Source organism: Bradyrhizobium sp. UFLA05-89 (assembly GCF_059803475.1).
Genome location: NZ_JBANBA010000006.1, coordinates 1 through 55,903, shown reverse-complemented (window position 1 = coordinate 55,903; position 55,903 = coordinate 1). Strand labels below are relative to the sequence as shown.

The 55,903-nt window shown below is 64.7% G+C and carries 51 protein-coding genes, 1 tRNA gene and 1 pseudogene (1 of these 53 cut by a window edge); 29 read left to right on the top strand and 24 right to left on the bottom strand.

What is annotated here, in order from left to right; genetic code table 11:
* On the bottom strand, window positions 1-1,007 hold the 5' portion of the coding sequence (locus SO139_RS05155; protein WP_449376846.1) for an NAD(P)/FAD-dependent oxidoreductase. The gene continues 97 nt to the left of window position 1, outside the view; the window shows 1,007 of its 1,104 coding nt (coding positions 1-1,007); it begins with the start codon at window positions 1,005-1,007; its stop codon lies beyond the left edge, outside the window.
* 235 nt (window positions 1,008-1,242) lie between these two features.
* Here SO139_RS05155 and SO139_RS05150 point away from each other — a divergent pair, with 235 nt between their 5' ends.
* The 5 genes from SO139_RS05150 to SO139_RS05130 all read left to right on the top strand — a co-directional run bounded on the left by SO139_RS05150 (window position 1,243) and on the right by SO139_RS05130 (window position 8,396).
* Entirely contained in the window at window positions 1,243-3,927 is a 2,685-nt protein-coding gene (locus tag SO139_RS05150; RefSeq protein ID WP_474800861.1) for a sensor domain-containing protein, read from the top strand.
* Window positions 3,928-3,967: 40 nt separating this feature from the next.
* Complete coding sequence (locus SO139_RS05145) at window positions 3,968-5,431, top strand: glycerol-3-phosphate dehydrogenase (RefSeq protein ID WP_449376844.1); 1,464 nt, start codon at window positions 3,968-3,970, stop codon at window positions 5,429-5,431.
* 75 nt (window positions 5,432-5,506) lie between these two features.
* A complete protein-coding gene (locus SO139_RS05140) occupies window positions 5,507-6,676 on the top strand; it encodes an ABC transporter ATP-binding protein (protein WP_449376843.1) in 1,170 nt (389 codons plus the stop codon).
* On the top strand, window positions 6,673-7,584 hold the full coding sequence (locus SO139_RS05135; protein WP_449376842.1) for an ABC transporter permease: 912 nt from the start codon (window positions 6,673-6,675) through the stop codon (window positions 7,582-7,584). Before SO139_RS05140 ends, SO139_RS05135 begins: the two co-directional genes overlap by 4 nt.
* A complete protein-coding gene (locus SO139_RS05130; protein WP_449376841.1) occupies window positions 7,584-8,396 on the top strand; it encodes an ABC transporter permease in 813 nt (270 codons plus the stop codon). Before SO139_RS05135 ends, SO139_RS05130 begins: the two co-directional genes overlap by 1 nt.
* Before the next feature lie 13 nt (window positions 8,397-8,409).
* Here the strand turns inward: SO139_RS05130 and SO139_RS05125 are convergent, their stop codons facing one another.
* The 4 genes from SO139_RS05125 to SO139_RS05110 all read right to left on the bottom strand — a co-directional run bounded on the left by SO139_RS05125 (window position 8,410) and on the right by SO139_RS05110 (window position 13,765).
* Window positions 8,410-9,261, bottom strand: coding sequence for a carbohydrate ABC transporter permease (locus tag SO139_RS05125; RefSeq protein ID WP_449376840.1), 852 nt, complete (start codon window positions 9,259-9,261; stop codon window positions 8,410-8,412).
* Window positions 9,258-10,130, bottom strand: coding sequence for a carbohydrate ABC transporter permease (locus SO139_RS05120; protein WP_449376839.1), 873 nt, complete (start codon window positions 10,128-10,130; stop codon window positions 9,258-9,260). The genes SO139_RS05125 and SO139_RS05120 overlap by 4 nt, the downstream gene beginning before the upstream one ends.
* Window positions 10,131-10,224: 94 nt before the next feature.
* Window positions 10,225-11,610 (bottom strand): ABC transporter substrate-binding protein, encoded by a 1,386-nt coding sequence (locus SO139_RS05115; protein WP_449376838.1) that lies wholly within the window; start codon window positions 11,608-11,610, stop codon window positions 10,225-10,227.
* Window positions 11,611-11,806: 196 nt separating this feature from the next.
* Entirely contained in the window at window positions 11,807-13,765 is a 1,959-nt protein-coding gene (locus tag SO139_RS05110) for an AsmA family protein (protein ID WP_449376837.1), read from the bottom strand.
* A gap of 255 nt (window positions 13,766-14,020) precedes the next feature.
* Here SO139_RS05110 and SO139_RS05105 point away from each other — a divergent pair, with 255 nt between their 5' ends.
* Window positions 14,021-14,728 (top strand): CoA transferase subunit A, encoded by a 708-nt coding sequence (locus tag SO139_RS05105; protein WP_449376836.1) that lies wholly within the window; start codon window positions 14,021-14,023, stop codon window positions 14,726-14,728.
* A 73-nt stretch (window positions 14,729-14,801) separates the two neighbouring features.
* On the top strand, window positions 14,802-15,452 hold the full coding sequence (locus tag SO139_RS05100) for a CoA transferase subunit B (RefSeq protein ID WP_027525194.1): 651 nt from the start codon (window positions 14,802-14,804) through the stop codon (window positions 15,450-15,452).
* Between the two features lie 371 nt (window positions 15,453-15,823).
* Here the strand turns inward: SO139_RS05100 and SO139_RS05095 are convergent, their stop codons facing one another.
* The 3 genes and pseudogenes from SO139_RS05095 to SO139_RS05085 form a co-directional block, all read right to left on the bottom strand.
* Window positions 15,824-16,702 (bottom strand): formylglycine-generating enzyme family protein, encoded by an 879-nt coding sequence (locus tag SO139_RS05095; protein WP_449376835.1) that lies wholly within the window; start codon window positions 16,700-16,702, stop codon window positions 15,824-15,826.
* Between the two features lie 53 nt (window positions 16,703-16,755).
* Window positions 16,756-17,850, bottom strand: a complete 1,095-nt coding sequence (gene nirK, locus SO139_RS05090; protein WP_449376834.1) for a copper-containing nitrite reductase — start codon at window positions 17,848-17,850, stop codon at window positions 16,756-16,758.
* 588 nt (window positions 17,851-18,438) lie between these two features.
* Window positions 18,439-18,906, bottom strand: a pseudogene (locus SO139_RS05085) (copper chaperone PCu(A)C); the annotation flags it as partial.
* 197 nt (window positions 18,907-19,103) lie between these two features.
* Here SO139_RS05085 and hemN point away from each other — a divergent pair.
* Window positions 19,104-20,456, top strand: coding sequence for an oxygen-independent coproporphyrinogen III oxidase (gene hemN / locus SO139_RS05080; protein ID WP_449376833.1), 1,353 nt, complete (start codon window positions 19,104-19,106; stop codon window positions 20,454-20,456).
* Between the two features lie 86 nt (window positions 20,457-20,542).
* Window positions 20,543-20,740 (top strand): DUF1858 domain-containing protein, encoded by a 198-nt coding sequence (locus SO139_RS05075; protein WP_449376832.1) that lies wholly within the window; start codon window positions 20,543-20,545, stop codon window positions 20,738-20,740.
* Here SO139_RS05075 and SO139_RS05070 read toward each other — a convergent pair whose 3' ends face one another.
* The gene (locus SO139_RS05070; RefSeq protein ID WP_449376831.1) at window positions 20,741-21,454 is read right to left on the bottom strand and encodes a Crp/Fnr family transcriptional regulator; all 714 of its coding nucleotides are present in this window, start codon (window positions 21,452-21,454) and stop codon (window positions 20,741-20,743) included. It abuts the gene before it with no gap.
* A 136-nt stretch (window positions 21,455-21,590) separates the two neighbouring features.
* Between SO139_RS05070 and SO139_RS05065 the strand changes: the two genes are divergently transcribed.
* Window positions 21,591-22,802: an NnrS family protein gene (locus tag SO139_RS05065; protein WP_449376830.1), complete on the top strand. Its 1,212-nt coding sequence runs from the start codon at window positions 21,591-21,593 to the stop codon at window positions 22,800-22,802.
* On the opposite strand, the gene SO139_RS05060 is transcribed toward SO139_RS05065, so the two are convergent.
* Entirely contained in the window at window positions 22,799-26,092 is a 3,294-nt protein-coding gene (locus SO139_RS05060; RefSeq protein ID WP_449376829.1) for a PAS domain-containing protein, read from the bottom strand. The genes SO139_RS05065 and SO139_RS05060 overlap by 4 nt on opposite strands.
* A gap of 315 nt (window positions 26,093-26,407) precedes the next feature.
* Here SO139_RS05060 and SO139_RS05055 point away from each other — a divergent pair, with 315 nt between their 5' ends.
* The 7 genes from SO139_RS05055 to SO139_RS05025 all read left to right on the top strand — a co-directional run bounded on the left by SO139_RS05055 (window position 26,408) and on the right by SO139_RS05025 (window position 33,294).
* On the top strand, window positions 26,408-26,791 hold the full coding sequence (locus tag SO139_RS05055) for a phasin family protein (RefSeq protein WP_449376828.1): 384 nt from the start codon (window positions 26,408-26,410) through the stop codon (window positions 26,789-26,791).
* A gap of 510 nt (window positions 26,792-27,301) precedes the next feature.
* Window positions 27,302-27,736, top strand: coding sequence for a phasin (locus SO139_RS05050; protein ID WP_449376827.1), 435 nt, complete (start codon window positions 27,302-27,304; stop codon window positions 27,734-27,736).
* Between the two features lie 247 nt (window positions 27,737-27,983).
* Window positions 27,984-28,060, top strand: a tRNA-His gene (locus SO139_RS05045).
* A 224-nt stretch (window positions 28,061-28,284) separates the two neighbouring features.
* Window positions 28,285-30,105, top strand: a complete 1,821-nt coding sequence (locus SO139_RS05040) for an adenylate/guanylate cyclase domain-containing protein (protein WP_449376826.1) — start codon at window positions 28,285-28,287, stop codon at window positions 30,103-30,105.
* Window positions 30,106-30,160: 55 nt separating this feature from the next.
* Window positions 30,161-31,936 carry an adenylate/guanylate cyclase domain-containing protein gene (locus tag SO139_RS05035; RefSeq protein ID WP_449376825.1) on the top strand — a complete coding sequence of 592 codons (1,776 nt, stop codon included), beginning with the start codon at window positions 30,161-30,163 and terminating at the stop codon, window positions 31,934-31,936.
* A gap of 535 nt (window positions 31,937-32,471) precedes the next feature.
* Window positions 32,472-32,768, top strand: coding sequence for a hypothetical protein (locus tag SO139_RS05030; RefSeq protein WP_449376824.1), 297 nt, complete (start codon window positions 32,472-32,474; stop codon window positions 32,766-32,768).
* Window positions 32,769-33,033: 265 nt separating this feature from the next.
* Window positions 33,034-33,294: a hypothetical protein gene (locus SO139_RS05025; protein ID WP_449376823.1), complete on the top strand. Its 261-nt coding sequence runs from the start codon at window positions 33,034-33,036 to the stop codon at window positions 33,292-33,294.
* A 62-nt stretch (window positions 33,295-33,356) separates the two neighbouring features.
* On the opposite strand, the gene SO139_RS05020 is transcribed toward SO139_RS05025, so the two are convergent.
* Both SO139_RS05020 and SO139_RS05015 read right to left on the bottom strand, forming a co-directional pair.
* Window positions 33,357-33,761 (bottom strand): hypothetical protein, encoded by a 405-nt coding sequence (locus SO139_RS05020; RefSeq protein WP_449376822.1) that lies wholly within the window; start codon window positions 33,759-33,761, stop codon window positions 33,357-33,359.
* A 107-nt stretch (window positions 33,762-33,868) separates the two neighbouring features.
* Entirely contained in the window at window positions 33,869-34,813 is a 945-nt protein-coding gene (locus SO139_RS05015; RefSeq protein WP_449376821.1) for an AEC family transporter, read from the bottom strand.
* Between the two features lie 397 nt (window positions 34,814-35,210).
* Here SO139_RS05015 and SO139_RS05010 point away from each other — a divergent pair, with 397 nt between their 5' ends.
* Together SO139_RS05010 and SO139_RS05005 are read left to right on the top strand one after the other, a co-directional pair.
* A complete protein-coding gene (locus tag SO139_RS05010) occupies window positions 35,211-35,591 on the top strand; it encodes a hypothetical protein (RefSeq protein WP_449376820.1) in 381 nt (126 codons plus the stop codon).
* A gap of 550 nt (window positions 35,592-36,141) precedes the next feature.
* Window positions 36,142-36,819, top strand: coding sequence for an AAA family ATPase (locus tag SO139_RS05005; RefSeq protein WP_449376819.1), 678 nt, complete (start codon window positions 36,142-36,144; stop codon window positions 36,817-36,819).
* A gap of 125 nt (window positions 36,820-36,944) precedes the next feature.
* On the opposite strand, the gene SO139_RS05000 is transcribed toward SO139_RS05005, so the two are convergent.
* From SO139_RS05000 to SO139_RS04990, 3 genes are all read right to left on the bottom strand, one after another.
* Window positions 36,945-37,094, bottom strand: a complete 150-nt coding sequence (locus tag SO139_RS05000; RefSeq protein WP_498539751.1) for a hypothetical protein — start codon at window positions 37,092-37,094, stop codon at window positions 36,945-36,947.
* A 122-nt stretch (window positions 37,095-37,216) separates the two neighbouring features.
* A complete protein-coding gene (locus SO139_RS04995) occupies window positions 37,217-37,366 on the bottom strand; it encodes a hypothetical protein (protein ID WP_449376817.1) in 150 nt (49 codons plus the stop codon).
* 234 nt (window positions 37,367-37,600) lie between these two features.
* Entirely contained in the window at window positions 37,601-38,374 is a 774-nt protein-coding gene (locus SO139_RS04990) for a protein phosphatase CheZ (RefSeq protein WP_449376816.1), read from the bottom strand.
* Window positions 38,375-38,686: 312 nt separating this feature from the next.
* On the opposite strand from SO139_RS04990, the gene SO139_RS04985 reads away from it, so the two are divergent.
* The gene (locus tag SO139_RS04985; RefSeq protein WP_449376815.1) at window positions 38,687-39,487 is read left to right on the top strand and encodes a L,D-transpeptidase; all 801 of its coding nucleotides are present in this window, start codon (window positions 38,687-38,689) and stop codon (window positions 39,485-39,487) included.
* A gap of 70 nt (window positions 39,488-39,557) precedes the next feature.
* Here the strand turns inward: SO139_RS04985 and SO139_RS04980 are convergent, their stop codons facing one another.
* The 6 genes from SO139_RS04980 to SO139_RS04955 all read right to left on the bottom strand — a co-directional run bounded on the left by SO139_RS04980 (window position 39,558) and on the right by SO139_RS04955 (window position 45,502).
* Window positions 39,558-40,379, bottom strand: coding sequence for a DUF2076 domain-containing protein (locus SO139_RS04980; protein WP_449376814.1), 822 nt, complete (start codon window positions 40,377-40,379; stop codon window positions 39,558-39,560).
* A gap of 124 nt (window positions 40,380-40,503) precedes the next feature.
* Complete coding sequence (locus SO139_RS04975) at window positions 40,504-41,352, bottom strand: ChbG/HpnK family deacetylase (protein WP_449376813.1); 849 nt, start codon at window positions 41,350-41,352, stop codon at window positions 40,504-40,506.
* Window positions 41,349-42,395: a glycosyltransferase family 2 protein gene (locus SO139_RS04970; protein WP_449376812.1), complete on the bottom strand. Its 1,047-nt coding sequence runs from the start codon at window positions 42,393-42,395 to the stop codon at window positions 41,349-41,351. The genes SO139_RS04975 and SO139_RS04970 overlap by 4 nt, the downstream gene beginning before the upstream one ends.
* 99 nt (window positions 42,396-42,494) lie before the next feature.
* Window positions 42,495-43,472, bottom strand: a complete 978-nt coding sequence (hisG, locus tag SO139_RS04965; RefSeq protein ID WP_449376811.1) for an ATP phosphoribosyltransferase — start codon at window positions 43,470-43,472, stop codon at window positions 42,495-42,497.
* A gap of 3 nt (window positions 43,473-43,475) precedes the next feature.
* Window positions 43,476-44,624 (bottom strand): ATP phosphoribosyltransferase regulatory subunit, encoded by a 1,149-nt coding sequence (locus SO139_RS04960; RefSeq protein WP_449376810.1) that lies wholly within the window; start codon window positions 44,622-44,624, stop codon window positions 43,476-43,478.
* Window positions 44,625-44,746: 122 nt separating this feature from the next.
* Window positions 44,747-45,502, bottom strand: a complete 756-nt coding sequence (locus tag SO139_RS04955; RefSeq protein ID WP_474802408.1) for a 16S rRNA (uracil(1498)-N(3))-methyltransferase — start codon at window positions 45,500-45,502, stop codon at window positions 44,747-44,749.
* Between the two features lie 212 nt (window positions 45,503-45,714).
* On the opposite strand from SO139_RS04955, the gene SO139_RS04950 reads away from it, so the two are divergent.
* Complete coding sequence (locus SO139_RS04950; protein ID WP_449376809.1) at window positions 45,715-46,380, top strand: hypothetical protein; 666 nt, start codon at window positions 45,715-45,717, stop codon at window positions 46,378-46,380.
* A gap of 136 nt (window positions 46,381-46,516) precedes the next feature.
* The gene (gene ubiA / locus SO139_RS04945; RefSeq protein WP_449376808.1) at window positions 46,517-47,473 is read left to right on the top strand and encodes a 4-hydroxybenzoate octaprenyltransferase; all 957 of its coding nucleotides are present in this window, start codon (window positions 46,517-46,519) and stop codon (window positions 47,471-47,473) included.
* A gap of 96 nt (window positions 47,474-47,569) precedes the next feature.
* Here ubiA and SO139_RS04940 read toward each other — a convergent pair whose 3' ends face one another.
* Window positions 47,570-48,088 (bottom strand): DUF6101 family protein, encoded by a 519-nt coding sequence (locus tag SO139_RS04940; RefSeq protein WP_449376807.1) that lies wholly within the window; start codon window positions 48,086-48,088, stop codon window positions 47,570-47,572.
* 279 nt (window positions 48,089-48,367) lie between these two features.
* Here SO139_RS04940 and SO139_RS04935 point away from each other — a divergent pair, with 279 nt between their 5' ends.
* Genes SO139_RS04935 through lpxK form a run of 6 tightly spaced genes read left to right on the top strand, consistent with a single transcriptional unit; the run spans window position 48,368 to window position 53,894 of the window.
* Complete coding sequence (locus SO139_RS04935; protein WP_449376806.1) at window positions 48,368-49,765, top strand: TldD/PmbA family protein; 1,398 nt, start codon at window positions 48,368-48,370, stop codon at window positions 49,763-49,765.
* Complete coding sequence (locus tag SO139_RS04930) at window positions 49,752-50,570, top strand: 3'(2'),5'-bisphosphate nucleotidase CysQ (protein WP_449376805.1); 819 nt, start codon at window positions 49,752-49,754, stop codon at window positions 50,568-50,570. The genes SO139_RS04935 and SO139_RS04930 overlap by 14 nt, the downstream gene beginning before the upstream one ends.
* A gap of 59 nt (window positions 50,571-50,629) precedes the next feature.
* The gene (locus tag SO139_RS04925) at window positions 50,630-50,878 is read left to right on the top strand and encodes a DUF4170 domain-containing protein (protein WP_449376804.1); all 249 of its coding nucleotides are present in this window, start codon (window positions 50,630-50,632) and stop codon (window positions 50,876-50,878) included.
* Entirely contained in the window at window positions 50,875-51,588 is a 714-nt protein-coding gene (locus SO139_RS04920) for a lysophospholipid acyltransferase family protein (RefSeq protein WP_449376803.1), read from the top strand. The genes SO139_RS04925 and SO139_RS04920 overlap by 4 nt, the downstream gene beginning before the upstream one ends.
* Window positions 51,551-52,885, top strand: coding sequence for a 3-deoxy-D-manno-octulosonic acid transferase (locus SO139_RS04915; RefSeq protein WP_449376802.1), 1,335 nt, complete (start codon window positions 51,551-51,553; stop codon window positions 52,883-52,885). The genes SO139_RS04920 and SO139_RS04915 overlap by 38 nt, the downstream gene beginning before the upstream one ends.
* Window positions 52,878-53,894: a tetraacyldisaccharide 4'-kinase gene (gene lpxK / locus SO139_RS04910; protein WP_449376801.1), complete on the top strand. Its 1,017-nt coding sequence runs from the start codon at window positions 52,878-52,880 to the stop codon at window positions 53,892-53,894. Before SO139_RS04915 ends, lpxK begins: the two co-directional genes overlap by 8 nt.
* A gap of 233 nt (window positions 53,895-54,127) precedes the next feature.
* Here the strand turns inward: lpxK and SO139_RS04905 are convergent, their stop codons facing one another.
* The gene (locus tag SO139_RS04905; RefSeq protein WP_449376800.1) at window positions 54,128-54,355 is read right to left on the bottom strand and encodes a DUF2093 domain-containing protein; all 228 of its coding nucleotides are present in this window, start codon (window positions 54,353-54,355) and stop codon (window positions 54,128-54,130) included.
* Between the two features lie 185 nt (window positions 54,356-54,540).
* Here SO139_RS04905 and SO139_RS04900 point away from each other — a divergent pair, with 185 nt between their 5' ends.
* Window positions 54,541-55,365 carry a dienelactone hydrolase family protein gene (locus tag SO139_RS04900; protein WP_449376799.1) on the top strand — a complete coding sequence of 275 codons (825 nt, stop codon included), beginning with the start codon at window positions 54,541-54,543 and terminating at the stop codon, window positions 55,363-55,365.
* A 186-nt stretch (window positions 55,366-55,551) separates the two neighbouring features.
* Here the strand turns inward: SO139_RS04900 and SO139_RS04895 are convergent.
* On the bottom strand, window positions 55,552-55,903 hold a 352-nt coding region (locus SO139_RS04895; RefSeq protein WP_498539750.1), incomplete at its 5' end, for a hypothetical protein.

Below are 55,903 nucleotides of genomic sequence, written 5' to 3'. Positions count from 1 at the left end.
CCGTGATCGCGCGGGCCCTGCATCAGGAAATCCTGCGTGGCCACCGCCGGCGGGACGATCTTCGGCCGTATGCCCGAATAGCTCGGCATCAACGCGCCATCAGGCAGGTCCGGCCAGTATTTGCGGATTGCCGGATAGAATCGCTCTGCGCGTGCGGGATCGACGGCATAGTCGATCGTTTCGATCCATTCCACGTCGGGACCGAAGCGCGCCTGGCCTGCCATGTCCAGGGTGAGGTGCACGCCGAGCCCGCCGGGCTCGGGCACGGGATAGATCAGCCGTGAGAATGGTGCCTTGGTGCTACAGCTGAAATAGTTGCCCTTGGCAAGATAGGCCGGCGGAATCCGCTCCAGAGGCATGCCGTCGACGCTGCGCGCCACGGTCGTCGCGGAAAGACCTGCTGCGTTGACCAGCAGGCTGCATTGCAGCGTCATCGGCGCCTCGCCGCCAGCATCGATTTCGATGACGCCGCCTGAGGCCTTGGCGCGGATCAGCGGCGTGTGAAACGCGAACGCAGCGCCCGCCGCTTCGGCCTCGCCGCGCAGCGAGAGCATGTAGGCATGGCTGTCGATGATGCCGGTCGAGGGCGAGAGCAACGCGGCATCGCAGGCGAGCGCCGGCTCCAGCGCGCGCGCGGCGTCGCCTGCGAGCATCTGCATGTCGAGCACGCCATTGGCCTCGGCATGCGCCTTGATCGATTGCAGCTTCTCGGTCTCTTTCGGATTGGTAGCGACGATCAGCTTGCCGCAATTTCTGTGCGGGATGTCGCGCTCGGCGCAGTAGCGGTAGAGCGCATGCTTGCCGCTGACGCACAGCCGCGCCATCCAGCTCCCGGCCCGGTAATAGATCCCGGCATGGATCACCTCGCTGTTGCGCGAGGAGGTGATGGTGCCGATCGCCTCCGCCGCTTCAAGCACGATCACCTCGCGCCCGGCCTGGGCGAGCTTTCGGGCGATCGCGAGCCCGACCACCCCCGCTCCGATGACGACGCAGTCAACTCTATCCATGGTGGGGCGGGAGGTCCGTGAGCGGCAGGGCCAAGGAGCTTAACAAGGAGCTTAACAAGGGGCTTAACGAGAGGCTTAAGGAACCGCACCCGAGGCGGCTCTCCATTAAGGAAGAATTTATCATGTCAGGGCAATTGCCGTATCTGGCGTCACATTTTTCTGTCGTGCTGACAGGCGTTTACCCGATCCCAACCCGTGAGGCCAGACAATCCGGAGTTGAAATCGCGGGTGGCTGATGGCTGACAAGAACTGGCACGCGAGCGGCACGATTCTGACGTCTGTGCAGGCCTTGGCGTGCCTGGCCGGCACGGTCGCGCCCGCGCGCGCCTTTGCGCTGTCCGACAATTTCGCCCCGCAAAGCTATCTGGGCCGGCTCGATCCCAATCTGGTCTGGGAGGCGCTGCTCGGCGGCATCGCAGTGTGCTCGCTCCTGGCCGCCATCGTGCTGTGGATTCACTCGGCGTTACGGCGAGCCAGGCGCATGCAGTTGCGGCGCAATGCTTTCGTTTCGTCCGCCATGAACAATCTGAACCAGGGCGTCGTGATGACCGACGCTCAGCAACGGATTATCTTCTGCAACGACCGCTATCTCGAAATCTACGGGCTGGCGCGCTCGGACCTCTGGGCCGATATGACCGGGCCCGACATGCTCAGGCTGCGTCGCGATCGCGGCGTGCTCGGCGTGACCGACGAGGAGTTCTACGAGAAGGCCGCCAGCTCGAACGGCCTGATCACCGAGCTGCCGGAGGGGCGGGCCATCCTGGTGAAATATTTCGTGCTGCCGAATGGCGGCTCGGTGGCGACGCATCTCGACGTCAGCGAGCAGCGCAACCTGTCGCGGCAGCTTGCCTCCACCAAGCAATTCCTGGAATCGGTGCTCGACAACGTCCCGGTCTGTGTGGCCGCGAAGAACATCGAGGACGGCCGCTACATCTTCGCCAACCGCGCCTTCGAGCGTTTCTCGCGCTATTCGCGCGATCGCATCGTCGGCAAGCGCGCCGACGAGATCTTCCGCCCTGCCACCGCAGCCAGCATCGAGGCGGCGGATCGCGCGGCGCTGGCGTCGGCCGAGGGTCAGTACCGCAGCGAGATCAAGGTCGAGCGGGGCGCGGAGAACCGCGTGCTGTCCTCGGTCCGCGTGATTGCCCGCAACCAGAACAACCAGCCCGAATTCCTGATTGCGCTGTTCGAGGATGTGACCAACCGCCGCTCGCTCTCGGAGCAGCTGGAGAGCACCAAGAAATTCCTCGAGCTCGTGGTCGACAACATCCCCGTGGCGCTGATCGTGGAGCAGGTCAAGGACGGCCGCTATCTGCTCGCCAATCGCAGCGCCGAGGCGATCCTCAACCGCAAGCGCGAGGATGCCACGGGCCTCACCGCTTCCGACATCTTCAACGCCAAGGAAGCCAAGCTGATCATCGCGCGCGACGAGGCCGCGATCAAGAAGCGGGGAATGATCACCGAGGAGCATCCGATCTCGACCAAGGATGGCCTGCGGCTTTTCCTCACCCGCCGCGCCACCGTGCTCAGCGATGCCGGCGAGCCGGAATATCTGATCAAGACCCACGAGGACGTCACCGACCGCCGCCAGACCGAATCGCGCATGGCGCACATGGCCTATCACGACGGCCTGACCGACCTGCCCAATCGCGCCGCATTCCTCCAGGCGCTGACGCAGATGATCGAGGCCTGCGAGGGCACCGGCGAGGAGTTCGCCGTGCTCTGTGTCGATCTCGACGGGCTGAAGGAGGTCAACGACGTCTTCGGCCATGCGCTCGGCGACAAGCTCCTGGTCGAGGTCGCCCAGCGGCTCCAGGACGCCGCCCGTGGCGGCGTGGTCGCGCGCCTGTCCGGCGACGAGTTTGGCCTGATCATCGATGGCAAGCAGCCCGACACGGGTCTCGCGCTGGCGCGCCAGCTCGGTGAAGCCCTTTCCCAGGAATTCCAGATCGACGGCCGCGCGGTGCGCGCCGGGGTCACCACCGGCATATCGGTCTTCCCGCACAACGGCGCGGACGCTGCTTCGCTGCTCGCCAATTCCGGGGCGGCGCTGTTCCGCGCCAAGCAGAAGTCGCGCGGCACGATCAGCCTCTACCAGCCCGAGATGGACCAGCAGATTCGCGACCGCCGCGTGCTGCACCAGGACCTGTCGAAAGCGATCAAGAACGGTGAGCTCTCGCTCGCATTCCAGCCGCAGGCCGTCGCCGGCCACACCGTCGCCGAGAGCGAGATCATCGGCTTCGAGGCGCTGGCGCGCTGGCAGCATCCGGTCCGCGGCCAGGTCTCGCCGGCCGAGTTCATCCCAATTGCGGAGGAGAGCGGCCTGATCGTCGAGATGGGCGAGTGGATCCTGCGCCAGGCCTGCCGCGAGGCGGCCTCCTGGGCCAAGCCGCTCCAGGTCGCGGTCAACCTGTCGCCCGCACAGTTTGCCCATGGCGACGTGGTCGGCCTCGTCCACTCGATCCTGCTGGAGACCGGGCTGTCGCCCGGCCGGCTCGAGCTCGAAATCACCGAGGGCGTGCTGATCGAGGATTTTGATCGCGGCCTCGCGCTGCTGCGCCGGTTGAAGGCGCTGGGCGTGCGCATCTCGATGGACGATTTCGGCAGCGGCTATTCCTCACTGAGCTATCTCCAGGCGTTCCCGTTCGACAAGATCAAGATCGACCGCGCCTTCGTGATCAATCTCGGCCGCAACCCGCAATCGGCAGCGATCGTGCGCGCCGTGATCGATCTCGGTCACGGCCTCGAAATGTCGATCATCGCCGAAGGCGTCGAGACGATCGAGCAGCTCGCCTTCCTCGCCAAGGAGGGTTGCGACGGCGTGCAGGGCTATCTGCTCGGCAAGCCCCTGCCGATCGGCCAATATGGCCGCCTGATCGGCCGCGCCGAGACGATGGAGCTTGCGCTCAAGACCGGCTAGTGATGACGAAGTCCTTGCTTCGTTCGTTCACGACGGCTTCATGGCGGATTACGACCTCGCGATCATCGGCGGTGGCCTGAACGGCGTCAGCATCGCGCGCGACGCCGCCGGGCGCGGCCTTCGCGTCATTCTGTTCGAGCAGGGCGATCTCGGTGGCGCAGCTTCCTCGGCGACGCCGCATTTGATCCACGGCGATCTCTCGGTGCTGGAGCGTCGCCGCTTCCGTCGTGTGCGCCGGGCGCTGGCCGAGCGCAAGGTGTGGCTCGCGATCGCCCCGCATCTGGTCCGCCCGATGCGTTTCGTGATCCCCGCGCATTCCGACGAGCGTCCGCCCTGGATGCTGCGCGCCGGTCTGCTGCTCTACGACCGCCTTGCGGGGCGCGGCGGCTTGCCGCCGTCCGCGACCATCGACATCACGCATCATCCGGTTGGCAACGCCCTGAAACGGCCGTTCGGCACCGCCTTTGAATATTCGGACTGCGTCGTCGATGATTCCAGGCTCACAGTCCTGACCGCGCTGGATGCGGCGGAGCGTGGCGCGGTGATCCGTACTGGCGCGCGCTGTGTGCGGGCGGATCGCACCGACATCTGGCGGCTCGCCGTCGTCGATCGCGGCCACCGCAGGGTCATCACGACCCGCGCACTCGCGAACACCAGCGGCGGATGGAGCGTGAGCGTCGCCGAGACCGTGCTCCGACAGCCGCCACCGCGCGCAGGCGCTGCCGTGCAGATCAGCCAGATCGTCGTGCCGCGGCTGTTCGAGCCCGACAACGTCTACGTTTTCCAGAACAGCGACGGCCGGCTGATCTTCGCAAGCCCGTTCGAGCGCGATTTCACCCTGATCGGCACCGTCACGCACGCCTTCAGGGGCGATCCGGCGATCGTCGCCGTGCCGGCCGCAGATGTGACCTATCTCTGCGAGGCTGCCAGTCGCTATTTCCGCGAGCCCGTCGTGCCGGTCGATGTGATGCGGACGATCTCGGGCGTCAATCTGGCGCCCGAGGCCGGGCGCTGGCGGGATGGTGCGCTCGCCTTCGATGCGAGGCGGCGCAAGGCGCCGCTGCTCACGATGTTCGGCGGCGATGTCACGACCGCGCGATGGCGCGCGGAGCGCGCGGTGACCAGGCTGACGCCGTTCTACCCGATGTCGCGGCCCTGGACGGCGGCGGTCGCGCTTCCGGGCGGGGACTTTCCCTGGCAGAACTTCGAGGCGGAAGTCGATGCCGCACGTGATCGCTGGCGCTTTCTCTCCGAGGCGCAGGCGCAGCGCCTGCTCGGCGCCTATGGCTCGCGGCTGTCGGGCGTGCTGGGCGAGGCCAAGAGTCGTGCCGAGCTTGGGCCGGCTTTCGGTCCCGAACTCACGGCAGCCGAGGTACGCTACCTCATGCAATCCGAATGGGCCCGCTTCCCCGACGACATCCTGTGGCGCCGCTCCAAGCTCGGCCTGACCATGCCGCCCGCCGATCGCGACGCGCTGGCGGCGTTCATGGCGAATGCGGTGTGAATGATCGGCATCGAACCGGTTGAGCCGGGAACGTTCCGCCGCTAGCGTGCGGCTGCATTGGGGCCGGCAGGGAACATGGCTGACGAACTCGAGGGGATCAAGGCGGCCGCCGTGGCCAGGCCGGGCGTGCATCCGGCGACGGAGCGTCCGCTGCTGCGCATTGACGGCGTGGTGAAGAATTTCGGCGCGTTCCGCGCGGTCGATGGCGTGTCGCTCGATATCGGTGCCGGCGAGTTCTTTGCGCTGCTCGGTCCCTCCGGCTGCGGCAAGACCACGCTATTGCGCATGCTGGCCGGTTTCGAGGCGCCGGACCAAGGGCGCATCCTGCTCGGTGGCAACGACATCGCGCAGACGCTGCCGCATGAGCGGCCCATCAACATGATGTTCCAGAGCTACGCGCTGTTTCCGCATCTGTCGGTGCGCGACAATATCGCGTTCGGTCTGAAGCGTGCCGGCATGGCGCGCGCCGATATCGCCACGCGCGTGGCCGAGATGGTCGCGCTGGTGAAGCTGGAGGGCATGGAGAAGCGCAGGCCGGACCAGCTCTCCGGCGGCCAGCGGCAGCGCGTCGCGCTGGCGCGTGCGCTGGCGCGCCGCCCGCAACTGCTGCTGCTCGACGAGCCGCTGGCCGCGCTCGACAAGAAATTGCGCGAGAGCACGCAAGGAGAGCTGATGGAGTTGCAGCGCCGGCTCGGCATGACCTTCATCATCGTCACCCACGATCAGGAGGAGGCGATGACGATGGCGACGCGAATCGGCGTGATGGATGCGGGCAGGCTCGTCCAGGTCGCATCGCCGCGCGAGCTCTATGAAGCTCCGCGCTCGCGCTGGATCGCGCAGTTCGTCGGCGATATCAACCTGTTCGAAGGCGAGTTGCAATCGCATGAGGCCTACCGCGCAATCGTCGTCACCCGCGATGCCGGAACGCTCGTCGTGGCCGAGCCGCGCGCGGCGGTCGGCAAGCCGACGGTGTCGGTCGCGATCCGCCCCGAGAAGGTCAAACTTTCGCGCCGTGGGCTCGGCGGTGATGCGGACCAGGGGCCGGCGATCAATCGGCTCGAGGGCACCGTCACCGATATCTGCTATCTCGGCGGCAGCACCACCTACAGGGTGAAACTCGATGCGGGTGGCACCGTGCAGTCCGCGATCGCGAATACGACGCGCCGCGACACCGATGCGTACAGCGTGAACCAGCGCGTGGTGGCCTGGTTCACGTCCAATGATTGCGTGGTGCTGGAGCAATGAGCGCGCGCCGCATCTTTGCGAGACCCGCGCGTTTCGCCGCGATCGCGCCTTACCTCTGGATGGCGCTGTTCTTCCTGGTGCCTTTCGGCTTCGTGCTGAAGATCAGCCTGTCGCAGACGGCGATCGCGCAGCCGCCCTACGAGCCGGTGTTCGACCTGACCGCCGGATGGGCGGCGATCAAGGCCGCGTTCGGCGCGCTCTCGATCGACAATTTCAAGCTGCTGGTCTCCGACGACCTCTACGTATTCGCGTATGTGCGCAGCATCACCGTCGCAGTCACCGCCACCGCGATCCTGCTCCTGATCGGCTATCCCATAGCCTACGGCATGGCACGGCTGCCGACGCGCTGGCAGGCGGTGGCTATGGTGCTGGTGATCGTGCCGTTCTGGACCTCGTTCCTGATCCGCATCTACGCCTGGATCAACATCCTGCAGCATGACGGGCTCTTGAACAAAATCCTGCTCGCGCTCCACGTCGTCAGCCAGCCGGTGGTGTGGCTCTCCACCGACAGCGCGATGTATCTCGGCATCGTCTATTCCTATCTGCCGTTCATGATCCTGCCGCTCTATGCGACCCTGGCCAAGATGGAGTCGGTGCTGGAGGAGGCCGCCGCCGATCTCGGCGCGCCGCCGGGGGCGGTGTTCTGGCTCGTCACCTTTCCGCTGTCACTGCCCGGCGTCGGCGCCGGCGTCTTGCTCTGCTTCATTCCGATCGTCGGCGAGTTCGTGATCCCGGATCTGCTCGCCGGCTCGAATTCGCTGATGATCGGGCAAACGCTGTGGCTGGAATTCTTCACCAACAAGGACTGGCCGGTCGCTTCCGCCGCCGCCATCATCCTGCTGGTGGTGCTGCTGGCACCGCTGTTGCTGTACGAGCGGGTCCAGCGGCGGCAATTGGAGGAGCGGTGATGCGCAAGGTCGCTCGCCTGTCCCGCTTCAACGTCGCCTCGCTCGCGCTGGGGCTGGCGTTCCTTTACCTGCCGATCCTCATTCTCGTCATCTATTCCTTCAATGCCTCGCGGCTGGTGACGGTGTGGGGCGGCTGGTCGTTGCGCTGGTACCGCGAGTTCTTCAACGACCGCGCCATGATCGAGGCGGCCTGGATGAGCCTGCGCGTCGCCGTCGCTTCGGCCAGCATCGCGACCGTGCTTGGAACACTGGCGGCGGTGGCGCTGTCGCGCGGCGAAGGATTTCGCGGCCGCACGCTGTTCTCGGGCATGCTTTACGCGCCGCTGGTGATGCCCGAGGTCATCACCGGCCTGTCCCTCCTGCTGCTGTTCGTCGCCTTGAATGCCGAGCGCGGCTTCTGGACGGTGACGATCGCGCATACCACGCTGACGATGTGCTTCGTCGCTGTCGTGGTCCAGTCGCGCCTCGGCTCGCTCGACCGCTCGCTCGAGGAGGCCGCCATGGACCTCGGCTGCGGCCCCGTCCGTGCCTTCCTTTTGGTCACGCTGCCGCTGATCGCGCCCGCGATCGTGGCCGGCTGGATGCTGGCGTTCACGCTGTCGCTGGACGATCTCGTGATCGCGAGCTTCACCACCGGCCCCGGCTCGGCGACGCTGCCGATCCGTATCTATTCCGAGGTGCGGCTCGGCGTGAAGCCCGAGATCAACGCCATCTGCACGCTGGTGATAGGCCTGATCGCCATCGTCATCGTCATTGCCTCGCTCGCCTCGAAGCTGTCGAGCTCGCAGGGCGAGAGCGCGGCGCCATTGTGAGTGTGGGAATGCCTTAGGACTTCACCGCGCCGGCGGTAAGCCCGCCCACCATGTAGCGGCGGAAGGCGTAGTAGATCGCGGCCGGCGGCAGCGCGTAGATGAAGCCGGTCGTCATCAGCAGCTCCCACGGCGAATCGTCGGCGGCGAGGAAGTTGCCGAGCGCGACGGGGAGGGTGATCTCGCGGTCGTTCGACAGCAGCAGGAACGCGTAGAGATATTCGTTCCAGGCGAGCAGCACCGCGTAGGTGCCGATCGCGACCAGCGAGGGCATCATCAGGGGCAGATAGACCAGGCGGAAGATCTGCAGCGTGGTGGCGCCGTCCATCACCGCGGCTTCATCGAGCTCGACCGGCAGCTTGTCGGAAGCCTGCTTCAGCACCCAGATCGCATAGGGCGAGGCGATGGTGACCATCGCCAGGATCAGCGACCAGTGATTGTTGAGCAGGCCGTAATTGGCCATGGTGCGATACATCGGCACGGCGAGGAACGCCGCCGGAATGAAATAGGTGAAGAGCGCAAGGTTCATCACCACGCGCCCGCCGGGCACCTTGAGCCGGGAGATCGAGAACGCCGCGGCGGTCGCGATGAACAGCGTCAGCGCGCCGACGGCGGCCGCGATCACCACCGAATTCCAGAACTGGACGTAGAAGTCGCGCAGGAAATAGTGCTGCTGATTGAACACAATCGAGAAGTTGTGCAGCGTCGGATGGTCCGGCCACAGCTTTCCGGAGAACGCGTCCTCCTTCGGGGAGATCGCGAACAGGAACATGTGATAGATCGGCACCATCGTCCAGATGAAGACCGGGATTCCGATCAGCAGCAACTTTGCTTCGGTCGCGACTTCGCGCAGGGTAGGGAGCTTCATCGCGACAACCGTTTCATCATGAAGTACACGAGCGGCAGGACGAACGGCATCGCGCAGACGATGGAAGCCATCGCGAGCGAGAGCTGGTCGAGCCGGAGATAGCGAATGCCGAGCGTCGACAGCACGTGCGTAAGGTCGGCCGGGCCGCCGCCGGTCAGGAGGTAGACGCTGTTGAAATCGCCGAGCGTCCAGATCATCGAGAGCAGCGTGCAGGTCACGTAGAGCGTCTGCATCGACGGCCAGGTGATGTAGCGGAATTTCTGCCACCAGCTCGCACCGTCGACCTCGGCGGCCTCGAACAGATCGTGCGAGATCGCAAGGCGTCCGGTGATCAGAATCAGCGTCCAGAACGGCAGCGATTTCCAGATGTGCACGCCGATCGCCATGGACAGCGCGACGGTCGGATCGTTCAGCCAGTTCGGGCCGTCATCGCCGGTGAGGCTGAAGATGAAATGGTTGACCATGCCCCATTCGGGATTGAGCATGAAGCGCACCGACAGGATGGTCGGGATCGAGGGCACCGCCCAGGGCAGGATGAAGATCACCGAAAGCCATTTGATCCAGGTGCGCTGCTGGGCGAAGAAGCCGGACAGGAACAGCGCGATCAGCATCTTGATGTTGATGCCGATGACCAGGAAGATCAGCGTGTTGACCGCGGCGCGCGCGAAGATCGGGTCGTTGTAGAGCGCGACATAGCTCTCGGGATGGCGCGCCAGCCACAACCCGTAACAGACGGGATAGACGACGAAAGCCAGGAAAACCAGGAAATAGGGTGCGAGCAGCACGATGCCCCAGACCTGCGCCGGGGTCAGCCGCGACGACAGAGGCGGCGAGGCTACCGCTTGATCGCCAGAGAGCGTGATCGCCATTCTTCTCGAACTCTTCAAACGAGCTGCCGGCCGCAAAATGCGGCCGGGTTTGTTTTACACCTCTCCCCGCAAAGCAGGGAGAGGGAGAATGACCTTAACTCACGACCTGCTTGATGCGGGCAATGAGCTCGTCGACGGCCTTGTCGACCGGAACCTTCTCGCTCACCACCCGGTTCATCGCCTTGGCCCAGACGTTCTCGTTGTTCAGGATCGTGAACTTCCAGTTCTTGGTGAAGTCGAACGGCGCGGTGCCGCCGGTGAACTGGTTGTAGACCGCCTTGCGGTGCCGGTCGGCCTGCCAGAACGGGCTCGCCTGGCTTTCCTTCGTCACCGGGAACCAGCGGCCGAGCGCGCCTTCGATGTAGGGGCGGACGTTCTCTTCCTGGAGCAGGAAGCTGATGAACTGCTTGGCCTCGGCCTTGTTCTTGGCCGCTGTGAAGATCAGCCCGGTCTTGACGTCGGAGCGGTAGCGGATGGTCGAACCATCAGGCGCCTTCGGGAAGGACGCGGTGATGATGTCCTGCTCATAGGCCTTCTTGCCGGCTTCGCGCTGCTCCGGCGTCAGGTTCTGGTTGGTGGAGTCCTCGAACCACTTTGCCGCGATCGAGATCGTGAAGTTGTGGGTCATCACGATGGTCTTGTTGTGGAAGGCGACGTTGTTGTCCGGATCCTTCCAGGTCGTGGAGGAAGGCGGCGTGCAGCCCTTGATGTAGGTGTCGGTGTAGTCCTTCATCGCCTTGATCAGGCCGTCGCGGACCTTGGGATCGTCGACCAGGAGCTTGCCGTCGTCGTCGACGAGCTTGACGTGGTAGGCGTCCATGAAGGTGTAGAACGACTGGAAGGCGTCGGTGGATTCAACGCCCATCGGCTGGCCCACGGCGTAGATGCGCTGGCCGGTCGCTTTGCGGATCGCCGGCTGCACCTTGTCGCACCAGAAGGTCCAGTAGCCGGCCCAGTCGTTCGGGATATCGCTCTGCTTGAAGCCGGCCTTCTCCAGCATGTCGCCCCAGATCTGGACGTGCATGCTCTGCTGCTTCAGCGGAAAGCCGTAATAGGCCTTCTTCTTGGCGACGTCGTTGTAGAGGATCGACGCTTCAAGCGTGTTCGGCACGAACCGGTCCTTGATCGGCTCCATGACGTCGGACAGATCCTCGAGCTTGCCCTCATAGGCCCACTTGCCCTGCGCCTGCACGTCGTAGGAGTCGGAATAGGCGACGTCCGGCACGGTGCCGGCATCGAGCGCGGCCACCGTCTTCGGAATCATGTCCTGGATCGCGTACTGCGACAATTCGACCTTGATGCCGGTCTTCGCCTCGAATTTCTTGATCGTATCGAGCAGCGCGTCGTCTTCAGATTTATAAAATCCCTTGCCCCACCAGACAGTGATCGTTTTCTGCTGGGCAAATGCGGGTGCAGTGGCTGCGAACAGCCCGACCGCAGCAACCGCAAGTGAAAATGCGCCAATAACCCTTGATTTCACGTTTCTCTCCCTGAAGTCGCCGGTGTTTTAACCGGTCGGAGAAAACACTAGCGCATGGGCGGGGGCCGATCTAGCGGCATCTTGTCAGACCTAGGTCGAGGGGTATTTCGCCCGCGAACGTTCTTAACGTTGCGCATCGATCCAATCGACGCATCAATTCACGGCAATCAATTCGCGCGATGTTAGTTGCACGCCACTAATTGGATTTCGCGCCGTCCTTGGCGCTTTCCTTCGCGTTCTCTGCCGTCGGCGCGGCCGCGGCATCGGGCGCGGCGGGCTTGGCGCCGGTGAAGCGCTCGAGCACCGAGCGCACGGCGTCGCGCGTCTTGGGATTGCGCACGGATTCGAGCAGCGGCGCGGACGCGGGCGAGCGGCGGATCAGGCTTTCCGGATCGGGGAAGATCAGCGGATCGTCCCAGGGCCCCTGCACCACGAAAGGCAGCTCGAAGCCGGACGCGCCGTTCAGGCTCGCCACGCCCTTCATGTCGTACTCGCGCGTCGGCACCGAGGCGGTGCCGGTCAGCGTGATCTTCGCCGTCGGTCCGTCGATGTGGATGTCGTCGGCGGTCGCGATGCCGTCGGCGAATTTCACAGACAGCGTCATGTCGTTGTACGGAGTTGAGCCGCTGCGGAAATTGCCGCCGCCCGACAGCGGCCGCCGCTCCAGCCGCTTCAACAGCTGCTCGGCATTGAAGCCGGAGATCGCGCCGTCATGTCCTGTCACCGAGGCGGTACCGTCGAGCGATTGCACGAGGCCGAACGGGCTCGAGCCGGAGGCGACCAGCGACACGTTGATGTTGCCGCGGCCGGACAGCTTGTTGATGCCGAACAGCTCGGAGGTGCAGGCCTGCAAATCGACGTCGATGAACTGGAATTGCGCCTTGACGTCGGCCACCGTGTCGGAGCGTGCAATCCCGAACGAGCCCCTGGCGATGCCGCCATAGACCTGCGCCTCGCCGACCGAGAGCGCCAGCGTGCCGTTGCGCAAATTCGCGCCGATCGCGGTGCGGCCGAGTTTCGACGGCCCGACCGTCAGCCGCGCTGCAGACAGGCGCATGTCGAGATCGGTGGTCGACAGCCCGTTGAGGTCGAACAGCTGCCTGTTCCAGTCGCGCGCGCCGCTTGCCAGCAGGCGGAAGGTCGAGATGTAGGGCGTGAAGTCGAGCGCGTCGGCGGCGAGCGTTGCCTGGAGCGACTGCCGGCCGTTGTTGGCGTAGGTCATCACGCCCTCGGCGACGTTGCCGTCGAGCTCGACATTGACGTTGGTGAGCGCGATCGAGGCGCCCACCACGTTGGCCCGCGCCTTGAGCGCGAAACGGCCGAAGCCGCCGCTGCCCGGCTGCGGCTGGCCGGTCCAGCGCAGCGCATTGCGCAAGGACGGGCTGTCGATGGTGAGCGTGCCTTCCATCATCGCGCTGGTGCGGTTGGCGACGCTGCCGTCGAAGGCGAGCTTGAGCGGCGGGCTGGTGATCCGCGCCTTCAGGCCCGAGCGGTCGCCGGAGAGCGCTGCGACGAAATCGGAGAAGCTGATCGAACCGTCGACGCGCTCGCCGCGCCAGTCAAACTGCCCGGTGGCGGCAAAGGAGCGCGAGATCGAGGGCCATGCCAGCGACAGGTCGATGTCCTCGAACTTTTCGGTGCCGTGGCTGGCGACGTCCTCGTAGTCGAGCACGCCGTCCTGGACCCGGATCTCGGAGAACGACACCTGGTTGTCGGAGCCCGGCTTCATGGTGCGCGCGATGGTCTGGATGAAGGGGGTCCAGTTGCTGTCGCCATTGGCCTCGAGGCTGACATGGATATGCGGCCGCAGCAGCATCAGATCTGCGATCTCGAAGCGCTGCAGCAGGAGCGGCAGCAGCCGCAAATTCGCGGTGAGCACGTCGACATGCAGAGCCGGATCGCTGTCCCCGCCGGGACCCTTCAGGCTGACGTCATGGAACGAGACATAGCTCGCCGGCAGCACCGAGATGTCGATGGCGCCAGCGACATTGAGCTCGAGCCCGGTGACGGCGCGGATCTGGCCCTCCACCGCCTTGCGCAGCGCGTCGCGGTTGATCAGCCAGGAGGTCGCGACCAGGGCGATCAGCACGATGCTGAGCAGCGCCGCAATCGGCGTCCCCAGGCGCTTCATTCCTTGGGCCAACGTCAATGGCATGTCCTGATCGGGTTGGGTTGGCGGGTGCTCAACGGGACGAGCCGGGAGCCTAACGCGCCCCACGTACAAGTCCCGCAACTTGATGGGTTTTCTTGTCGCTTTCAAGGCCGGGGAGGCGGTTATGCCCACGCCGTGGGCAGGCTGTATCATCGGGCCCGCGCGCCGGAAACCCCGTATCATTGACGGCTCAAGATCATTTCGCCTAATAATCCCGGCAACAACGGGCTTAACGCCTCACACCCCAAGGTTTTCCGCATGAACAAGGTCTATCCCGACGCCAAGTCGGCTCTCGATGGCATTCTCAAGGACGGCATGATGATCATGTCGGGCGGTTTCGGCCTCTGCGGCATCGCTGAGGCGCTCTCCGACGCGATCCGCGATTCCGGCGTCAAGGGCCTGACGGTGGTCTCCAACAATGCCGGCGTCGACGGCATCGGGCTCAGCCGCCTGCTGGAAACCCGCCAGATCAAGAAGATGATCTCCTCCTATGTCGGCGAGAACAAGCTGTTCGCCCAGCAGTATCTCGCGGGCGAGCTGGAACTCGAATTCAACCCGCAAGGCACGCTCGCCGAGCGCATCCGCGCCGGTGGCGCGGGCATTCCGGCCTTCTACACCAAGACCGGCGTCGGTACTCTGATCGCCGAGGGCAAGGAGGTGAAGGAGTTTGACGGGCAGAAGTACCTGATGGAGCGCGGCCTGTTCGCCGACCTCGCCATCGTCCACGCCTGGAAGGGCGACACCGCCGGCAATCTCATCTACCGCAAGACCGCGCGCAACTTTAACCCGATGATGGCGACCGCCGCGAAGATCACGGTGGCCGAGGTCGAGCATCTGGTTCCGGCTGGTGAACTCAATCCCGACCACATCCACACGCCCGGTCTTTTCGTGAAGCGCATCGTCGAGGTCGGCACGACCAAGAAGCGCATCGAATTCCGCAACACCCGCCCGCGCCCGGCAGCTTGAGCGCATGATCCGGAAAAGTGGACACCGGTTTTCCGGCAAGATCATGCGCAACTAAGGACTACAGGAGAATAAGATGGCCTGGACCCGTGAACAGATGGCCGCGCGCGCCGCAAAGGAATTGCGTGACGGCTATTACGTCAATCTCGGCATCGGCATTCCGACGCTGGTGTCGAACTACATCCCCGACGGCATGGACGTGAGCCTGCAGAGCGAGAACGGCATGCTCGGCATGGGTCCGTTCCCCTATGAGGGCGAGGAAGACGCCGATCTCATCAATGCCGGCAAGCAGACCGTGAGTGAGCTGCCCTCGACCAGCTATTTCTCGAGCGCGGATTCCTTCGGCATGATCCGCGGCGGCCACATGGACCTGTCGATCCTCGGCGCCATGCAGGTGGCCCAGAACGGCGACCTCGCCAACTGGATGATCCCCGGCAAGATGGTCAAGGGCATGGGCGGCGCGATGGATCTCGTCGCCGGCGTCAAGCGCGTCGTGGTGGTGATGGAGCATTCCGCCAAGGACGGCGCGAAGCTCCTGAAAAGCTGCACCCTGCCGCTGACCGGCGAGCGCGTCGTCGACATGGTCGTCACGGATCTGGCCGTGTTCACCATCGACAAGCACGGCGACGGCGGCATGGCCCTGATCGAGCTCGCCGACGGCGTCACGCTCGACGAGGTCAAGTCCAAGACCGAAGCCGAGTTTCGCGTCGCGCTGAAGAATACGTAAGCGGCGAATTCGTTCGTTGCCGATGTGGCCGGGTATGTCCCGGCCATTTTCGTTCTTGCAGCCGTAGAATCGTAGGGTGGGCAAAGACGCGCCCTTCGCGCGTCGTGCCCACCAACTTACGCGGATGGATGGTGGGCACGCTTCGCTTTGCCCACCCTGCGGCGCTGCGAGGCAGTGAGGCAGTAGAGCGTCTCCACATCCTCGGTGTCGTCCTGGCGAAGGCCAGGACCCATACCGCGAGGTCTATCGATTGCGATAGGTGATAGTCCCGAAGGACTGCTAGTCTCGCCAAAACTGAATTCGGTGGTTATGGGTCCTGGCTTTCGCCAGGACGACATTGGAAAGGCATGGGGCGCGGTCACTACCATCGGTCACGACCTCGCCGACAACGCCCCGCCAAGTCGTTGCGATACGCTCCCAACCCAGGACGTCTCCTCGCGCACCAGGCGGAAGCCGAGATTGGCGGGCGGGACGCCTTGCGCGCAGCCGCCGGCGCGGGCGTCGCGTATGAAGTCAGTGACGTAGGCACGGTGGGCGCCTTCGGCGACGCGCACGCCGCAATTCACGGTCTGACGGCCCGCAATGCCGTTCTCGTCGACCCGATCGCGCACGAAGCAGGTCGAGGTCCATTCCCAGACATTGCCTGCGACATCCGAGACCCCATGCTCATTCACGCCGAACTTGCCGAACGGATGCGTCGCGGCGTCCGACCGGTCGCGTTCGGATTCGCGCTCGTAGCGGCTGATCCAGCGCTTTGAGGGATCGGCGGCATCGACCGGCGATCCATCGTCCCTGAACTTGCTGCCGGCGGCAAAGGCCCATTCCTCGTCACTCGGCAGGCGCCAGGTCTTGCCGGTCTTGCGCGACAGCCAGGCGGCATAGGCCTGCGCATCGTGCCAGCTCACCTGCACCGCGGCGCGATCCGGTGCGACCACGACGTCGCGGTCGAGCGCGCGGCACGCGCCGTCCTGCACGCAGAGCTGATAGTCGGCGGAGGACACCTGCTGTTGCATGATCGCAAGCGGCTTTGCAAAGCGTAACTTGCGCAGCGGCGCTTCCGCCTGTTGGCCCGCGCGGGTGAAATCTCCGGCGGCACGATAGATGAAACTGCCGGCGGCGATCTCGACGATCGCCGGTTCGCTCGCCGCGCCGCGCGTGACGACATCAGTGACCAGAGGCGCAACGGCAAGCGGCGTTGCGAATCCGGCAACGCAGGCGAGCACCAGCTTCAGCTTGAATGCGATCAGCATGGGAGTCCCCCCGAAAGAAGAAGGGGCCGGTCGTCACCGGCCCCTCATGCACGCTAGTTGGTCGGAGCCGAGATTTCCGCAGGTGCCTTCACCTGGGTCATGAGGTCGTCGTTCCACTTGCCTTCGACCTTGAAGTGCGCGGTGGCACCGAGATTGGCGGCCTCGATCAAATTATGCGTGACATAGGCGTAGATGCCGGGCTGCAGGAACTTGTACAGCGCAGCCCCCGCCGAGCCGCCGCGGATGAACCAGGTCTCGAGCCCGGTCTCCGGCGCGTTGGAGAACTTGCCGGTCTCCCAGACATAGTCGCCATGGCCGCCGATCAGGTGCGGACGGCTGTCGCGATTGGCCTGCGAGTGCACGATCAGCACGTTCTCGCCGACATTGGCGGTCAGCGCGTTCTTGCCGGTGAGTGCGCCGACCTTGCCGTTGAACACGACGTGGCTCGGAGTGAGCTTCTTCATCACCTCCTCGGTGTCGGTGTAGGCCTCTCCGGGCGAGTCGTAGGACTTGAAGTTACCCTTCTCGTCGCGCGGCACATACATGTCCTGCTCGCCGATGTAGTAGACCTTGTCGTATTTCAGCGCGTGGCCCTTGCCGTCGTTCAGCCCGTCGCGCGGCAGCACCATCACGGCGCCGTTCATGCCGGAGACGACGTGCCACGGAATCATCGCGCCGCCCGGTGCGCAGTGATAGACGAACACGCCGGTCTTCGTGGCCTTCCAGCGCAGCACGACCTGCTCGCCGGGATTGACCAGCGTGAGGGCGCCGCCGCCAAGGGCACCGGTCGCGGAGTGGAAGTCGATGTTGTGCGGCATGGTGTTGGTGGCAGGGTTGACCAGCGTCACCTCGACGTAGTCGCCTTCATGCACCACCATCAGCGGGCCCGGCATCGAGCCGTTGAAGGTCATCGCCTGGAAGGTGGTGCCCTTCTCGTCGATGACGACCTTCTTCTCCTGGATCGTGAGCGTGAACTCCATGATCCTGGGCGCCTGCTTGGTGGCCTGCTCGTGTGCATGCACGAAGGGCGGTGCGACCAGCTCGACCTTCTGCCGCGGCAATTTGAGATCGTCGGCGGCAAAAGCGGGGGTCGCCAGCATCAGGGCGGTCGCGGCGGCGCTGATCAATGCGGCTCTGCGGGTGAACATCGGAAGCATCCTTCATCTGAAATGGTTTTGATGACGGGACCTACTCTGCGCTTCCTGGTGCAAGATAGTTTGCGCTGCAACAACCTTTCGCCTGATTTGCCTCCGGAGCAGTACTTGGGTCGCTTACCGAAGCAGGATCGGAGACACGACGTTAACTGCATCCGACGGCGTGATGTGGATGTCGAGACCGAGCGACCAGCGTCCGGGCAGTGGCGCCGACATCGTGACGCGCCATTGATCGTGACCGACGCGCTCTGCATTCGCAGTGACGGGCGCGATGCCATGCTCGATATTGCCGAGCGTGACCGACACGGAGCTTGCTGCAAGCGGCAACTCATTCGCATCTTCAAGCTGGATCGCGATCTCGACGGGGCCGGCGCGGCCGGGCGAGACCGTGACATTGGCCATGGCTTTCTCGGCATGCAGATGCGTGAAGAAGCTCTCGTCCGCGTCGCTGGCGGCTGGCGCGGATGCAGCCGCTGCGGCTTCAGTGCGCGGTGCAGGTTCAGGCGCTCGTGCGTTGTTGGTTTGCTCCGGGGCTTGCGCGGTGCTCGACTGTTGCCGCCCTTGCGCGCTGTTTGCAGCTTCGGGCGCTTGTGCGCCTAGGGCCCGCACGTCGAGCGTCACCTTCACCTCGCCAGCGTGCTCGAATGACAGCGTGACCGGCACCTGATCGCCCTGGTGCAGCGGCGCCTTGAGGCCCTCGAACATCAGATGTCCGCCGCCCGGCGCGAGCTGCACGGATTGTCCCGGCGCGATCGAAAGGCCGCCTTCGAGCGGGCGCATGGTCATGACGCCGTTGTTGATCGCCATCTCGTGGATTTCGGTCTTGGCGGCGAGCGGCGTCGATGCCGTCTTCAATCGTTCCGGCGCGGCTCCCTTGTTCTCGATGGTGAGATAGCCGCCGGCGACCTTGGCGCCGCCGGGCGTCGCGCGACTCCAGGCCATGCTGATGGCGAGATCGCCATGCCTCGCATCACCGGCCAGCGCCGGTTGCGACCAAAGGCACGACAGTGCGGCGGCCGCACAGGTGAGTGCGAGTCTGGAACGGTTCATGGCGGCTGTTTCCCTGGTTCGAGACGCGCAGCTAGCGCCGAAAGCACCATGCGCGCTTTGCGCGAGCGCAAAGTTCCGATGCCCCAATTCCGCGGCACTTTGAGCGAGCGCAAGGTGGACCGGCCAAATCGGAAGTACCTGAGGTAGCTGCGGGGCGCGCATCCCGCAAGATCTCGACATCAGGATTGGATCAGGACATGAGAGCGGATCTGGCGGCGAGCTACGGCGACGAACGTCTGCCGCGCTACACGAGCTACCCGACCGCCCCACATTTCTCGCAGATGGTCGACGCCGAGGCCTACGGCCAATGGCTCGCCGAGCTTCCCGCCAGCGTCAACGCCTCGCTCTATCTGCACGTGCCATTCTGCCGGAAGATGTGCTGGTACTGCGGCTGCCACACCCAGATCGCCCGCCGCGACGATCTGATCATCGCCTATCAGCGGACGCTGCGCCGCGAGGTCGATCTGGTGGCCGACACCATCGGCCGCCGCATCAAGGTTGCTCACATCCATTTCGGCGGCGGCACGCCGACGATCATGGCGCCCGAGGCCTTCACCGAATTGATGGCGGCGATCCGGCAGGCGTACTTCGTGCTGCCGTCGGCCGAGATCGCGATCGAGATCGATCCGCGGACGCTGACGGCTGAGATGACCGCCGCGCTGGCGCTTGGTGGCGTCAACCGCGCCAGCCTCGGCGTGCAGAGCTTCGATCCGCGCGTGCAGCTTGCGATCAACCGCGTGCAGACCTTCGAGCAGACCGCCGCCGTCACGCAGAACTTGCGGCGCGCCGGCATCAAGGGCGTCAATTTCGACCTGATCTACGGATTGCCGCACCAGACCATCGCCTCCTGTCTCGACACGGTGCGGCGCAGCCTGGAGCTTGAGCCCGACCGTTTCTCGGTGTTCGGCTATGCCCATGTGCCGACCTTCAAGAAGCACCAGCGCAAGATCGACGAGGCGTTCCTGCCTGACGGTCCGGCGCGTCACGACCAGGCCTGCGCGATCGCCAACGCGCTGAAGGACGCAGGCTATGTGCAGATCGGGCTCGACCATTTCGCGCGGCCGGACGACGCCATGGCGCTGGCCTTCGAGAGCAAGACTCTGCGCCGCAATTTCCAGGGCTACACGACCGACGTAAGCGATGTGCTGCTCGGCTTCGGCGCCAGCGCCATCGGCCACCTGCCGCAAGGCTATGTGCAGAACGAGGTGTCGATCGTCGGCTATGCGAAGGCCATCGAGGCCGGCGGCCTCGCAACCGTCAAGGGCTATGCGCTGACCGGCGACGACCGGCTGCGCGCCGACATCATCGAGCGCATCATGTGCGACTACGGCGCCGATCTCGGCGCGATCTGCGCTCGGCACGGCGCGCGGGCCGATAGCATGCTGCAATCCGCGCCGCGGCTGAAGACGCTGATCTCCGACGGCGTGGTCAGGCTCGAGGGCGACCAGCTCGCGGTCGCCAGGGACTCCCGCTTCTTCGTCCGCAGCGTCGCTGCCGCCTTCGACGCGCATCTGGACGCCGCCAGGCAGCTTCACAGCCGGGCGGTGTGACGAGCCAACGGAACCGGCGCGAGCTTGCGCTTCGACAAAGAGGTTGCTGGCGGCGCCGCTATCGTCTCATCGGAACGGAGTTGCCCATGTCCTTCCGATCTGACGATCTCGTCGACGACATCATGCGCTCGGCGCCGCACACGATCCGCGTGTTCCTGGAATTCCGGATGGCGTGCGTCGGCTGTCCGATCGCCTGCTTCCACACCGTCGACGATGCCTGCCGCGAGCATGGCATCGATCGCGCAAAATTCCTGGCCGCGCTGTGCGAGAGCGTGCCGGCGTGATCAACCCGCCGACCCGCCCTGTGCGCTCTGCTCGGCGAGCACGAAGATCCTGTGCGGCTCGCGCAGGATGATGCGCTGGCGGCCGCTTTCGACGAGGCCCTGGCTCTCCCAGCCGCTCAGGATGCGGCTCACGGTGTGCAGCGTGGTACCGGTCATCTGCGCGATGTCCTGGCGGCTGATCGGAAAATCGATCTCGATGCCGTGATCGAGCTTCTTGCCGGATTGCTTGGCAAGCCGCAGCAGCGCATGCGCGACGCGCTGCTCGACCTGCTGGGTCGACATTTCCAGCACGCGGGTGTGGCTCTCCTGCAAGCGCGTGCCGACGGTTTGCAGCGTGTTGGTCGCGAGCGCGGGATACCTCTCGACCAGCCGCGGCCAGGCGCCGGTCGGCCAGGCCAGCACGACGCTGTCGTCGACCGCGGTCGCGGTCGCCGGATATTGCGTGAGCCCGATCGCCATCGCCAGCCCAAACGTCTCGCCGGGCGCGACGTAGCGCACCACGATCTGCTCGCCGGTCGGCGTGGTCTTGGCGGCGCGGACATGGCCGTGCAGCAGCAGGAAGAAGGAATGCGCGTCCTCCCCTTGCGCGAAGACCGCACTGTTCTTCGGATGACGTGACGAGCGCGCCTCGCGCAGGATCTCCTCGAGCTCCTCGGTCGTGAAGCCGGCAAACAGCGGCAAATGCGCAACCAGTGACGGGTCGACCTTGGCCATTCTGCCTCCATGGCGCGGACTTTCAGGACTTTGTGATTGCACGCCATTCGGCCGGCAATTTGCGTTAGCGCAAAACTGGCCGCCCCAGCGCCGGTATTTTTGTGTGCAAAGCCCGATTGAGCCGGAGTTTACCGATATGGCTGGCGCCCGTACCCGCACCCACCAAGGCTGGCCGCTACTGGCCCACAGCTTTCGCCCGTTCTTCCTGCTGGCCGCGATCCAGGCCGCCGCGTCGATCCTGGTCTGGTTGCCGCTGTTCTACGGAGAGCTGTCGCTGAGCTCCGCGTTCGCCCCACGCGACTGGCATGTGCATGAGATGCTCTACGGTTTCCTGCCGGCTGTGATCACCGGGTTCCTGTTCACGGCGATCCCGAACTGGACCGGGCGGCTGCCGATCCAGGGCGCGCCGCTGGCGGTTCTGGTCATCGTGTGGTCTGCCGGCCGCATCGCAGTGACGTGTTCGGCGGGGCTCGGCTGGGCCGTTGCGCTCGCGGTCGATGCTGCATTCCTGGCGCTGGTCGTCGCCGCCGCCTTGCGCGAGATCGCCGCCGGCAAGAACTGGCGCAACCTGCCGGTGGTGATGCTCGTGCTGTTGCTGCTCGCCGGCAACGTCGCGTTCCACCTGGAGGCCCATATCGAGGGCGCCGCGGATTACAGCATCCGCGTCGGCATCGCCGTGGTCGTGCTGCTCATCTCGCTGATCGGCGGCCGCATCATCCCGAGCTTCACACGCAACTGGCTGGTCAAGATGAATCCCGGCCGCCTGCCGGTGCCGTTCGGCCGCTTCGACGGCGGCGTGATCGCGCTGAGCGCGCTGGCGCTCGTGTGCTGGATCGCGAGCCCGCTGAGTGTGCTCACCGGCCTTGCAATGGCGCTTGTCGGCGTGCTCCACATTTTGCGCCTCGCGCGCTGGGCCGGCGATCGCACCACGCACGAGCGGCTGCTGCTGATCCTGCATATCGGCTACGCCTTCGTGCCGCTCGGCTTCGTGCTGCATGCGGCAGCTAGCTTCGGCGCGCTGCCGGCAAGCGCGGGCATCCACGCCTGGATGGCGGGAGCGGCCGGCACCATGACGCTCGCGGTGATGACGCGTGCAACCCTCGGCCACACCGGGCAGGCGCTGACGGCCTCCGTCGCGACGCAAGCGATCTATGTGGCGATCGTCGTGGCGGCGCTGGCGCGCATCTGTGCCGTGGTCTCGCCTGCGCATGGCGAGGTGTTGCTGCATGTCGCAGCATTCGGCTGGGTCGCGGCATTCGCAGGTTTTGCGATCGCGTTTGGCCCGCTGCTCCTCGGCAGCCGTTGGCGCGCGCTGGCCATCCCGCGCGCGGCGGTGCCCGCGCGCTAGGCCCTTGTCAGCGACGGGGAGAACACCACCTCGATCAGCGTGCCGGTATTCGCCGCGCTCTTGATGTTGAAGCGCGCGCGGTTGGCTTCGACCAGCGCCCTGATCAGGGACAGGCTGAGTTCGGCGCTTTCCGAGGCATCCAGCGGCGGCGGGGTACGGAACGGCTCCATGGCGGCGGCGACTTCCTGCTCGGAAAGGCCGTGGCCGGTGTCGCGGATGCGAAGCGCGACCTCGCCGCGGTCGGTGAGCGCGGTCGAGACGATGACCTGGCCGCCGGCGCTCGCGAGCCGGATCGAATTGCCGATCAGGTTCATCGCGACCTGCCGCAGCGCGCGGGCATCGGCCGAGACCTGGGGCAGCGCATGCGCGAGCGAGGTGCGGATGATGATGCGCTCGCGGTTGGCCTGCGGCTGCATCACCACGACGCAGGCCTCGACGAGATCGTTGAGGTTGAGATTGCCGAAGGTGAGGTCGAGCTTGCCGGTCTCGATCCGCGAAAGCTCCGAGAGATCGTCGATGATCGCGATCACGCGCTCGCCGGAGGCGCGGATGTCCTTCATGTAGTCGCCGTAGCGCTCGTTGCCGAGCGCGCCGAAGCGTTCGGAGATCATCACCTCGGCAAAGCCGATGATGGCGTTGAGCGGGGTGCGGATCTCGTGGCTGATGCGTGCCAGCATGTCGGCCTTGGCGTTCGCCGCGCCGTCGGCGAGACGCTGCGCCTGCTTCAATTCGCTCTCGCCCTTCTTGCTCTGGGAGAGATCGCGGAACACGGCGAAGAAGTTCGGGCCATCGGGCTGGGTGCGGCCCATGATCATGGCGAGCGGAAGGACGCCGCCCTTGCGCTCGCGGCCAAGCACCTCGCGGCCGTGGTCGAGCAGGCTCGCGATGTTGCCGCTCCTGATGCTGTCGAGATAGTCGATGACGAGGCGCTGGCTTTCCGGCGCGAACAGCGTGGTGAGGTTCTGCTGGAGCAGCGTTTCGCCGTCATAGCCGAACAGCGCCTCGGCGCTGCGGTTGCAGGCGTGGATGTTGCCTTCGGCATCGAACATGATGATGCCCTCGGCCGTGGTGTCGAGGATCGCGGCGAGATCTTCCGCATTGGCTTGACCGGCTTCGAGCTCCGGCTCGTCCTCGAACGCGGGCCCAGGCTCTTCCGCGGCGACGACGGCTTCGGCGATGACGGGCGCTGGCGCTGGCAGCGCGCAGATCAGCGCATGCGCGGTGTCGCCATCCCAGACGATCGTGTGCAGGCGGGCCTCGGTCGCGTCGGAGCCGTCGGTCGCACTGATCGTCACCGGCGTGCCGGCCTCCGAGGTGCTGCTCGTCGATGACACACCCGGCGCGACGTAGAGCGCATCAAGTCCGCCGGCTTCCTCCAGCGCGCCCAGATTGTCATGGCCGACGCGCGCAAGGAAAGCGGGGTTGGCGTAGAGCAGGCGGTCGAGCCGGTAAATCAAAATGCCGGTCGGCACGAGATCCAGCAGCGTGCGGTCGCGCATGGTCTCGCCGCGCGGCGGCGGCTCGGGCTCGGTCAGCAGCCACTCGGCCAGTTCGCGCGGCCTCTCCTCTGCGGGCGGAGCAGGCGGCTCCTCGACGACTGCCTGCGTCGTCTCCTGCGGCTCGACGGAGGCGGCGGCCGCGTCCCTCTCGCGCTCGAGCCGCTCGGACAATTGCCGGGCGAGCTCGTTGAAGGCGGAGTTCTCGACGGGCGTGAGCGTCGGCGATTTGTTGTCGCCGAGCGGGCGGAATGGCACGACGTTGGGGGGCGTTTCCACTTGCTTATCCAAATCGGCTTGTTGTGAATTCGCGTCGATGAAGGGGTCAGGCAGTTCGGCAATCGGCTCGGGAATCTCTGATACGGCCGGCGGCTCGGGCTCCGGCTCCGTGACGGGCTCGGTGACCGGCGGGGTGGTGTCGGCCGAAAGGCTTTGCGTTGCGGGCGGATCGGTGAGCAGCTCGAAGCGCCTGAGCGCATCGAGCCGGTTGAGCCCGTCGAGATCGCGGCAGACGCCAAAGCCCTTGAAGCCCGCGAAATTGCGCATCCGGTCATAGATCGGAAGGCCGGCGAGCTCGACCGGCAGGCGCTCGCCGCCATCGACCGGCCAGTTCACGGTGATGCCGGCCCAGGTGTCGCGCCTGGCGAGCGCCCTGGCGATGCGCCCCTCGGGATCGAGCGCAAATTCCTCTGAGATCTCCGACCACAGGCGGCTGAAGCCGGCGGCGGTGTGCGTGCCCATCAGGCGGATGAAATCGTCCGACCCGAGCGCGAACCGCCCGACCGCATCCATCTGCCACAGGAAGCGCAAGGGCTGATTGCGCGGCGTGGCAGGCGCATCCGCAACTGGGAGCGGCTGGTCCATCGCCGCACTGATCGGCTCGGCTTTGGGCGACACAATGTCTTCGGCCGGGTTATCAACCGCATCTTCAACCGATGCGGGCGCTTCCACCGCCACGGCTTCGAGCGGCTCGGCGAAGGCATCGAACAGCGCAAACTCGGCAGGGGCCTCGTTGGCCAGCGCCGGTTGCTCGTAGTCCGGTACCGCCGGTGCCCTGGGCGCTGCAGATGGAACGGGCCCGACCGGCGGCGCCTCGGGCGCCGCATCCGGCATGACTTGGCGCGGCACTTGGGCAGCCTCGAATGCGCCCCGCTCGTACAGCGCGACGAGACCGATATCGGCTCCCATCCCAACCCGTTGCAGCACCAAATGGCCGATGCCGAGCGGGGTCTCGGCCCGGCCTTGCACCAGCGCAGCACCGCGCACCTCGTCGAGGCCCGCCGCGGCGAGATCGGGAAAGCCGAGCAGGGTGCGCGCGGTCTCGCTCGCGCCGATGAACAGGCCGTCCGCCGCGAATGCCGCCATCGGCACCTCGGCGCCTTCGACGAGGTGCTGGAGACGTTCGACCAGCGGCATGACGCGGCCGCTCGACGACATCGCGGCGACCAGCACGGCGTGGCTGCCGTCGGGAAATTCGAGCCGCGCGCAGGCGCAGGTCATCAGCGTGCCGAGCGTGCTGCCAAAGCCGCGCAGGCGCTCGAGCCGCACCGCGCCGCCGGGCGCCAGGCGCTGGCCGAGCTGCGCGACCTGGCGGCGGTGCGGGTCGGCCGGCCCGAAGACCTTTTTGGCGAGATCGGCGGCGTTCGTCGCGCCAAAGAGTTTTGCGCCGACCGGGTTGGCCCAGACCACCCGCGTGCCGTCGATCGACCACAGCCAAGCGGGCAGGGGAGAGGTCGCGTGCACGGCCAGCCGCGGATCGTCCACGCCTCGCAACTGGAAATCCGAGCTATTCATCCAACCGGCTTGTTCTGGTGGGTCACGCGGGCTCTTGATCGTCATCCGTCGGGCGGCTTGCGGGAATGGCAGCCTTAAGAAAGGGTTAGTATTGCCTGCGGCCGCCGGCAGGTCCACGGCCGCCGGCCCCGAAGAGCGACCATAGCCGCGATAACCTTAATCTTGCTGAACCCGCAAGCCCGCCCGCGCGTTGCATGTGAGTAAGGGGCTGTGGGGCCTGACGGAAGCGGGCCGCCATCGCGCCGGTCATGCTGGCGGCGCTTCCGAAAAAACGGCAGCCCAAAAGGGCGAAACCAAAACAACAGGAGTGGCAGCATGAGCGAACCAGCCCGTGAACGTTTCGAGATTCCGCAGGAGATGCGATCCATGGCGGAGACCAGCTTCAAGCAGGCGCGTGATGCGTTCGAGAAATTCCTGAGCGGCGCCCAGGCTGCGGCCGGCTCGATCGAGGAGCGCGGCGAAACCATGCGCGCCGGCGCCAAGGACCTCAACGCCCGCGCGCTGGGTTTTGCCGAGAGGAACGTGCAGGCCTCGCTCGACTACGCCCAGTCGCTGATCCACGCCAAGGACCTGTCCGAGATCATGCGTCTGCACGGCGAATATGTGCAGGCGCAGATGAAGGTGCTGGCCGAGCAGGCCAGCGAGATGGGCCAGGCCGTCAGCCGCGCCGCCATCGACGCGACCAAGCCGAAGCACTGAAGCCGTTTGGGCGGTGTCCGGGGCGATGCGAAGCATCGAGCCCGGAATCCATGCGTACCCTGCGGCCCGATGGATTCCGCTTCCCGCGGGCCGCGGGCTCGGTGCACCTCGCCCGCTTGCGGGGGAGGTCGGCGCGCGAAGCGCGGCGGGTGGGGGCTCTCTCCGCCCAGGGATTTCTCCGCAGCTCTCCGACAATCCCGACGCGGAAACACCCTCACCCCACCCCCCGCAAGCGGGAGAGGGAGCGCACTTTTTTTCGTGGCGGGGTCTAATTACCTGCAACCAGAGGTTCCCCGGCCAGGAACTACCACTGGCCGGGATTAAATTGCGGCGTCGCACCTGATGTCGCATTGCGACGCACAATGTTGACATGATATCCGTAGATAACCGGAGGCGCTGGGCGAGCCATCTCGTTTTAAGCGTTTCCACCTAACCGTACCCGTCCCGCCATCATGGCCGGCGGGCGCCAGACGGCTCACTCAATTTCTTCGACCATTGTGAGGGATAACCATGACAGGTGCGACTGATCCATTCTCCGCCTCGATCATTCCGTTCGAGGTCCCGGAGCAGATGCGTGCGTTCGCTGAAAAGGGCGTGTCACAGGCCCGCGAAAGCTACGCCAAGTTCAAGGATGCTGCCGAGAGCCAGAACGGCACCATCGAGGCAGTGTTCGCCTCCGCCAACAAGGGTTTTGGCGAGTACACCGCCAAGCTGATGGAATTCACGAAGGCCAACACCAGCGCACATCTGGACTTCGCCCAGGAGCTGCTCGGCCTCAAGTCGCCGTCGGAAGCGATGGAGCTCTGGAACGGCCACACCAGGAAGCAGCTCGAGACCTTCCAGGCCCAGGCCAAGGAGCTCGCCGAGCTCGGCCAGCGCGTCGCCAGCGAGACCGTCGAGCCCATCAAGGCCAGCGCCTCGAAGTTCTACAAGCCCGCCGCCTGAAGCCGATCGGCCCCGTTAGGCATGATCCGGAAAAGTGTGTAGCGGTTTTCCGACAAGATCATGCCCAAAGAATAAGAGACCCGGGCCCCACGGCCCGGGTTTTGTTTTGGAATAAGGTGATTCAGGCCGGATTTTAGCCTAGCTGCGGCCTTGCCAAACAGGGCGGTTGCACCTAGTTTCCGGCCCGTCCAGCCCCCTCGGCGCTTTGAGCCTTTCAGGCAGCCTCAAGGGCGGCTCGCGCAAAAATGCAGTTGTAGCTCAGTTGGTTAGAGCGCCTGTCTGTGGAACAGGAGGTCGGTGGTTCGAGCCCACCCAACTGTACCAGCGCCTCAGTCTTATTAGCGTTGAGCGCGTTTTGTGCGCCCCACTGGGCAGCGAACTAGGTAGCTCTCTGTTCTCGTTGAGGAACGTGTGCGCAACCCGGACGGGAACACCGGGGCATCTTGCTAAACCCAAACCTCGGCGGGCCGGTAGGTCAGAGGTTCGCGCGGTGGTTTCATAGACGCTTCCGTCGTACATAATGCCTGTCTCGAACGGGATCGCGTTCTATGGACGAAGCGCATCCAGGCAGGGTCGGACGCAGGCTCGCAGCCATAGTCGCGGCTGACGTGGCGGGCTACTCGCGGCTAATGCACAAAGATGAAGAGGCTACGCATGCCAAGCTGACGGCGCTCCTCGCGGGCGCTGTCGCCCCGGCAATCGCCGAGCACGGTGGCCGGATTGTCAAGAACACCGGGGACGGGTTCTTGGCGGAGTTTCCGAGCGCAGTCGAAGCCGTTCGGGCTGCTATGCAGTTTCAGACCCGCATCAACGACCTTACAATCGGCGATGCGGAAGACGAGCGCATTGCTTTCCGCGTGGGCATCAATATCGGCGACATAATTGTCGAGCCTCATGATATTTTTGGAGACGGTGTCAACATCGCGGCGCGGCTTGAAGGCATTGCGGAACCCGGCAGCATCTGCATTTCGTCTTCTGCCTACGACTATGTCCGTGGCAAGGTCGGCGTTGAGTTCGCCGACCTGGGTGAGCAGAACCTCAAAAACATCGCCCTTCCCGTGCGGGCTTATGCAGTGGTTCGGGGTAGCTCCAGCGCGGCCACACCGAGGCTAAGCCCGCTCTCAGCTCCTCGTCTTTCCATCGTTGTGCTGCCCTTTGCCAATCTTAGCGGTGATCCGACACAGGACTACTTCGTTGATGGTGTGACGGAGAGCCTCACCACGGACTTGTCGCGCATCAATGGAGCGTTCGTGATTGCGCGCAACACCGCTTTCACGTTCAAGGGCAAACCCGTTGACGTAAAGAAGCTGGGACGTGAGTTAAACGTCCGCTATGTGCTCGAAGGCTCGGTGCAACGTGGCGGCAGCCGCCTGCGGGTGAATGTGCAATTGGTCGACGCCGAAACCGGCAACCACCTCTGGGCCGAGCGCTTTGACAAGCCCGTTGCCGACCTTTTTGACATGCAGGACGAAATCGTTTCGAGGCTAGCCAACTCACTAAATGCCGAACTCATTACCGCCGAGGCGCGCCGAGCCGAACGTTCATTGCATCCCGACGCGATGGACCTGGTGTTCCAGGGTAGAAATTGGTTCAACAAGGGGCTGGCTCCTGATCACTTGGCACAAGCGCGCAGTTTTTTCGAGAAGGCCATCGCGCTCGATCCCGGAAATATCGAGGCAATGGTCGGTTTAGCGGCGGTCGACGTGTTGATTGCAGTTAACTTTATGACCGACGATTGGTCAGCGCGGCTTGCGGTGGCAGAGACGACAGTATCCAAAGCGCTATCCCTCGCGCCGAACCACGCTTCCGCCCACGCAATTCGGGGCGTCGTGCAAATGTATACGAAGCGCGCGTCACGGGGCATCGCTGAGTGCGAGCAGGCGTTGGCGCTGGATCGCAATTTGGCCGCCGCTCATGCCTCAATCGGCATAGCCAAGTTCCTTCTCGGTCGAGGCGCAGAAACCGAAGCTCACATCAACGAGGCAATCCGCCTCTCACCTCGGGACATCTTGGTCAACCAGTGGTTTGGTATTGCTGGCGTTGCCAAGATACACCTCAATGCCGATGCCGAAGCAGTAGTCTGGCTGCGTCGGAGCCTCGACGGAAACCGGAATAATCCTGTTGTGCATTTCTGTCTCGCGGCCACGCTCGCGCTGCTCGGGGAGCTGGAGGAAGCGCGGGCCGCAGTGCGAGCGGGACTTGCGCTCGATCCGAGCTTCGCCATTCGCCGCTTTCGTGATGCCACCACTGCACGGAGCGATAATTCGACGTTCCGTGCCGGGTGCGGACGCATCATTAAGGGCATGCGGTTGGCCGGGGTGCCCGAGCTGACCTTAGTCGGTTCGGTGACCAAGGGCATCCTTAGTTGACGGGATGGGCCACCGAGCCCAGACTGCTCACGACAGGTTGGGCATTGGGGCACGCATGTCAGACCCTATGGCAGTCAGCCGACGCCTCGTCGCAGTCTTCGCAGCAGATGTGGAGGGCTACAGCCGCCTCATGGGCGTTGACGAGGTCGGCACGCTCAAAGGGCTGACCGAACGGCGGGCAATCCTAGACCGGTTCATTGGGAGCCAGGGGGGCCGCATAGCGAACACGGCAGGCGACAGTGTCCTTGCGGAGTTCGGAAGCGCTGTGGACGCCGTGCACTGCGCGGTAGAGGTGCAAACCGCTTTGGCCGAAGCGAACGCCGGTCTCGCACCTGATCGCTGCATACGTTTCCGCATCGGTATCCACATCGGTGACGTAATGATACGCGCTGGGGACCTCTTCGGTGACGGTGTGAACATTGCCGCGCGGCTACAGTCGATTGCGAAACCGGGAGGCGTGTGTATCTCCAGCGTAACATACGATCAGGTGCGCAAGGTCTTGCCGATGACCTTCGTGGACGTTGGTGTTCAGCAGGTCAAAAACATCCAAGAGCCAATCAGGGCCTATCAGGTGGGGGCACCAAGTGAAACGCGAGAGGCTGCTCCTGCGCGAGTTGCTGAGAGCGAGAGCCCGCCTCCGTTGCCCGACAAGCCTTCCATCGCGGTCCTGCCGTTCGAGAACATGAGCGGCGACCCCGAACAGGAATACTTCGCGGATGGGATGGTTGAGGAAATCATTACGGCGCTTTCGCGGTTCAAGTGGCTGTTCGTGATCGCTCGCAATTCAAGCTTTACGTTTAAAGGCAAAGCCGCCGATATAAAGGAGGTCGGACGCAGGCTTGGCGTGCGCTACGTCCTTGAGGGCTCTGTGCGTAAGGCGTCGGCGCGAGTTCGCATCACGGGTCAGTTGATTGATGCGATTACAGGCGCGCACCTCTGGGCGGACAGGTTCGAGCGTGACGTTACAGACGTTTTCGCTCTGCAGGACGAAGTTACTCTCGCCGTTGTCTCGGCCATTCAGCCAAAATTGCTTCAAACGGAAATGGCAATGGCGGCGCGGCGGCGACCGGAGAACCTCACCGCCTATGACTATTATCTGCGGGCTCTGCAGCAGTTCTCCTTATCTACACCCGAAGCTTTGACCGAGGCGCTAAGGCTTGCTCATCGCGCCTTGGAGCTGGACCCTCGGTTCGGGTTGGTCGCGGCGCTGGCAGCGGGTTGTCACCATCTCAACATCCAACTCGGCTATGCCGTCGATCCTCAATTCGAGCGTAAGGAAGCAGTTCGGCTTTTTCGCCTAGCATTGAGCGTCGACGATAGTGATCCGGACATCTTGGCATGGGCTGCCATAGTCTCGGCGTTCACAGTCGGCGATAGTGAGAGTGAGATCGAGATGGCCGACCGGGCGGTCGCGCTCAACCCCAATTCATTTCACGCATGGAACTGCAGAGGCCATGTCTATAGAGTTGCGGGGCTGCTGGAGGAGGCGGTCCCGAGCTTTGAGCGCGCCGTGCGCGTAAGCCCGGTAGACCCGTGGCTACAATATTCGTTTGCTGGGATGGGGTATGCCTCTATTGAGCTTCGCCATTTTGACGAGGCCATCGCCGCAGCGAAAAAAGCCCTGCGTCTGAACCGCTCTCATTCGGGAGCTTACTGCGTTCTCGCGTCCGCCTTCGCCCATCTTGGACGTGACGGTGAGGCGCGTGAAGCGGTGGCGCGTCTGCTTGAGCTCAATCCCGCCTTTACAATATCTTCGTGGATCGCTCGCGGCGGGCGATCAAACGCGAAGTTGATGACCGAGGGCCTTCGGAAAGCGGGGTTGCCCGAATGAGCCCGGTGTCCCGGAATTACGGTGCGGAATTACGGTGACAGTGCACAAATTGCCCAATGGCAGAAAGCCGCTTGGGCGACCGTTCATCGCGCGGCTGGTACGACTGCCCATGCGCCCGCTTCGGCCGAGCAGGCGATAGCCGAGCTGCGGCAAGCGCGAAAGAACCAGCGTTCGATTAAGTGCACTGTCACCGCAATTGCCGTAATTGACCGCAATTGGGACGGCCTTCGGAAAGCGCGGTTGCCCGAATTGAACCCGGTACACCACCTCGTTCTCAGTGGCAAACACGCGGCCGTCTAAACTTCCGCGGCAGCCGCGCCAGACAGCGGCTCCCTTAACCGCGCGTTTACCATAAGTGCATCATCCTGCTCCCCTTACATTATTCGCGGTGGGGCTGATTTGGATGGCGCAGCGCGGTTTCAGCAGATCAATACCGGATGGAGAGACTGTCCTTGGGTTTGCAAGGTCCTCCTCGCCTAACACGGGTGCTCGGGCTCTCGGGCTTGTCTATCAGGCAGCGGATTTATTCCGCAGCATGGAGGAGAGTGTTCGCGAGACGGAGGCTCGCGCTGAGGCCGCCGAGCGGGCGCAACGCGAACTCATAGCCACCACAGAGCGCAAGCTGAGAGACGCCTCCATGGCTCTTGAGGAAGCCCAGAAGCGTATCGAAGCTCAGCAAGATCAGTTGACGGCAATCGAGTTTCGCGCACAGGCGGCCGAGGCTGATGCCCGCGAAGCAAAGCAGACACTGGCGCTGGTCGAGGAAGCCATTCGCAGACGGCTACTCTTCACAAGCAGCGAAACGGACAGCAGGTTGACGGCAGTCGCCTAACCTGTTTGGCGCGCCCGGACAGCCTTGCCAGCAGGAACGCCCGGTGGGCGATATCGGACGACGAGGCGGAAGTGCACTGCAGCACTTTGCCCGTCAATCAACTCGCTCAGGATTTCGCGCTCATTTGATTGATGCCAGCTTGGCCCGACATCACGGGACGATCCCGGGAAGGTGAAGCGCCAGCTTCTGTCGCCATGCGCATTCGATCCCCACGTCAGGTACGAGCAGCGACCCGGTGGATGGGCCGACAGCTCGGTGAATGTGCATGGAGATCCTGTTCGACCTCATCCTCGATGATCTGGCCGGCTTCATCTTCGAAATTCTCTTTGAACTCGTAATCCGGCTGGCCGAAGCTCTCTTTCACCTCTTCGGCTGGCTGCTGGAGCGCTTTCGGCGCTGGCTGGATTTGCAGCCCAATATTGATCCCTCGCAGTTGTCGATGCTGCACAGGTTCGGCCGGCTGTCGCTCGGTGTGGCCTTGAGCCTCTGCATCCTGGCGCCGCTGCTCTGGCTGATCTGGCGCTGACTTGAGGATGGATCTCTGGCGCGAGTTCAATGCGGCGGAAAACCCTCCACGCGGATCATGCTCTAGTGAGGCGGATGCATCAGGAAGTACCCCCACACCGAGAACGTCATCAGCAATAGCAGCAGCCCGGCAATCATGCATGCTGAAGCCAGACTGCTGAATCTCAAGGAGAGCTGCTTCGAAACTTTTGCACTCGCCGCATGGAGACCAGCACTCCGGCTTTCGATAACCATCAATCCAACGGAGAACGCAACAAGAAAAAAGCCCACAAACATCATCTGAGCCAGGTGCTGATCCAGGTGCTGGAACACAGTCAGGTATGACGTTATGGAGGCCGCGGCGCCCAATGCCCATAGCCAAGAGAACATCCACATAAGGAGAGCCATCAACTGCTGCCCCTGCGTCGGGGATAGCTCGGCCAGCATGGGCCAGTTCTGTATGAAATGATCGTGTAAGAGCATTTGCATGGTCCGCATCCTGCTGTGAGGTTCGGCGCAGCATATGATCCGGCGACCTTGACGGCCGTGACATATCTCACACTGAGTGTGCGCCTTTTGATTTTTTGCTCGGTCCGCTATTGCAGATGCGCGACGAGTAGCACGACCACCGGCAACGTCACCGCCGCCAGCAGCGTTCCCAGAGCAACGGCGCCCGACACCGGGTTCACCAGCCGCTGATACTGAACCGCAAAGATGTAGGCATTCGCGCCGGTCGGCATCGCCGCGAACAGCACGACCACGCCGGCCGCCAGCGGCGGCAGGCCCAACAGTTTTGCCAGCAGGAAGGCGGCCGCCGGCATCGCCAGCAGCTTGAGCGCGCACATCACGACGATGCCGAGCTTCTCGCCCTTGATCTCGAAGCGGAACAGGTTGATGCCGAGCGCGATCAGCGCCGCCGGGGATCCCGCCTGCGCGAGCAGCTCGATCGTCTTGTCGACGACCGGATGCAGGCCGAAGCCGGTGAGGCGCCAGATAAGGCCAAAACCGATCGCCAGCATGATCGGGTTGCGCGCAAGATCCAGAATCACCGGCAGGATGATCGATAGCGCCGAGCCCTTCTGCTTGCGGTCGACCAGCTCCATCTGAAGCGTGCCGCAGAGCCAGAGCAGCGGCGTGTTCACCGACAGGATGAGCGCCATCGGCCCCGCGGCCTCGTTGCCCAGCGCCGAGAGTGTGAGCGGAATGCCGAGCATGACGATGTTGCCATAGACCGAGCCGATCGCGAGCACGACGCCGTCCTCGCGGTCCTCGCGCCGCTCGCGCAGCAGGGCCGATAGCGCCAGCGCCGCGAGCCAGGTGATTGCCAGCGCCCCGTAATAGGCGCCCCACATCCTGAAGGCGCTCAGATGCGGGAATTCCGAGACGACGATGGTGCGGAAGAGCAGCGCGGGGATGGCGATGCTGAAGGCGAATTCGGAGATGCCTTTGTGTGCGCTCTCGGAGACGAAGCGAAACAGCACCGCCACATAGCCGGCCGCGATCAGGGCAAACACCGGCGCGACGATCAACACGATAGCCATGCGGTCCTCGCCTCGAGGGGATATCCGCTGACCACCCCACACCCGTCGATGATGGCATAATGCCGGTGATTTGCCCGACGTGTCAAATGAATTTCGTAAAATCCGTAAGAGTCCGCGCGGATCGCGCCGGCTACTTTGCATGGGGTTGTTTTCGAGATTTTTGTTGGAGGCGGGCGGCGCTCCCTCTCCCGCTTGCGGGAGAGGGCCGGGGAGAGCGTGTCTCCGCAACGGGACACTTGGAAAGAGCCCCACCGGGCGCTCCGCCATAGCCAAGGCATCGCCTTGGCGTCTTCTGTTGCAGGGAGCGCACAGCTCGCGGTTTTCGCCTCGCGGCTCGGTTGCCAACGCGGAAGCGTTCACCCACTATTCCCTTCGACTCGGAAAGATTGGGGGGATCATGCCGGCGTTTCATTTCGAGAAGTTCCTGGCTGCCGCGATCTCTGCGATCGCGCTGGCTTTCACCGTCCAGCCCGCCACCAGCCAGGCCTATACGCCGGAGCAGCAGCAGGCCTGCACACCCGATGCGATGCGGTTGTGCGGCGAGTTCGTGCCCAACGTCGATGCCATCACCGCCTGCATGATCCAGAAAAAGTCGCAGCTCTCGCCGCAGTGCGCGGTATTCTTCCGCCAGGGACCGGAACCCGACGCGGCAGCAGCCGGCCAGCCCGTCAACATCAAGCCGGTGGCAAGGAAGAAGATCTCGAGCAAGCCGGCCGCGAAGAAGACGACGGCGAGCAGCAAGTCCGGCAAGAAGAAGCCCAAGGCCGACGATACCTGAGGCGCCAACCGCGAGCCGCGTTTTCCACCTCTCCCATGGGGAGAGGTCGCGCCGAAGGCGCGGGTGAGGGGTTTCACTCTCTCGTGGGACCTCAATCCCTCACCCGATTTGCGCCGGACGATGCTGGGCATCGCCAGACGCAAATCGACTTCTCCCTATGGGAGGAGGGGAAGGAGTTCGCGGCGGGCTGAGTAAAAATGACTCAGTGATGATGTGTGATGTTGGCCGAAGGACTCCTTTTGTTCACGCGTCACTCGGCGAGCTCCATGCAGCAATTCCGCCTTCGCCCGGCCGAAAAGAGTCGGGAATCGATTTGCTCGGGCAGGTTGCGTGCCGCCGCTTCCCGAACGATTGCTTGAAAAACGCAGGATTTGCCGTGGCGAACGGCCATTCATGGCAATTCATGTCCACGACGTCGCGTGCAGTGTGACTCAAAAGCCAACACGCCCTTTATTTCGTGGCGGTGACGCAACTCCCGGTAAATTTTTCTTTCACGAATCAGCGCGCTGATTCATTTTCGCGACCTGGGGTCAATCTGGAGGCCAAGGGTATGAACGTTATTGTTTTTGCATCGCGTAAAGGCGGCTCGGGCAAGAGTACCCTTGCTGCACATCTCGCCGCGCAGATCAAGGCGAGCAAACAGGTTCTGCTGGTAGACGCGGATCCGCAGGGCTCGCTCACGCTGTGGCACAAGCTGCGTGGCACCAACGAGCCGCCGATCAAGGCCGCCGTCAACTCGGTCAGCGGCATCGTCTCCGCTGCCAAGCGCGACGGCTATGAATGGGTGTTGATCGACACGCCGCCGAACCTTTCGGCCGTGGTCGACGACGCGATCAAGAACGCAACCATGGTGGTCATTCCGGCACGGCCTGGCGTGTTCGACGTCAACGCGGTGCAGGAAACCATCCAGATGTGCCGCGCCGCGCGCAAGCCCTACGCAGTCGTGCTCAACGGCGCACCCGCCCGCCGCGACGAAGCCGAAAGCCCGATCGTCACCATCGCCCGCGAGGCGCTCGCAAAATTCCGCGCCCCGGTCTGGGGCGGCCAGATCACCAACCGCTCGGATCTGTTGATGGCGCTGAGCCACGGCGAGGGCGCGCGGGAATATCAGGCGGAGAGCCGCGCCGCGCAGGAGATCGCAAGGCTGTGGGCCGCGATCGAGCGTTCAGTCAAGGCAATCCGTGGCACGGCGTCGGCATCCGGCGCAATGCACAAGCAGGCCGCGTAGTTTTTATTGTTCATTTTTCCTGGGCAACGAAAAACGCGCGGTTGGCCCGCGCGTTTTGCGTTTTCGGTCTTCCGTTGTCATTCCGGGGCGCCCGAAGGGCGAACCCGGAATCTCGAGATCAAGCACTACGCCACCATCAGCATGTAGAACACGATCACCGGTGACAGCGTGAGGATCACCGACCAGATGCCGGCGGCCCAGAGGATGTCCTCGGTGGTAAAGCCCTGCTGCTCGGCGGCCGGATAACCAGGCGCCATATCATTTCGAGTATTCACTAAACGCCCCCCGCGAGTTCTTCGCTTGCGGGCGCGAGTGATACTAGAAACGTTTTAACATCCGCCTCGCTGGCTCCCGCACAATTGGAACACGGACGCTACCGCGGATTAACTATTTCGCGTCAGCCCGCGAGCCAGACGCGAAACAGCAGCACCGGCATCAGGCCGAGCATCACGGCCCAGAAGCCGAACGACGAGATCACCAGAAGTCCTTGCAAGAGATCGGCGGGCGCGAAGTCTTCCGCGGCCGTCGGCCGGGTACGATGTCCCATGGTTTCCCCCTATGGATTGGTCCTTGAGAGAAACGATAGGGCGCGATGCGTAAACGGGCCGTGGATGCGCCATGCGGCGCCTGCGAAGGCCGTTGAAGCGAGATTAACCACGGGCACGCTTCCTCCCCTGTCCCCTTGCGGGCGAGGGTGCCGGTGTCTGGATTTGCGGTGAGGTTCGAAAACAAAAACGCCGGCTTGGCGCCGGCGTTTTGCTTCTCTCTATGTCCCGTCCGGTCAGTCGAACAGGGCGTCGATGTCGTCCTGCGAGGCGTGGCCGACGTCGCCGGCGAGCTTCGGGCCATTGAGGAGCTTGGCGTCTTCATCGCGGGTGTCGATGATCGGCGGCGCGTGGGCCTTGATCGCGTCGACGCCGCCCCAGATCTCCATCATCGCATTGATGTGCTGCTCGATGAACTTCATCGTGCCCATCACCTTGCTGATGCGCTGACCGGTCAGGTCCTGGAAGTTGCAGGCCTCGAAGATCGAGATGACGCGTTCCTGGATGTCGTCGGCAAGCCGCTTCTGCTGGTCGACCGAGTCCACCTTGGAGAGCGCGCTCGCGGCCTGGTCGATCGACTCGGCCGCTTCGAGGATCTGCTGGGTCGCCTGCTCGGTGCCGCCGACCACCGCGCCGAGCTCGCCATTGACCTTGGCCATCTCCTCGCCGTTGAAGCTCTTGCCGTGCAGCACAGCGATCTCGCGCTTGGTTCGGCTGATGGCATCGTGGATGAGGTCGAGCTCGACCTTCAGCTTCTCGCACTGTTCGATCTGGGCGCGGTAGGTCTCCAGCATCGCGCGTGCGTCGGCGACTTCCTGGGCCATGACGGTTTCGCTCGGCGGGAGCGAGGCGTGCCCGGCGTGGCTGTTGCGCGCCATCTGCGCGCGGATCGCGCGCAGCTCGGCCATGATCTCGCTGTGCATCGGAGCAGCCTCGTCGATCATCTCTGGACTGGGCATCTCGCCGACGATTGCTTCCTCGACGCGAAAACGTTTGCGGTGAACAGCCATATTGGAACTCCCCCCACCTCACTCACGCGGTCTTTGTAGACAGAAGGGATTTAACACGACGTTCACGGCGGGAACTGCTTTGCGATTGCTCGCAATTCGCGCGCACACCAGCGATTAACCATGCGTATCAGCCGTTCACCGAAAATAAACGCTAGCGGGCAAAAGGGGCTGATGTTCGCGACGTGGTGAATCAAAACACGGTTTCCGTTTACCAAACCAAACGGCTTTTGATTTTAAGTGGGCCGCATCGCGAAGGGCCAGTCTGAGCCTGCCGCGATGAACGCACCAGACGAAACAGTACAGAGTACGTCGATGTTCAAGAAAATGTCTGTCGCGCTGCTCGGCAGCGCATGCACCTTTGTTGCCGGGATCGACCGCGCCGCCGCCTTCGACAACACCGTGCCATCCGATCCGCCCGCCGTGCTCTATGCGCCGCAGGTTCCGCCGCAGCCGGTGCGCGTCGCCTCCAATGCCAACATGGGCGGCGGCTTCATCGAATTCCTGTTCGGCGGCGAGGAGCGGGGCCAGCGCTACTATCCGCAGCAGCAGCCGACGTATCAGCAGCAGCCGGCCTATTACGACCAGCGCCAGTTGCCGCCGATGGGCGAGCCGCAGATGCAGGGCGCAGTGCCGCAGGCGGAAGCCGTCGATCCGCGCTCGCGTCAGTTCGATCCGAAGTTCGAAAAACAGCTTGTCGCCTACGAGGGCAGGGAAGGCGCCGGCACCATCGTCGTCGATACGCCCAACAAGTTCCTCTATCTGGTCGAAGGCAACGGCAAGGCGCTGCGCTACGGCATCGGCGTCGGCCGCCCAGGCTTCACCTGGTCGGGCGTAAAGGCGATCACGGCCAAGCGCGAATGGCCGGCCTGGACGCCGCCAGCGGAAATGATCGCACGCCGTCCCGACCTGCCGCGGCACATGGAGGGCGGTCCAGAAAATCCGCTCGGCGCGCGCGCGATGTATCTGGGTTCGTCGCTCTACCGCATCCACGGCTCCAACGAGCCCTGGACCATCGGCACCAACGTTTCCTCCGGCTGCATCCGCATGCGCAACGAGGATGTCATCGACCTCTATGGCCGCGTCAATGTCGGCACCAGGGTCGTGGTGATGTGATCGCCGCGAGAGCCGCGAAACGAAAACGGCCGCCGAAAGGCGGCCGTTTTGCATTTGATGGTGACGTTGCTTAGGCGTAATCGCTACCGCCGTCGTCATCGCCGCCCAAATCGCTGTCGTCGGCCATGTCGGTGTTGTCGTCGTCGTAGTCCTGCTGATCGTCGTTCTGATCGTTCGACGCCTGGTCGAAGAGGCCCTGGTGGGAATCATCGCGGCCGCGGTTGGAGCCGATGTCGTTGACGCCGGCATCGCGCGCGAGCGAGCCGCCGGACTGGTCGCTGCTGCCGCCCCACGGGCTGCCGCCGCCACCGCGCTCCTCGATGATCGTGGTGTCGCCAAAAGCCTGATGCGATCCGCCCATCCCGCCCATCATGTTGCGGATGCCGGAGAGCAGCATCGAGCCGCCGACGACGCCGGCCGCGGCAGCTGCCGCGGTGCCAAGGAAGGAACCGCCGCCACCGCCACCACCGAAGGGCGGCGCGCCGTAACCCTGCTGCTGCCCGTAAGGCGGCTGGCCGTAGCCGGGCGGCTGGGCCTGTTGCATCGCCTGGCCGGAGTTCCAGACCGGTCGCTGCTCGCGTTGCGGCACGTTCGGAACCGAGCCGCGCGATTGGCCACCGCCGAACAGGGTGTCGCGCATGGAATCCAGGAAGCCGCCGGACTGCGCCTGCTCAGGCGCATGTGCGGCCTCCAGCTCCTGGATGCGGGCGTTGGCGCGCTTCAGCGCCTCGTCCTGGAGCAGAACGGTCTGCACCAGCGCATACATGGCGTTGGGCGCCTTGTTCAGGCCGTCATTGATCGCGGCGATCGCATTCGGATCGCGCGGTGCATTTTCAAGCTTGGAAAGCCGGTCGAAAAGCTCGTCGACGAGCTGGCGTTCTTGCGGCGTCATGATCGATCTCCCTTGCGCGAACCAAGCGCGCCGAAGATGTAGGGTTCCATTGTGGCGCCAACAGTAGGTCGCGGATTAAATTTCGGTATGCGACAAGCTGCCCGATCCCTTGCGGCCCGCGGTTTCATGCCAATGTCACGTTGTTCGCTGCCAGGAGCTGAGGGAATGCCTCGCTTGCGAGGTATCTGTGTTCGCGCTCGCGGACATCAGTCATTGGATCGAGGCTCCGCAACGTCTCGTCGACGAAGCCGGGATGACACATCACGAGACCGCCGTCCGGCAGGTCCGCGATGAACTCGCCCATCAGCTTGCCGAAATCAGTCTCGTCGCGCGTGAAATCATAGGCGCCAGCGAAGCCAGGGTTGAACGCGAGACCGGCCTGCCGCGCGCGGCGGCGGAATTGCGCGCTCAGGACATCCAGCACCAGCGCTTTCGGCGAGCCGAGCCGCTGTGCAAGCGGCAACTCGCGGCCGCCCTGGCGCACCCAGGCTTCTGGCGCGGCGTCGCGGATTGCGGCGACGAAGCCATCGCGCACCTGCGGAAAGAGCTGCACATGCTGATGGCCGTCGACGAAATCAGGCGCGCGTCCGAACGCCTGTGTGAAGGCCGCGAGCTGAGCCTTCACCTCCGCGTAAATGATCTCACGGTCGAGCCGCCGCATCAGTCCCGCACGCAGCAGCTTTGGGAAGGCCAAGAACATGTCGCCTTCGAGCGGGCGGAAATGCATGGTCAGCGGGCGGAACGGTGCCGACAGCGTGACATGCAATCCGATCGCGCAGCGCGAGCTTTTCGTCCGAGACGCTTCCAGCGCGTCGATCTCGCTGCGACCGATTGCAGGTCCCGGCATCATCACCGATGTCGCATTGAGACGGCTGCGTTCGATGAGGTCGCGAATGGCGCGGTTGACGCCCGCGCTGATCCCGTAATCGTCGGCGCAGAGCCAGATACGCCGCGGCTTCGCCGCTTCGTTCATTCGGCCGCCGTCCGGCTCGAGGCGTCGTCGGCGTTGCCGGTCTCGACACGCTTCTCGCTGTGCTCGGCGACGAAGTAGATCGGGCGCGCCTTCAGCTCGGACAGGATCTTGCCGATATACTCGCCGACGATGCCGATCATGATGAGCTGCACGCCGCCGATCGTCATCAGGCCGACCACGAGCGAGGGATAGCCGGGCACCTGCTTGCCGGTGGTGAAGACCTCCCAGAGGATGGAGAGGCCGAACAGGAAGGCAACGCCGGCGAGCACGACGCCGAGCAGGCTGGCAAAGCGCAACGGGGCCACCGAGAACGAGGTCAGGCCCTCGATCGAGAGTCCGAGCAGCCGCGCCGCATTGAAGGTGGTCACGCCATGGGCGCGTGCCGCGGGTTCGTAGTCGACGCGGATCTGGCGGAAGCCGATCCAGCTTGCGAGCCCCTTGAAGAAGCGGTTGCGCTCGGGCAGTTGCCGCAGCGCTGCGACTGCGCGCGGCGACAGCAGGCGGAAGTCGCCGGCGTCTTCAGGGATCTTCTGCCGGGCGCCCCAATTGATCAGCGCGTAGAAGCCGTGCACGGCGAGCCGGCGCAGGAACGGCTCGTTGTCGCGATGCGCCTTGGCGGTATAGACAACGTCGTAGCCGTCATCGATCCAGTGCCCGACGAGCTGTTCCACCAGCGCCGGCGGATGCTGGCCGTCGCCGTCCATGAACATCACGGCGCCGCGGCGGGCATGGTCGAGGCCGGCCATCAGCGCCGCCTCCTTGCCGAAATTGCGCGACAGCGACACCACCTGCACATCGATCGCGTCGGCCGGCAGCGCGCGGGCGATCGCAAGCGTCGAATCGGCGCTGCCGTCGTCGACATAGACGACCTCGCAAGCGAGGCGATAGCGGTCCCGCAGCGTCCTGGCGAGATCGCAGAGCCGCTGGTGCAGCGAGGCAAGGCCCGCCGCCTCGTTATAAACCGGCACGACAATCGACAGCCCTTTGGCCGCGGCGCTCGTTGCGGTGGTGGTCAGGGCGGAAACGTCAGAGCCCAGCGTCATCGATCAAGGTTCCAGAGCACTCAAAACTCGTTCGAACGGCATATGGTAGCTGTCGTTTGCTGTCGCTACGCTGAACGCGCCCCAAGGGATCCCCGCGCCTCACTGCCGCAGGAACGCCTCGAGCTTGGCGAACAGCGGGTTCTCGCGGTCGAAGACGTAGTCGAGCGAGACCACCGAGACGGTCTCGGCGCCATGGTCGCGCAGGAAACTCGCCAGCGCATAGAGTTTTGCGGGTGGACAGTGCAGCGTCAACATCCCCGACGAGGTCGGCCCGCCGAACGGCGCTTCCACGCCGAAATTCCGGTGGGCCTCGCTCAGCAATGGTGCATCGCACTGCCGGAAGCGGGTGCGGACCTCGCGGTATTGGTTTGCCCGCGCCCGGGCCGCGATGTGATCGAGGATCACGCGCGCCGTCTCCCGCGCCTCCGGCGACCAGTCGGCGTCCCTGGAGGCGACCAGATTGGCCTGGCTGCGCAGCATGACACCGTCGTCGAGGATCTTCAGGCCATTGGCGGCAAGCGTGGCGCCGGTCGTGGTGATGTCGACGATCAGCTCGGCGGTACCGGCCGCAGGCGCGCCTTCGGTCGCGCCGGTGCTTTCGACGATCCGGTAGTCGACGATGCCGTGGCTCGAAAAGAACGCCCGCGTGAGGTTGATGAACTTGGTCGCGACCCGCATCCGCCGGTGGTGCTGCTCGCGGAAGCCGGTGGTGACGTCGTCGAGATCGGCCATGGTGCGGACATCGATCCAGGCCTGCGGCACGGCGACCACGACGTCGGCATAGCCGAAGCCGAGCCGCTCGATCAGCGCGACGCGCTTGTCGGCATCCGCAATGTTCTCGTGCACCAGATCCTCGCCGGTGACGCCGAGATGCGCCATGCCGCGGGCCAGCTGCGAGGCGATCTCGCTGGCCGAGAGATAGGCGATCTCGACATTGTCGAGGCCGGCGATGGTGCCGCGATAATCGCGCGCACCGCCCGCCTTCGACAGCGTCAGCCCTGCGCGGGCGAAAAAGGCTTCGGCGTTTTCCTGGAGGCGGCCCTTGGACGGAACGGCCAGAACGAACGGCGCGCTCATGACTTAAGCTCCCTTGCGGCCGATCGTGGCGAGCGCATCGACCCAGACCGAGAAGCCGACCGCGGGGATCGGCGTCTGCGATCCGAGCTGGGTCATCAGGCCGTCGTAGCGGCCGCCAGCGACCAGCGGCTCAACGCCATTGCCCCTGTGATGCACTTCGAACTCGAAGCCGGTGTAGTAGTCGAGACCGCGTCCGAACGAGGTCGAGAAACGCGTCTCCTTCACGTCGATGCCGCGCGCGGCCATGAAGCCGACGCGGTTCTCGAACAGGTCGATCGCCGCCGAGATATCCAGCCTGGTGTCCAGGGCGAGCGCGCGCAGCTCGGCGACCGCCTGATCCGGATTGCCTGAGATCGACAGGAAGCGCTTGAGCACGGTCAGCGCCTCGGGCGGCAGGGCGCCGCTCTTCAGGGTGGATTGCTCCAGGAAGCGGTCGGCGATTTCGGCCGTCGTGCGGCCCCCGACATTGGTGGTACCGGCGATCGACATCAGGTCGGTGACCAGCGCAAGCGCCGCCTTGCGGTCGGAGCCGGCTAGGGCCGCCAGCACTCCCTCATATTCGTTGCGGGTGGTGGCGGTTGCAATCGAGAGGCGTCCCAGATCCTGCTCGAGGCTGATCTTGCGATTGAAATCCTTGATCAGCCGGCGCCGCCAGACCGGAAATAGGTCGAGCGCGTCGATCACGGCATTGAACAGAGCCACGTCGCCGGTGCGGATCTCGACGTCGCGAACGCCGAAGGCTGCGGTCGCCTCCAGCGCCAGTGCGAGCATCTCGGCGTCGGCCGCGGCGCGGTCCTGGCGGCCGAAGGATTCGATGCCGGCTTGCAGGAACTCGCTCGGACGGCCGCTCCGGTAGCGAAACACCGGGCCGAGATAGCTGAAGCCCGCGGGCTCGCCGGCGCTTCCCGAGGCGAGGTAATCGCGGGCCACGGGAATCGTCAGGTCCGGGCGCAGGCAGAGTTCCTCGCCGGTCGGGTCGGTGGTGAGGTACAGGCTCTTGCGGATGTCCTCGCCGGAGAGATCCAGGAACGGCTCGGCCGGCTGGAGAATCGGGGGCTCGGCGTGGACGTAACCGGCCTGCGCGAACGACAACAGCAGCGTATCCGCCCAGGCGGCGGAGCCGGCAGCATTTGAGGTGGCAGTCGCGGTCATGATGAGGTCCGTTTGTCCCGGCGGGACCGGGGCGGGCAAGGTGAGGTCGCGTGTTGGCGCAGCCCCTTAGCATGGCCCGATGACGGTTTCGACCTCCAATGGACCAATGGCTTAATGGTCACCTAGCCGGGATGGCCGCCCCAATCGCCGAGCACGGACTGGACGAGTGCAAGGGCCGCTACCGCCGCGGTATCGGCCCGCAGGATCCGCGGACCCAGGGCCAGGCGCAGGGTATGGGGCTGGCGCAGCACCAGGACGCGCTCCTCCTCGGCAAATCCGCCCTCGGGGCCGATCAGCACGTCGATGCCCTGAGCCGCATCGCGCGCCGTTTTCAGGGCCTCGATCGGGTTTTCTGTCTCCGCCGCCTCGTCGCAAAACACCAGGAGCCGCTGTGCGGCGCGCTGGCTGAGGAAGCGCTCGAGCGGAACCAGATCGGCCACGGTCGCAAGGCTCAGGATGCCGCACTGCTCGGCCGCTTCGATGACGTTGGCGCGCATGCGCTCGCCATTGACGCGCGAGGCCTGGGTAAAGCGGGTCACCACCGGTTGGAGGGTCGAGGCGCCCATCTCCACCGCTTTCTGGACGACGTAATCCAGCCGCGCATGCTTGAGCGGAGCGAAGACGTAGGCGAGGTCAGGCAGGTTATCCTGCGTGCGGGTCTGCTGGAGGATCACCAGGGCATCGGGGCGTTTGCGGCCCTCGATCGCGGCCTGCCATTCGCCGTCGCGGCCGTTGAACGCCAGGATGGGATCGCCGGCGCCAAGCCGCAGCACGTTGCCGAGGTAATTGCTCTGGTCACGGTCGAGCGCGACCCGGGCGTCCTGGATGAGGTCGGCCTCGACGAACAGGCGGGGGGCACGGAAGTCGTGGGAAGGCATGCGTTCAGGGTCCGGTTTGCGGCGTTCTTAACCGAAAGCAGGGATTTGGGGGTAAATATTGCCTTCAGCGTGCGTCCCCGCGCCGCGCTCTTGCCCTATTCGACGGGTTGTTAAGGTCCGGCAGGAATCGTAAAAGCGCGAAAACGCCGGTTGCGCTTCAATTGGGAAGGCGCCACCCCCCCCCTGTGGATCCTGCCGGAGATACAGCCTTGATGATCCGTCGTTTGATGGTTCCGATCACTGCCGCCATGGTGGCGATGGGCGCGGCCAGCGTCCAGGCGCAGAGCGCGTTCCCCGCGCCGCTGCCCGGCCAGGCTGCGGCCCCCGCGAACGATTCCGCTTTTCCGCCGGTCAACGGCCGCGCGCCGGTCGCCAGCATCGGGGCCCCACCGCAGGCTTCGTTCCCGACCAATGGCGCCCCGCCGGTCGGCGGGGGCGGCTTCAGCGCCGCGTCGCCGAGCGCGCCCAGCGCCGGCGCCGAGCAGTGCATGAAGGCCTTCATGGCGCTGCGGGACGAGACGGAGAAGCGCGGCAAGCTGATCAAAGCCGCAAGCGATCGCCATGCGCCGCCGGATGAGGCCTGCAAGCTGATTGGCAGTTTCGTCCAGGCCGAAGTGAAGATGATGAGATATGTCGAGGCCAACGCCGCCAAATGCGGAATTCCTCAGCAGATCAGCGAGCAGTTGAAGGCCGGGCACAAGAACAGCGAGGGCATGCAGAACAAGGTCTGCCAGGTGGCGCAGCAGATCAAGCAGCGCGGGCCGGCCGGCCCATCCCTGAGCGAAGTGGTGGGCTCCGGGTCGGCGCCCGAAGCCAACGCCGCCAAGAAGGGCGGCAACACCTTCGACACGCTCAACGGCAACGTCCTGACCCGATGAGGCGTGTGCCGCGGATTTGAAGTTCCTACGGTGCTTGCCGCGAGACCTCATCGGAACTTCAAATCGGCGGCACGTGAACTATGATTTCTAGCGAGTGATCTTATAGTTTTCGAAGTTCGTACCGGAATGCATTGCGATGGAATACGAACTTCGAAAACCGGGCACTAGCGCATCCGCCCGCGTTGCCGATTCCACCGGCAACTGGGTCGATACAATCGCGCCGCAATGGGCGCAGCCTTATTTGCGGCTGTCCCGCTACGATCGCCCGATCGGCTCCTGGCTGCTGTTGATGCCGTGCTGGTGGTCGGCGGCGTTGGCCGCCGGCATCGCACGCGATGTTCGTCATCTGCCGCTTACGATCGTCCTGTTCTTCATCGGTGCCTTCGTCATGCGCGGCGCCGGCTGCGCCTGGAACGACATCACCGACCGCGACCTCGATGCCAGGGTCGAGCGCACGCGCTCGCGGCCGCTGCCCGCGGGACAAATCACCGTGAAGCAGGCGCTGGCCTTCCTGGTCGCGCAGGCGCTGGTCGGCCTCATCGTGCTGCTCCAGTTCAACCGCTTTGCGGTCATGACCGGCATCGCCTCTCTCGTGATCGTCGCCATCTATCCCTTCATGAAGCGCGTCACCTGGTGGCCGCAGGTCTTCCTCGGCCTCGCTTTCTCCTGGGGCGCGCTGATGGGCTTTGCCGTCACCTTCGCGCGCGTCGATCCGACGGCGCTCGTGCTTTACGCCGGTTCGATCGCCTGGGTGATCGGCTATGACACGATCTATGCGCATCAGGACGCCGAAGACGATGCGCTGATCGGCGTCAAGTCCACCGCACGCCTGTTCGGCGCGCACACGCATCAGGCGCTGATCATGTTCTACGGGCTCGCGGTGATGCTGATCGGCGTCGCCTTTGCCTCCGCGGACGTACGCTGGCCGGCCTGGCTCGGGCTCGCCGCCTTTGCCGCGCATCTGGCCTGGCAGGTCAAGCGGTTGAACATCAGCGACGGGGCGCTCTGCCTTCGCCTGTTCAAGTCGAACAAGCATGCGGGGTTGCTGCTGTTTGCGGGGCTGCTTGCCGACGCGGTGATGCGGGCATCGTAGGGCGGGCAAAGGCGCGCTTGCGCCGTGCCCACCATCTTTCCACGATTGCGACAGAAGAGGTGCGCACGCTTTCGCTTTGCCCACCCTATGGCACCGTCAATTCCTCGCGATGATCTCGCGCTCGTCGCGATGGACCGGCAGCTCGCGCGCGACGCCGGCGCGCCGGCGTACCAGAAATTTCGGACGGCGATCGCGGATCGCGTTGCGGCGGCGGCGCCGGGCTGCGGGATCGCGTTTGGCTTCGTCCAGCTGGGGCAGGGCGAAGATCTCGCTCCACATCGTCCATGCCTTCGCGATCTCGTCGGCGTCGGCGCTGACGAGAAGCGGAACGGCAAGCGAAGGATCGCGATGCACGAGGACGAGCATTTGCGCGTCGTCGATGCCGCGTAGCGCAATGCCGATGAAATCGCTGACGCGGACATTGACGGCCATCTGCATGCCGCGCACGGCACGGCGCAGCACGACGCGTTCGCGATGAAGCTCGATGTGCCTGACGTGGCCGTCGGCGCGCGGATCATGCGCATCGAAACGGACCGGCAGAGAAAGAGGGTCGAGCCGCAAGGAGCGGCTCGACCCGGCGGGATTGGCCCCGCTTGTTGCTGTTTGACGCCTCACGGCTCGTAAGTCTCCCCGCCGGGATTATGTTCCCGGTCGATGCGAGGACCTTAGCGCGACAGGTTGCTGAAACGGCTTAAAAAGGCTGGTTAAGGAGGCGTCACCGCCCAGCATGATTGACAAGACCTTGGCGCGCATGATTGACGGGACGTTGCGCGAAAGGCGAGAATCTGAGCTTTTCGTGACCTGAAAATGCTTGAAGTCCGCTCCAATTGGGCACATCTGGTTGGTTTGGCCGCAACTGGCTTCGAAACCGCCAATCCCGACAGGATTTCGTTCGTGAACGCTTCACCATCCGCAAGCTCGACGCTTTCGTCCAAGGCCAACCGCGACCTTTTCGATCAATCCGCGCTGTCAGATCTCGCGCAGCGGCTGGTTGAGGCAGCCAAGCGTGCCGGCGCGGACGCGGCCGATGCCGTCGCCGTGCGCGGCATCTCGCAGGGCGTCGAGGTCCGCGACGGCCGCGTCGAGGAATCCGAGCGTTCCGAGGGCGATGATGTCGGCCTGCGCGTGCTGGTCGGCCAGCGCCAGGCGGTGGTCTCGACCAATGACGTCAGCGGCGACGCCGTGACCAAGCTCGCGGAACGCGCGGTTGCGATGGCGAAGGTCGCCCCGCTCGACAAATATGTCGGCCTCGCCGATCCCGCGCTGCTGGCGCGCGACTTCCCCGATCTCGACCTGCTCGATCCCAACGTGCCCGCCACCGCCGAGCTCGAGCGGCGCGCGCTGGAAGCCGAAGCCGCCGCGCTCGCCGTGACAGGCGTGACGAAATCCGGCGGCGCGTCGGCCTCCGCCGGCATCGGCGGCATGGTGCTGGTGACGAGCACCGGCTTCCAAGGCTCTTACCTCCGCTCCAGCCAGGGCATCTCGGCGACCGCGATTACCGGCGAAGGCACGAGCATGGAGCGCGACTACGATTTCACTTCGGCGCCGCATGCCGCCGATCTGCTGTCGCCCGAAACGGTCGGCCGCTCCGCGGGCGAGCGCACCGTGGCGCGCTTCAATCCGCGCAAGGTCGAGACCTGCAAGGTACCCGTCGTGTTCGATCCGCGCGTCGCGGGCTCGCTGGTCGGCCATCTCGTCGGCGCCATCAATGGCGCCTCGATCGCGCGCAAGACCAGCTTCTTGAAGAACAAGCTCGGCCAGCAGCTCTTTGCCAGGAACATCCGCATCATCGACGATCCGCTGCGCAAGCGCGGCCTGCGCTCGCAGACCTTCGACGCCGAGGGCGTCGCGGTGAAGAGCCAGGCGCTGGTCGACGAGGGCGTGCTGACGACCTGGCTGCTCGACTGCGCGACCGCGCGCGAGCTCGGGCTTCAGACCACCGGCCACGCCCATCGCGGCGTCTCCTCCTCGCCCTCGCCGGGGCCGTACAATCTGCATCTCGAAGCGGGAACGCCGACGCCGGCCGAGCTGATCTCCGACATCAAGCAGGGCTTCTACGTCACCGACCTGATCGGCTCCGGCGTCAACGGCGTCACCGGCGACTACAGCCGCGGCGCCTCGGGCTTCTGGATCGAGAACGGCAAGACCACCTATCCCGTCAGCGAGGTCACGATCGCGGGCCATCTGTTCGAGATTTTCAAATCAATGCAGCCGGCCAACGATCTCGAGTTCCGCTACGGTATCAATGCGCCCACGGTGCGCATCGAGGGTCTGACGCTTGGCGGACGTTGACGCGAGCACGATCGGCGAGACCATCCTGACACGCGACGCGGCGCTGCTGAAGGAGACGGTGCGGGAAGCAGGGAGCCTCGCTCATGCGATGTTCCGCACCGAGCTGAAGAAGTGGATCAAGGGCGCCTCCTCGCCGGTCTCCGAAGCCGACATCGCCGTCAACGATCTCCTCGAGGCGCGCCTGCGCGGTGCGACACCTGACTATGGCTGGCTCTCGGAGGAGAGCGCCGACGACGAGACGCGGCTGAAGCGGCGGCTGGTCTGGGTCGTCGATCCCATCGACGGCACGCGCAACTATCTCAATGGTCATGACGACTGGTGCGTCAGCGTGGCCCTGGTCGAGGATGCATCGCCCATTCTCGCCGCTGTCTTTGCGCCGACGAGCGGCGAGTTCTTCTTCGCCGCGCGCGGACGCGGCACGACCTTGAACGATGTGCCGGTGCGGGCGACGGAAGGCTCAGAGCTCGATTTCTCCCGGGTTGCCGGACCGAAGCCGCTGGTCGAGCGCCTCAAGCCGTCACTGGGCGAGATCAAGCTGCATCCGCGAATCGGTTCGCTGGCGCTCCGCCTCTGCCGGGTTGCCCATGGCGCGCTCGATGCGGCTTTTGCGGGGGGCAACAGCCATGACTGGGACCTTGCGGCGGCCGATTTGATCGTGCAGGAAGCGGATGGTAGGATGAGCGACCTCTCCGGAGATCCCCTCCTCTATAATCGCCGGGAAGTGGCGCACGGGGTGCTGGTGGCCGCGGGCCGCGACCGTCATGCAAACATTGTCGCACATTTTCGAAAGCGCCCCTTGCCCTGAGCGCGTCCGTCGTGCTTATCGATCACTGCTTGCCGGGCAGCCCGTTAGGAAGAGAACCCATGTCAGATAGCGCCCCGCAACAACTGCTCCATCTCGTCATCGGCGGCGAGCTCGTCGACCTCGAACACAACACGTTCAAGAATCTGGACGACGTCGAGATCGTCGGCCTCTACCCGAACTATGCGACCGCTCACGCCGCCTGGCGGGCCAAGGCGCAGAGCACGGTCGACAATGCGCAGATGCGTTATTTCATCGTCCATCTCCACCGGCTGCTCGACCCGGGTCAAGAACCGAAGCCGGCGCGTTGAAGAGACTGCTTCGCAATACGCTGCGAAGCAGCTTCGTTCAGCGTGCCGCCGGTTTCCTGGCGGCCGAATATCTGCGTCTGGTCTGGCGGACCAACAAGTTTACGTTCGATCCGCCAGACGTCTACGGCCAGGTCGAGCCACGGATCCCGGCGATCTTCGCCTTCTGGCACGGTCAGCATTTCCTGACGCCGTTCATCAAGAACAAGGAGTCCTACCGGGCCAAGGTGCTGATCTCGCGGCATCGCGACGGCGAGTTCAACGCCATCGCGGTGGAGCGGCTCGGCATCGGCACCATCCGCGGCTCCGGCGACCATGGCGGCGCCTTCCACCGTAAAGGTGGCGTCGGCGCTTTCAGGGAAATGGTGCAGGCGCTCCAGGACAACTATAATGTGGCATTGACGGCCGATGTCCCGAAGCGCGCGCGCGTCGCCGGGCTCGGCATCATCATGCTGGCACGGGAATCGGGGCGGCCGATCATGCCTTTCGCGATGGCGACCAGCCGCTTCATCCGGCTCAAGAACTGGGATCGCACCACCATCAATTTGCCATTTGGGCGAGGCGCATTGGTGGGCATCAAGGAAATCAACGTCCCTCCGGACGCCGACGCCGCCACCATGGAGGCGCTGCGGCAGGAGCTGGAGGAGACGTTGAACGAAGCGACCCGCCTCGCCTATGCCCAACTCGGCCGCCCGGAACCGGACCATGCCTAATTCGCTGCCGATGACGCTGCGGATGTACCAGCGGCTGTCGTCCGGCCTGGTGCCGCTCGCGCCTGCGCTGATCAAGCGCCGGCTCAAGCAGGGCAAGGAAGACCCGGCCCGCGTCGGCGAACGGCGCGGCCTCAGCGAGGACGTGCGGCCGCATGGCCCGCTGGTCTGGATCCACGGCGCCAGCGTCGGCGAGGTGCTGGCCGCAGCGGCGCTCGTCGAGCGGCTACGCGACCTCAATTTGCGGATCCTGCTGACATCGGGCACGGTGACCTCGGCCGCGATGGTGGCCAAGCGCTTTCCGCCCGACGTCATCCATCAATACGTGCCGTATGACTCGCCGCGCTATGTCGCGCGCTTCCTCGATCACTGGCAGCCGTCGCTCGCTTTGTTCATCGAATCCGATCTGTGGCCGAACCTGATTCTGGCGGGCGCCGCGCGGCGCGTGCCGATGGTCCTGATCAACGGGCGGATGTCGCCGCGTTCCTTCCCGCGCTGGCGGCGGGTGCAGGGCACGATCTCGGCGCTGCTCTCCAAGTTCGACATCTGCCTCGCGCAGTCGAAGACCGATGCGGAGCGCTTTGCCGCGCTCGGCAGCCAGAACGTCGCGATCACGGGCAACCTCAAGCTCGACGTGCCGGCCCCGCCCGCAGATCCCGCAAAGCTCGAGCGGCTGATGGCGGTGACGCGGGGACGTCCCATCATCGTCGCGGCCTCGACCCATCCGGGCGAGGACGAGATGCTGATCTCGGCGCATCGCACGCTCACTGGTTTCTTTCCTTCGCTGCTGACCGTGATCGTGCCGCGTCATCCGGATCGCGGCTCGTCGATATCGGGGTTGATCACGGCCGCGGGCCTGAAGCCGGGCCAGCGCTCGCGCGAGGAGCTGCCGACGGCTGCGACCGACATCTATGTCGCCGACACCATGGGCGAGCTCGGCCTGTTCTACCGCCTGTCTCCGATCGTGTTCATGGGCAAATCGCTGATCGGGCATGGCGGCCAGAATCCGATCGAGGCGATCAAGCTCGGCGCCGCCATCGTCCACGGGCCGAACGTCTCCAACTTCAGCGAGCTCTATGAGGCGCTCGACCAAAGCGGCGGCGCGCGCGTCGCCGACAGCCAGGAGGCGCTGGTGAAGCAGCTCGGCCAGTTGCTCGCGGATCCCGCCGTGCGCGACAAGATGCAGCGCGCCGGCCATGGCGTGGTGGAGCAGCTCGGCGGCGCGCTGGATCGCACGCTCGTGGCCCTCGAACCCTATCTGCTTCAGCTCCGGCTCGAGATGGGAGCCGCCAATGCGTGAGCCGGCCTTCTGGTACCGGCCACGTTCGTTCAAGTCGCATCTTTTACGGCCGCTCGGTGCGCTCTATGGCGCGGTCGCGGAGCGCCGCATGATGCGCAAGGGCTTTGATGCCGGCATTCCCGTGCTCTGCGTCGGTAACTATCATGTCGGGGGCGCCGGCAAGACGCCGACGGTGCTGGCCCTGACCAAACTCTTGCGCGCGCTCGGCGAAGCTCCGGTCGTGCTCAGCCGCGGCTATGGCGGGCGCTTGCAGGGCCCGGTGATAGTCGATGCTGCCAGGCACAGCGCGGCCGATGTCGGCGACGAGCCGCTGATGATGGTGCGCGAGGTGCCGGTCGCGGTGGCGCGCGACCGCATCAGTGGTGTTGCGCTTGCGAGGTCGCAGGGCGCGACCGTGATCCTGATGGACGACGGCTTTCAGAATCCGCGCATCCAGAAGGATGCCTCGCTCATCGTGATCGACGGCGTGCGCGGGATCGGCAACGGCGAGGTGTTTCCCGCAGGGCCCCTGCGCGCGCCGCTGAAGATGCAGATGTCGCGCACCGACGCGCTTGTTCTGATCGGCGACGGACAGGCCGTGGACGGCATCGCCGCCGAAATCGCCGCGCGCGGAAAACCGGTGCTGCGCGCGCGTCTGAAGCCGGAGGCTGTATCGGTCGCGCGGCTGTTCGGCAAGCCGGTGCTCGCCTTTGCCGGAATCGGCGATCCCGAGCGCTTCTTCCGGACGCTGCGTGCCAGTGGCATCGACGTCGCGCGCGCGCATCCTTTCGCCGATCATCACATGTTCTCGAAGGCCGAGATCGATGCGATGGTGGATGAGGCAAGACGCGAGCAGCTCACGCTCGTCACCACCGAGAAGGACCTCGCGCGCCTGCGCGGCATGGCGGGCCTCAGCCCCGACATCGTGTCGTTCGCCGTCACGCTCGAATTCGACGATATGCCGGGCCTGCGCCGTTTCGTCAGCGACCGCCTGTTCAGGGCAAGAGAGAGCAGGTTCGCGGCGCGCTGAATTGCAGTTTGTAGCGGGCGCTGAATTGCAGTTTGTAGGGTGGGCAAAGCGAAGCGTGCCCACCACTTTCTGTCTCGGTTAGGGAAAGATGGTGGGCACGGCGCTGCGCGCCTTTGCCCACCCTGCGCAATCCCCATTCAGCCGCCATTCATCGAATGCTGCCTATCGATGCAGGCTCGAACGGGAGAATTCGCGTGAACTGTCGTCCATCGCCGTCGCCGCCAGCGCGGCCATCACTCCTGCGACGTCAGCGCGCGCGGAAAATGCCGTTGCAGCACGGCGGTCGGTTGGGCGTAGGCCTCTTGCAGGTCGACGCTCCAGTATTTCAGCTCGTCGAGAGGGATCCGCGTGTCGGTCACGGCGCAGCGCACATAAGTCCCCGGCGAGATCACGCGAAAATCGCCGTCCAGATATTGCACCTGCGCCTCGCCATGGCCCGAGGGGCCGAACTTGTTCAGCACGGTCGATCGTCTCCGTGGAAGCCCGCGTGAGGGGCGTGATTTGGTTGATTTCAATCTAGCATAGATGGGGTCGCTTGTCCGCCCGTTAAACCCACCGATTTGTGATGTTTTGCAGGCATTTCCGCGTGATAATTTTGCGGCGAAGGATCGTTGGTCCCGGTCCGCTCATGACCCGGCAGTCTCCGATGCGCCTTCCGTTCACCATTCTCTTCGCAATGCTCCTGATGTCGGTCGCGCGCGCCGCGCCCGCGCCGCAGGCGATCGAGATTCCGCTTGGCTCGGGAGCACTGCACGCGCAGCTCTACAAGCCCGATGGCGATGGCCCGTTTCCGACCGTGATCGCGCTGCACGGCTGCGGCGGCCTTGGCGGTCATTCCGATCCCGTGCTGCCGCGCTACCGCGACTGGACCGAGCAACTGCTCAAGGCCGGCAACGCGGTGCTCTGGCCCGACAGCTACGGCTCGCGCGAAGTCGGGCCGCAATGCCGCGTCAAGGACGTGCACGTCAAGGCGCGGCGCGAGCGCGTTGCCGACATCGCGGCGGCACGCGGCTGGCTGATGAAGCAGCCCTGGGTCGCGCGCGATCGCGTCAGCCTGATCGGTTGGGCCAATGGTGCGAGCGCGCTGCTCTGGGCCGTGCGCCCGCAAAACGCCGGCCGCGATGGTGCGCCGGATTTTCGCGCCGCGATCGCGTTCTATCCGGACTGCCGCATTTCGGCGGGGCTCGGCTGGAGCACGCGCGTGCCGACTCTGCTCCTGATCGGCGGCAAGGATGACATCTCCTCGCCGCCGGCCTGCCGCCAGATGGTGGACGGCGCCTACGGCCGCAGCGCGCTCGCACGCATCGTGGTCTATCCCGGCGCCTATCACGATTTCGACCGCGCCAACCTCCCGCTGCACGCGCCTGCCACCAGCCCCGACGTGGCAACGCCCGATCGCGGCCATGTCGGAACCGACACCGAGGCCCGCGCGGATTCGCAGAAGCAGGTCGCGGAATGGCTGGCGCGGTGAGGGGAGGGCGGGCCGGCAGTTCCCCAAGCGGGGCCGCCCGAGGAACAACGTCGTAGCGGACAGCCCCGCATCGAGCACCGCCCTGCACAGGTCGTCATGGCCGACAGCGTAGAGCTACGAATCGTGTAACGCGCCGGTTTCAGGTTTCATTCAGCGTCGCCGGTCATAGTTCGACCATGATGTCAGCTAAACGCCATTCATCATGATGAACCGCTTCTTCCTGTTTTCCTCCGCACTGGTCGTCTTCACCATCGCGATCCTGCTCTTTGAGGCCCACGCCGGCGCGCCGATGGCTGCACCGGAACATTGCGGCTTCTGGACCACGATCGATGCCGGATTGTCCTGCCGGTAGATCGCCGGCTCTCGCTGCAGCGCGAAGTGCATAGCAACGCGTTCTGGACTTGCGATAGCGGGTGCTATTGCTCGCACTTCGTCATTGCGAGCGCAGCGAAGATTCCATGGGGAGTGGATAGCGACCGGGTCTGAGGCCAGACTGAGGTTGCTGAATCCATTCAACCTGGAGACGACGATGTTGCTC

What these genes read in the sequence shown, in the direction of transcription:
- SO139_RS04975 (WP_449376813.1), bottom strand. Translation starts at nt 41,352, where the DNA reads ATGAACGAAGCGGCGAAGCCGCGGCGTATCTGGCTCTGCGCCGACGAT.
- SO139_RS04990 (WP_449376816.1), bottom strand. Translation starts at nt 38,374, where the DNA reads ATGGCTGTTCACCGCAAACGTTTTCGCGTCGAGGAAGCAATCGTCGGC.
- SO139_RS04900 (WP_449376799.1), top strand. Translation starts at nt 54,541, where the DNA reads ATGCGCCTTCCGTTCACCATTCTCTTCGCAATGCTCCTGATGTCGGTC.
- SO139_RS05130 (WP_449376841.1), top strand. Translation starts at nt 7,584, where the DNA reads ATGCGCAAGGTCGCTCGCCTGTCCCGCTTCAACGTCGCCTCGCTCGCG.
- hisG (WP_449376811.1), bottom strand. Translation starts at nt 43,472, where the DNA reads ATGAGCGCGCCGTTCGTTCTGGCCGTTCCGTCCAAGGGCCGCCTCCAG.
- SO139_RS04960 (WP_449376810.1), bottom strand. Translation starts at nt 44,624, where the DNA reads ATGACCGCGACTGCCACCTCAAATGCTGCCGGCTCCGCCGCCTGGGCG.
- SO139_RS04980 (WP_449376814.1), bottom strand. Translation starts at nt 40,379, where the DNA reads ATGACGCCGCAAGAACGCCAGCTCGTCGACGAGCTTTTCGACCGGCTT.
- SO139_RS04970 (WP_449376812.1), bottom strand. Translation starts at nt 42,395, where the DNA reads ATGACGCTGGGCTCTGACGTTTCCGCCCTGACCACCACCGCAACGAGC.
- SO139_RS05025 (WP_449376823.1), top strand. Translation starts at nt 33,034, where the DNA reads ATGGAGATCCTGTTCGACCTCATCCTCGATGATCTGGCCGGCTTCATC.
- lpxK (WP_449376801.1), top strand. Translation starts at nt 52,878, where the DNA reads ATGCGTGAGCCGGCCTTCTGGTACCGGCCACGTTCGTTCAAGTCGCAT.
- SO139_RS04915 (WP_449376802.1), top strand. Translation starts at nt 51,551, where the DNA reads ATGCCCAACTCGGCCGCCCGGAACCGGACCATGCCTAATTCGCTGCCG.
- SO139_RS05135 (WP_449376842.1), top strand. Translation starts at nt 6,673, where the DNA reads ATGAGCGCGCGCCGCATCTTTGCGAGACCCGCGCGTTTCGCCGCGATC.
- SO139_RS05060 (WP_449376829.1), bottom strand. Translation starts at nt 26,092, where the DNA reads ATGAATAGCTCGGATTTCCAGTTGCGAGGCGTGGACGATCCGCGGCTG.
- SO139_RS05065 (WP_449376830.1), top strand. Translation starts at nt 21,591, where the DNA reads ATGGCTGGCGCCCGTACCCGCACCCACCAAGGCTGGCCGCTACTGGCC.
- SO139_RS05070 (WP_449376831.1), bottom strand. Translation starts at nt 21,454, where the DNA reads ATGGCCAAGGTCGACCCGTCACTGGTTGCGCATTTGCCGCTGTTTGCC.
- SO139_RS05040 (WP_449376826.1), top strand. Translation starts at nt 28,285, where the DNA reads ATGGACGAAGCGCATCCAGGCAGGGTCGGACGCAGGCTCGCAGCCATA.
- SO139_RS05150 (WP_474800861.1), top strand. Translation starts at nt 1,243, where the DNA reads ATGGCTGACAAGAACTGGCACGCGAGCGGCACGATTCTGACGTCTGTG.
- SO139_RS05030 (WP_449376824.1), top strand. Translation starts at nt 32,472, where the DNA reads ATGGAGGAGAGTGTTCGCGAGACGGAGGCTCGCGCTGAGGCCGCCGAG.
- SO139_RS05145 (WP_449376844.1), top strand. Translation starts at nt 3,968, where the DNA reads ATGGCGGATTACGACCTCGCGATCATCGGCGGTGGCCTGAACGGCGTC.
- SO139_RS05105 (WP_449376836.1), top strand. Translation starts at nt 14,021, where the DNA reads ATGAACAAGGTCTATCCCGACGCCAAGTCGGCTCTCGATGGCATTCTC.
- SO139_RS05015 (WP_449376821.1), bottom strand. Translation starts at nt 34,813, where the DNA reads ATGGCTATCGTGTTGATCGTCGCGCCGGTGTTTGCCCTGATCGCGGCC.
- SO139_RS04950 (WP_449376809.1), top strand. Translation starts at nt 45,715, where the DNA reads ATGATCCGTCGTTTGATGGTTCCGATCACTGCCGCCATGGTGGCGATG.
- nirK (WP_449376834.1), bottom strand. Translation starts at nt 17,850, where the DNA reads ATGTTCACCCGCAGAGCCGCATTGATCAGCGCCGCCGCGACCGCCCTG.
- SO139_RS05035 (WP_449376825.1), top strand. Translation starts at nt 30,161, where the DNA reads ATGTCAGACCCTATGGCAGTCAGCCGACGCCTCGTCGCAGTCTTCGCA.
- SO139_RS05020 (WP_449376822.1), bottom strand. Translation starts at nt 33,761, where the DNA reads ATGCAAATGCTCTTACACGATCATTTCATACAGAACTGGCCCATGCTG.
- SO139_RS05110 (WP_449376837.1), bottom strand. Translation starts at nt 13,765, where the DNA reads ATGCCATTGACGTTGGCCCAAGGAATGAAGCGCCTGGGGACGCCGATT.
- ubiA (WP_449376808.1), top strand. Translation starts at nt 46,517, where the DNA reads ATGGAATACGAACTTCGAAAACCGGGCACTAGCGCATCCGCCCGCGTT.
- SO139_RS04955 (WP_474802408.1), bottom strand. Translation starts at nt 45,502, where the DNA reads ATGCCTTCCCACGACTTCCGTGCCCCCCGCCTGTTCGTCGAGGCCGAC.
- hemN (WP_449376833.1), top strand. Translation starts at nt 19,104, where the DNA reads ATGAGAGCGGATCTGGCGGCGAGCTACGGCGACGAACGTCTGCCGCGC.
- SO139_RS05100 (WP_027525194.1), top strand. Translation starts at nt 14,802, where the DNA reads ATGGCCTGGACCCGTGAACAGATGGCCGCGCGCGCCGCAAAGGAATTG.
- SO139_RS05120 (WP_449376839.1), bottom strand. Translation starts at nt 10,130, where the DNA reads ATGGCGATCACGCTCTCTGGCGATCAAGCGGTAGCCTCGCCGCCTCTG.
- SO139_RS05010 (WP_449376820.1), top strand. Translation starts at nt 35,211, where the DNA reads ATGCCGGCGTTTCATTTCGAGAAGTTCCTGGCTGCCGCGATCTCTGCG.
- SO139_RS05050 (WP_449376827.1), top strand. Translation starts at nt 27,302, where the DNA reads ATGACAGGTGCGACTGATCCATTCTCCGCCTCGATCATTCCGTTCGAG.
- SO139_RS05125 (WP_449376840.1), bottom strand. Translation starts at nt 9,261, where the DNA reads ATGAAGCTCCCTACCCTGCGCGAAGTCGCGACCGAAGCAAAGTTGCTG.
- SO139_RS05095 (WP_449376835.1), bottom strand. Translation starts at nt 16,702, where the DNA reads ATGCTGATCGCATTCAAGCTGAAGCTGGTGCTCGCCTGCGTTGCCGGA.
- SO139_RS05005 (WP_449376819.1), top strand. Translation starts at nt 36,142, where the DNA reads ATGAACGTTATTGTTTTTGCATCGCGTAAAGGCGGCTCGGGCAAGAGT.
- SO139_RS04985 (WP_449376815.1), top strand. Translation starts at nt 38,687, where the DNA reads ATGTTCAAGAAAATGTCTGTCGCGCTGCTCGGCAGCGCATGCACCTTT.
- SO139_RS04995 (WP_449376817.1), bottom strand. Translation starts at nt 37,366, where the DNA reads ATGGGACATCGTACCCGGCCGACGGCCGCGGAAGACTTCGCGCCCGCC.
- SO139_RS04925 (WP_449376804.1), top strand. Translation starts at nt 50,630, where the DNA reads ATGTCAGATAGCGCCCCGCAACAACTGCTCCATCTCGTCATCGGCGGC.
- SO139_RS05140 (WP_449376843.1), top strand. Translation starts at nt 5,507, where the DNA reads ATGGCTGACGAACTCGAGGGGATCAAGGCGGCCGCCGTGGCCAGGCCG.
- SO139_RS05075 (WP_449376832.1), top strand. Translation starts at nt 20,543, where the DNA reads ATGTCCTTCCGATCTGACGATCTCGTCGACGACATCATGCGCTCGGCG.
- SO139_RS05055 (WP_449376828.1), top strand. Translation starts at nt 26,408, where the DNA reads ATGAGCGAACCAGCCCGTGAACGTTTCGAGATTCCGCAGGAGATGCGA.